This window comes from Streptococcus suis (assembly GCF_016743335.1).
Lineage (GTDB): Bacteria > Bacillota > Bacilli > Lactobacillales > Streptococcaceae > Streptococcus > Streptococcus suis_Y.
This window is the reverse complement of the sequence record NZ_WCJE01000016.1, coordinates 1-43,506: the sequence shown is the minus strand read 5'-3', so window position 1 is coordinate 43,506 and position 43,506 is coordinate 1. Positions and strand designations below refer to the sequence as shown.

Here is a 43,506-nt window from a genome sequence, read left to right as displayed (position 1 = left end):
AAGTCACACAAGCGTGTGGCTTTTTTTGATTGGAGGTGGTGGAAAATTGACGAAACTCACTTTAAAACAGAAACGCTTTGCCGATGAGTACATCATCACGGGAAACGCTTATAAGTCGGCAATTGAAGCGGGTTATAGCAAGAAATATGCAAAGGCTCGTTCGTCTGAATTGTTGGAAAATATCGGAATAAAATCCTATATAGCAGAACGAATGCAACAGTTAGAATCTGAAAAAGTTGCGACACAGGCAGAAGTCTTATCTTACTTGACTTCCGTCATGAGAGGAGAGCAGACGGAACAAACCCTGCGAGGCCTTGGAGAAGGAGTTCAAATGATAGATGATATTGAGGTTAGCGCAAAAGACCGAATTAAGGCAGCAGAGCTCCTTGGCAAGCGTCATAGACTTTGGACGGATAAAGTTGAGGCTGATGTAACTGTCACCGAATCTCCAAAATTTGACGATATTGTTAGTCAGCTGGGAGGTGACGGTCTTGAAGAGTAACTTTCCTTTGTCTCAAAAGTACATCGACTTTTGCAACACATTTAAAGACGTAGATGCAGATTTCCTAGAAGGTACGACGGCAGCTGGAAAGACGACTGTTGGTGTCGGTGTTAAGTTCATGCGGGCAGTTAGCCGAAGCAAGAAGAAGTTTCATATTATTGCAGCTAAGACTGTTGGTGTCGCAGAAAAGAATATCATCAACCAGGATAATGGTATCTTGGATATTCATAGAAACGCCCTTTATTTTGGAAATGGTGATAAGGATTTCAAACTACCGCATATCAAGTTCGAGGACAAGATTATCTATGTCTTAGGCTATGATAATAAAGAAAAGTGGAAACTGGTTCTTGGTGGTCAGTATGGCTGCGTCTACATTGATGAGGTGAATACAGCAGATATTGAGTTTGTCCGTGAGCTGTCTACTCGTAATGATTATCTTATGGCGACCCTGAATCCGGACAATCCAAATCTGCCGGTCTACAAGGAGTTTATCAATCGTTCACGACCTTACAAAAAATACGCGGACGATGTTCCGCAGGAAATCATGAAAGACTTAGTTGAACCAGAAGTGCCAACATGGCGCTACTGGTTTTTTACATTCAACGATAACAAGAGCTTGAGTGCAGAAGACATCGAAAAGAAAAAGCGCTCAGCTCCAGTTGGTACAAAGTTGTATAAGAATAAGATTTTAGGATTGCGAGGAAAGGCAACAGGTCTAGTATTTGTGAACTTTGACAGGCAGAAACATCTTGTCCCTTTGTCAGAGGCTATGAAGCAGACCTTTGTTAAGTTCAGTGCAGGGCTTGATACTGCGTATTCATCACAAAGTCCTGACACGATTGCCATGTATTTTCTAGGGATTACGGACACAGGGGCGGTCTATATCCTTGATGAAGAGGTCTACAATAACGCAGAGCGGGAAATACCAATCGCACCATCTGACACTGTTGTGAAGTTCATTGCTTTCTTGGATAAGAACGTGGGGCGGTTTGGTTTCTTGCGTGATGTCTTTATTGATAGTGCGGACCAAGCAACGATTACAGAGATGAATAAGTACAAGCAATTGCATGGTTCGATTTACAATTTCATCGGAGCTTACAAGAAAACTAAGATAGTTGACCGTATTAACTTTCAACTTGGTTGGATTGCGGAAGGGAATTACCTGGTATGTGACCACTGTGTCACTCATATCAACGAGCTAGAGACCTACGCCTGGAAAGAGGATAAGGATGAACCCGAAGATGCGAGCGACCATACGATAAATGCTTGTCAGTATGCATGGCTTCCCTACACAACACTAATCGGACGAAAGGAGTAAGATTTGGGACTAATGGACATGATTAGAAATGGCTTGAAGAGCTTCTTGCAGATTGAGGCTGCGCAACCGCAGATGATTACCATCACAGAAGCGTTGACCTTTGAGTCAAACGCCTTAAAAAATAAAATTTGGTACAGGGGTGATTCGTTTGAGTTGAAGCAACTCTATGAGCAACTACCGAATGCAGACTTGCTATTTTGGGGCGCTAAGAGTTCCCAAGGAATGGAGATTCGTAAATTGCACACAGGTATCCCCGGTTTGATTGTGGATAGGCTAGCAGACATCACCATGGCAGATCTCAACGACCTAGAGTTTACCAATCCACAACATGAAGCCTTGTGGAAAGAGATTGATAAGGACAATGCTTTTAACAAGCAACTCGAGAAAGCTATTAAGGAATCCTTGGTTGTCGGCGATGGTGCCTTTCGCATTTCTTTTGACAAGGAAGTCAGTCAACTGCCAATTGTCGAGTGGGTGTCAGGAGACCGTGTGGACATTGTTTACAACCGTGGGCGTTTGAAAGAAGTTGTATTCAAAACACCATTCACAGAGCGAAACAAGCACTATATGCTCCTTGAGACCTATGGTTACGGCTATATAAAAACCGAGCTGTACGAGGGGCGCACGTTGCGAGCGTTAGGTTCAACGGACTATGCCAAAGATTTAAAGGATTATGAGTTTGATAAGGCTGTCATGCTTTGTGTACCTTTTGCAATCTTCTCATCGAACAAATGGGAAGGTCGAGGCCAGTCTATCTTCGACAGAAAGGCGGATAGCTTTGACAGTTTAGACGAGGCATGGAGCCAATGGATGGACGCGCTACGTGCAGGGCGGACCAAGCAATATATCCCAGATTGTTTTATTCCTCGTGATCCAAACACTGGTGCAATCATGAAGCCGAATAGTTTCGATAATCGCTTTATCAGAACTGACGCAGATATGCGTGAGGGAGCGAAAAATCAGATTGAGTTGCAGCAGGCAGCGATTCCACATGACAGCTACTTAGCTACTTATGTGACAGCTCTGGATTTGGCTTTACAGGGACTTATCAGCCCGTCAACGTTAGGAATTGATGTCAAGAAGCTAGATAATGCGGAGGCTCAACGTGAGAAAGAAAAAGCAACACTCTACACTCGTAATGCAATCGTAACGGCGCTAGAGGAGTTCTTGCCTCGTTTGATTGGAATGGTCATCAATTCGCAAAATGTGGCTATGAAATCCCCGATTGAAGAGGTGGATGTCACAGTGCCGTTTGGAGAATACGCTAATCCGTCATTTGAAAGTCAAGTTGAGACAGTGTCCAAGGCTAAAACTGGTGGCATTATGTCAATTGAAGCAAGTGTAGAGGAGTTGTACGGTGATTCTAAAGATGAAGACTGGAAGGCTGAGGAAGTAGCCCGCTTGAAAGCAGAGCAGGGCTTTGCGGAGGCAGAAGAACCCGTCTTGAATCAATCGTTGGATAATTTCAAAGTGGAGGAAGAAGATGACTCTGAAAATAGTGACGATAGGTCCGAAGATCTACCAGCTGTCGAAAAAGGAAGTGGAGGGACTGCTAAAGATAGCGAGTGAGAATGTCGCTTTTGGCATTTACGCAGTCGAGAAAGACAACAAGATTGAGATGCTCAATATTCATTCTCAAAGTTGCACAGCCCTAAAACGACAAGCCCGCAGTTTCAAGGCGAAAGGTTTCAAGGTATATCAAAATGGCTTATGATGTATCGAAAGCCTTTCAGAGAATCGAAGAAGAGCTGCTGTCGTCTATGATTCGTAACCTCAAACGCCATAAAGCACAAGAAGCAGCAGAAGGCTTTGAGTGGGAGCAGTGGCAGGTCGCGCAGCTAAGAGAGCTTCAGCGCTTCAAGCGAGCTAATGCGAAGAAATACGGCAAGGAGTTCGCAAAGATTAACAGTCGGATTGCTTCAGCTATTCAGGTTGCACATCGAGAGGGCATGGATAGTGAGGAGTTGGCTATCTTAGAAGCGATTAGGCAAGGTCTTGTGTTACCTGGACATGGCGATGGGCTGACTGGCTCGTTCTTTGGTATCAATGAGCGCAAGCTGAACGCTCTCTTGAATGCGATTGAGTACGACATGAAGGTCGCAGAGCATGCGATTCTACGCTACACAGATGACCAGTACAGACGCATCATATTTGATGCGCAGGTTGTGGCTAACACAGGCGCAGTTACCTACGAAAAAGCGATCGATATGGCGACCAAGGACTTTCTCAGTCGAGGGATTACCTGTATCCAGTACAAAAATGGAACGCTGGTTAATATCGTGTCGTATGCGGAAATGGCAGTCAGGACAGCGACTAAGCGTGCGTATCTGATGGGAGAGGGCTTGAAGCGCCAAGAATGGGGCATTAGCACCGTTATTTTGAACAAGCGCACCAACGCCTGCCCACTCTGCATGCCTTTTGAGGGTAAGGTCTTAATTGACGATGTATGGAGCGGAGGAAAAGCTTCGGACGGGCCTTATCCGCTTCTTAGCTCTGCGATAGCAGCAGGGCTGTACCACCCACGGTGCAAAGATAAGCACACGACCTACTTTCCAGGTATCAGTTCAGAGCCTGAGAAGACCTTCACTCGGTCTGAACTAGAAGACATCAAAGAGCGCCAGCGTTTAGAAAATAGGACACAGTATGCCAAACGGCAGGAGCAGCGGTTTGGTAGACTGACCAAGTTTAGTCTTGATCCAGAGAATGTTCAGCACTATTCAATTCGAGAACAAGAGTGGAAAAAGCAAACAGTCCTATCTCGGAAAAAGTTAGAAACCTTTGAAAAAGAAAAGGGTTATAATCTTGATAAATCGCTTGATAACCTTGATGATGAGGTGTATAATTATATTAAAGGTGAAGATAATATCCAAAAAGCTATTGCTGATTTTGGAAAAATTAGCGATGAGCAAGCTGACCTGATATACGAAGAACGTCGCGGTGATGGGGGCGGATATATCAAAACAATCAACTCATTTAATATAAACAGAGCGCTTAGACCAGGTGGAAGCATGGACATTCTTACGGACGATGATTGGGATGTGATGGCCGCCTTGGATGAGGTGATTGAATCCAATGTTACACCATACAATATCCGAGGATTGAGGAAGGTTAGTTATGATTATCTGGATTCATTCTTGGCAAATACAGACGTTCCAAAAGGTACAAGTTTATCGGAGTTAGCAGAGAATATTAATAATCTGAATAACCATACTTACTTTGAGTTAGCATATAGTTCTGTAAGCGTTGATCCCGATAAAAATGTTTTTGAAAATAGACGAATTTGGCTTGATATTGAAGTTCCGAAAGGCACAAATGCTTACATGTCTAGCAATTTAATGGAAAGTGAGTTTATCTTAGGGACTGGTACAACTTTTGAGTTGAAAGGGTCATCTGTTGCGCAAGATAAGTACGGCGACTTATTGAAAATAACATTAAGAGTAAAGGAGAAATAATATGTCTTGGGTTAAAGGAGTACCTGACGTCACACCGTTGGACTTTACCTATGTTACCGATGAGCAGATGGTAACGATGAATCTTAATATTCAATTGACTTCGGTTGAAGAGTGCGAACAGTTCGAGGCAGAACTGAAACGTCGTGGCCTTGAAGAAAAAAGGAAGTATTTCCAAAGAAATTTCACTAATCTCGATAGAGATAAGGAAGCAATGCAAAAGTTTTTAGATAATTTATAGCACCTAGAGAAGTCTAAGTGCTTTTTTGTTACAGAAAATAGAAAGGAGGTCGTTATGAACAAGCGTATCAAGAAAAAACGTGAACTGATCGAACAAGTTCAAGGAACTAAAGAAGCCGTTGATATTGCATTGAATATCATTAAAAGTCTACTTGATGAAAACGCCAAACAGGCAAATGAAATTACTGAACTTCGTTCCATCGTCGAACGCAACGCACAGGCTACTAATTCAAGATTTGACAAAATCGAGAAGCAAGTGGCCAACAGCCCTGCCAAGAAACCATTTTGGAAACGTTGAGGAGGTGGTCCAATATCTTGACAGCAGGAAAGACTGCTCGAAAATACTCTAAATTACTCAAAACTGGTCGAAATCGACTAGTTTTCTTTTTGCCCGAAGGCGTAAAACTACGTGGAGACACCAGCGTCCATAACTGAAATAGGGAGACACCCTAAAAACTGAAAGGAGAACGCTATGTTCGCAAAACCATTATTTTTCCACGACGCACCGACAGACACAGGATCTATCGGTGGTCAAGACCCGTCAGCTCAATCTCAACCTGCTAGCACTCCTGAGATTGACTATGACAAAATCGCAAGTATTGTAGAGGGTAAGCAAAAAGTTGCAGAAGAGACAGTTCTAAAGAACTACTTCAAGCAACAGGGCTTGAGTGGCGAAGAGGTGGCAGAGGCTATTACAGCTTTTAAAACGCAGAAAGCCAACTCAATGCCAGATGTCGCAAGCCTCCAGCAACAAGTCCAGCAAGCCCAGTCGCTGGCTCTCCAAGCTACTTTAGAAAAGAGCTTACAGTTGGCGGCGGTTGAAGCTGGACTACCAACATCTAGTCTGCCTTATGTACTGAAGCTCGCAGACACAACAAACCTAACGCTTGAATCGCAAGCAGAAGATTTTAAGGCGGCGATTGAAAAAGTGCTAGAAGACGTTCCAGCACTGAAACCTGAAAAGTCAGAAACTACTGGCTTCCAACAAGTTGGGTCAACAGGAAATGCCCAACAAACGACTACATCGGACTTACTAAGTGCCGCTTTTGGAAACAAATAGAAATGAGGAAATTACATGACAGTTTACAACTACGTTGAACAGTTCCGCACTGAACTACAACAAAAATACGCACGAGAGTTGACCTCTCATGACTTGTTCTTGTCGAACCAACAAGTCACTTTTATGAATGCTCAGACCATTAAATTGCCAAACATTACAGTGTCTGGCTACAAGGACCATTCACGAGCTACGACAGGCTACAACTCCGGTAATCTAAGCAATGAATGGGAGCCAAAGAAACTCGAACACGACCGTGATATTGAGTTTGCGATTGATCCAATGGATGTCGATGAAACCAACTTGATTTTGTCTATGGCCAACATTCAAAACACCCTTGAGACGGAACAAGGGATTCCTGAAAAAGACAGCTATGTCTACTCTAAGCTTTATCAAGAAGCGATGACTTATGCTGCTAACGGCGCGACAATCGCAAATGACGCATTGACTGCTGAAAATATCTTGACGCTATTTGATGACGCCATGGAAAAAATGGACGAGGCTTCTGTACCAGCGGAAGGTCGTGTGCTATATGTGACGCCAGCCGTGAATAAGCTCTTTAAGCAAGCCAAGGACTTGCAACGTGTCCTAGGTGTGACAGGTGGTAATGGAAGTGTGAGCCGTTCTATCTACGACATTGACGATGTGACCATCAAGGTCGTGCCTTCTGCTCGCATGAAGACCAAGTACAATTACACAGACGGTTGTGTACCAGCTTCAGACGCTAAGCAAATGAACTTCATCTTGATTCATCCGTCATGTGTCATTGCTCGTGAGAAGTATTCTTACATCAAGGTCTTTACCCCTGGACACGATTCCCGTACAGCAGATAACTACCTCTTGCAGTCGCGCTTTTACATGGATGCCTTCCTTATCAAGAATAAGGCAACAGGTATCTACATCAACGCGGTAGTGTAGGGAGGGATAGCGTATGGCGTATGTAGCTGAAAAAGGCAACAAGGTCTATGACATCGACAAGAGTCAGATTGAAGCGTATGTAGCACAAGGCTTTGATATTTTGGAAGACGGCAAGGTCGTAAAATCAGGCACTGGTAAGTCTATCAGCGCTGAGGAATACGACAAGGTTGTTGAAGAAAACAAGAAACTGAAAGCTGAAATCAAGAAGCTGAAACAAGTTGCTAAGGCTGGTGAGTAGGATGTATGCGGATGCGACTTACTATCTTGGCGAATACCTTGGTACTTATCAAGGTAACGACTTAGAAATGCGACTGGATCAAGTGACAGATAAGGTGGACAGTCTGACTTTCAATCGAATCAAGGGCGTAGGATTTGAGAATCTTACGTCTTTTCAACAGTCGATTGTCCAAAAGGTCTGTTGCCAGTTGCTTGATTTTGAAGTTGAGAATGCGGATTTACTCGCTACAGCAGTCTCTAGTTACAGCATCAACGGTGTGTCAATGCAGTTTGGGGATAGCTGGAATGTGGTGACCATGAATGGGATTGCCATGAACCGCAGTACCTACGAGCTGTTGCGACAGACTGGATTAACAGGGAGGGCGATTTGATGAACTATCCACAGCTTGTCTTACCTCGATTTTGTAAGACACCGATTACCGTCACGGTACATCAAGAGGGGGTTTCAGAAGATGGAGAGCCGCTAGTGGCTTTCACTGCGGACCTTTTTTGTAACTATCAGGACAGTGTGAAGACCGTTTTGACCGAGCAAAAAAAGCTAGTTCAGATCACAGGCTCTGCTTACTTTGTCGGAGATATTGCACCAGAACTTGCTACATTAAGCGGTGGCTTTGTGGAAATCTTCGGGGTCAAGCGCAGGATAGAATCTAGTCGCAAGGCTCGCAATCCTGACGGCACTGTCAATTATACACAGCTTGGATTGGAGTAATGCCATGTTTGCAAAATCAACCGTTACATTTGATATGGGGGTTATCCGGAAGCTTGAAAAAGCTCAGATTTTAGCCTTGGAGCAGACGACAGAGTTCTTGCATACAGAAATTGTGCAGGCGCAAGTTGTGCCGTTTGATCAAGGAACGTTGCAAGGTGACGCTATGGCCCCAGATTATTCAAATGCGTCCGTGGGACAAACCAGTATTGTTCATAGTACGGCGTATGCAAGGCGACTTTATTACCACCCAGAGTACGAGTTTCAAACGACCACAAATCCAAACGCAAAAGGCAAGTGGTTCGAGGATTGGTTGCCCGGTGGCAATAAGGCAGATGTTGCTTCTAAAGCCTACGGCAAACTCTATAAGAAAATTTCGGGGGTGTAGCGATGATTACTCTAGCAGAAGTTCGTGATTGGCTGAAAGACTTTCATGTGGCGAATCACTACTACATTGGAAAGCTTGATAGTAAGGAAGAATGCAGTATTGGTGTCTATCAGCGCAAAACCTCTGACGGACCACGGATGGCGATTGGTGGGTATGATCTAGCCAGCTATGATGTCAAGTCAGTTAGTATTCTGATTCATTGGAATAAGAATGCGAACGAGACAGAAAAGCGAGCGCAGTACCTTTATAATCAAATTCTGCGGTCTGATTTGATAGTTATCGGAGAGACACCGATTCGCTACATTCAGCTCTTACAAAACGAGCCTGTCGATGTAGGAACAGACGATTATCACGTTTACGAACGTGTGATTGAATTAGATATTTATTACGAAAAGGAGGGCTAGTATGGCTCAAAAAACAGGGGTATTCCCCGTATATGAAAATCAGTTCCAAGTAAACAAAGGAACAACAGAAATCGAAAACTTTGTCAATATTGCAGATATGGAATCATTCTCTGTGTCATTTGATAATGGGGTGGAAGAGTGGAAGCCGTTTGACCACCAAGGCTGGACACGTCGCTTGATGACCGCAAAATCCATCACGATTTCAGTATCCGGTAAGCGCAATGTCGGCGATGCAGGAAATGACTATATCGCAGGTCTTGCCTTTAAGAATGGTCGCGATGCGGAAGCAGATTTCCAATGGACTTTCCCTGACGGGACTAAGGTCAAGTTTAAAGATGCAGTCTTGAACATTAAAGACTTTATCGCAGGAGACAGTACCGGAGTTGCTCCGTTATCCTTTGACCTCATGTCAAATGGTAAGCCGGAAGTTGTTGCAGTAGGATAGATGAGAGAGGGGATTCCCCCTCTTTTTTAAGGAGGACAGATAAATGTATCAAGCAGTTATTCCTTTTGTCGATGCGGATACCAAGCACGAGTACAAAATTGGTGATGAGGTAGATGTGGCAGGCAAAAGCAAAGAACGAATCACGGAGATGACCACCGAAAAAAATCGTATCGGGCGTGTCTTAATTGAGAAAGTAAAAGAGGAGAAAGAACATGGCAAAAATCGTTAATATCACGGAACAGTTGAACTTCGAAGAAAACCCAAAACTGCAAATCAAGGATAAGGAAGTGGAAGTCAATGCGGATGCAACGACTGTATTGCAGTTGATGCAGATTATTGGTAATCAAGACCAGAAAGAAGCTGATTTCTCTGCACAGACGATTATTACGATGTATGACTTAGTTTTTCCTGAAGCAAGTCGTGCAGCATTGTCTGATTTGAGGCTGTCATTTAAAGATTTGACGGTCGTCATTCAAGCTGCAATGTCCTTGATCATGGGTGATGTAGAGCAGGGAGAGTAGTGAGCCGTACTATGACCTGTTTGATGATTTCGATTTAGTTGTATCGTCAATCAGGACACAGTATGGCTTATCTTTGTATTCTCATGAGTTTAAGAAGATGACTTGGAAGGAGTTTAGAGCGCTCTTAGCAGGTTTATCTTCTGAAACTCCTCTCGGTCGTATCGTTCAAATCAGAAGCGAGGAAAACCCGCAGATGCTAGAGAGTTTTTCGGAAGGTCAGCACCGCATACGCAATGAATGGCGCTTGCGTTTGGCTAAAGAGAAGACAGATGCGGACTTGCATCAAGTGCTTGATGAGTTGAAGCAAGCTTTTGAAGAAATGGCTAAGTAGAAAGGAGATTGCTTATGGGGCAAACCGTTGGTCAAATTGGCCTTGATTTGGTGGTCAATGACCGACAATTTAAGAAACAAATGGGCGGCATCCAGTCGCTCGCAAGTAAGGCCGCAAAGGGCCTAGCAGCTGCCTTTGCAGTGAAAGAACTGGTTGATTTTGGGGCCAAGGCAATTGAGCTTGGCTCTGACTTGGCCGAAGTCCAAAACGTCGTTGATGTTGCCTTTCCGAAAATGAGCAAGCGTGTCGATGAGTTCGCACAAAATGCTATGTATGCTTCTGGTCTGTCTGAGACTATGGCTAAGAAATACGTTGGCACCTTTGGTGCGATGGCCAAGGCCTTTGGATTTAGCGAGAACGAAGCCTACAATATGTCTACGGCTTTGACTAGCTTAGCTGGTGATGTGGCTTCTTTCTACAATCTCAGTCAAGACGAAGCTTACACCAAGCTGAAATCAGTCTTTACAGGCGAGACAGAGAGCTTGAAAGATTTAGGGGTTGTCATGACCCAATCCGCGCTTGATGCCTACGCCATGGCGAATGGCTTTGGTAAGACGACTCAAGCCATGAGTGAATCTGAAAAGGTAGCTCTGCGCTTTGCCTTTGTGACAAATCAACTGTCGCTTGCAAGTGGTGACTTTGCCCGAACATCAGACAGCTGGGCCAACCAAGTTCGCATCATGAAGCTCCAGTTTGAGAGTTTCATGGCGTCGGTTGGGCAAGGCCTAATCAACATCTTTACACCTGTCATTAAAGTCATTAACTTCTTACTAAGCAAGTTGTTAACAGTCGGAAATGCCTTTCGGGCGTTGACTGAGTTATTCACAGGCAAGAAGTCGCTGGCAGGCTCGGGAATTCAGGAAACAGCAGATGCCGTAGGCGACCTTGGAGAGAACATGGGTGGCGCTGCGGGAGGTGCGGATAACTTTGGCGATGCGGCAAAAGGTGCAGGAAAGGTAGCGGACGGCGCAGGAAAAGCTGCGAAAAAGGCTGCCAAGGAAATGAAATCCCTGATGGGCTTTGACCAAATCAATAAACTGTCAGAACAATCCGATTCAGGAGATTCCGGTGGTGGCTCTGGTGGCGGTTCTGGCGGAGGCGGCGGAGGGGGAGGAACTCCCAAAGGCGCTAAAGTTGACATGGGGAAAATCGCAGAAGGCACAAACAAGGCTGAAGGACTGCTTGATGGTCTCTTTAAGCGCCTCATGCAGTTAGCTGACCTGTTCAAACAAGGATTTGACGCAGCCTTTCGTGCAGACGGCTTGGAGCGGTTTCGCAAAGGTCTAGAGAAAATTGGTAGGCTGTTAAGCGAGATTTTCACAGACCCGAAAGTTGTCAATTCCTTTAGTACGATGTTGGACAAGTGGGCATATGCTCTAGGTCAATTTACAGGCTCTATCGCAACGATTGCGCTGGGGATAGGTATCTTTATTGTCGAGAGTATTGCAAACGGCTTAGAGCGCCAAAAACAGCGCATTATCAATGCTTTGTCATCTCTCTTTGACAACTTAGGGGACATTGCACAATCAGCCGGGAACATCGCTCAAATCGTGTCAAACACATTCTATGATGTCATTACCTCTTCGGGCGCTATTCGAATCGGAAGCGCCTTGGTATCGGCTCTGTTAAGTGCAGGTAGCAGTATTCTTGAAGTTGGAAGTAGCTTAGCAAGAGACCTGTTTAAAGGTTTTGAGCTCATCATTACTGAGAATATGCCAGCGTTAGGTGATGTGATTAGTACCTCGCTGGAGAACATCGCTCCTGTCTTTGAGACGTTAGAACAAGCTGTGAATGATATCGGTGATGCTTTCAGTAGAGTATACGATGGGCATATTCGTCCGTTTATCGAATCTCTTTCTGAAGGAATTTCGTCTATCGTCGGAGTATTTATTGAGGCATTTGACACTCACGTTAATCCCGCTTTGGAGCGGTTTTCGACAGGGTTTAGCGAAGTTTATGACACGCATATTAAACCAGCCATGGATAGCACTGAAGAAGCGGTTGGGAAGGTATTTGATGCCTTCAAAGCTCTTTGGGAGGAAGTGTTAGTGCCTTTCGGTGCCTTCTTGTCAGAGACGCTTGGAATAAATCTAGGAACCATCACTGACATGCTAGGTGGTGCCTTGATAGAGGCTATCAAATTGCTTTCAGATACTTGGAAAGGACTAATGGAAGGCCTGGAAGGTTTCGCTTCTTGGTGTGAGAACAATACTGGAACAGTCCAAGGATTAGCCACAGCCATTGGAACATTAGCATTAGCTTGGAAAGGGATAGAGTTCGCATCTGTTTTAGAACAAGCTGGTGGTATACCTGCAGTGTTTGAAAACGTCAAAACTGCCTTCAATGGAGTGAAAACAGCAATCGAAGGTGCGACAATCGCAAAAGCGAAAGACATAGCCGAGTCTATAACTCTTAACCTTATGTATGCCAAAGACTTTGTCGTTAATACAGCGGCGCTTATCGCTCAAAAAGGGCAAGAAGCAATTGCTTGGGGAACTTCAACAGCTGCAAAGGTGGCAGATATTGCCGTTACAACTGCTCTGACTGCTGCGACGTGGCTGTTCAATGCGGCTATGGCAGTGTTGACTTCTCCTATCACGTTAGTTGTAGCTGCTATCGCTGCCTTGATTGGAATTGGCTATCTTCTCGTCGAGAACTGGGATACAGTAAGTGCTTTCGCAAAAGATGTGTGGCAAGGGATTTGCGATTTTATCAGCAATGTCTGCCAGGCTATCGGTGAATTTTTCATCGGTCTGTGGGACGGTATCAAGGAATCCTGCGCATCAGTTGGCGAATGGGTTGGTCAAAAATTCCAAGAAGCCTGGGACGGCATTGTTTCTATTTTCAGTGGTTTGGGTGCTTGGTTTGGAGAGCGTTGGGCTGAGATTTCAGCGACATTCTCAAATGTTGCGCAAGCTTTTGGCAAATGGTTTCAAGACGCTTGGGATGGCATTGTGAGAATTTTTGGCGCTATCGGTTCGTGGTATGTCGCAAGATATACAGACATTATCAATGCCTTTTTAAACCTTCCTTCATGGTTCGCTAAGTTGTTCCAATCCGCTTGGGACGGTTTAACCCATATCTTTAAGGGAATCGGCTCATGGTTCGGGAATCGCTACAGCGATATTAAAAACATCTTGTCATCGGTCGGTACTTGGTTCAAGTCCAAGTTTGATGAGGCTTACAAGAATGTCCAACAGGTTTTCAAGGACATTGGAAGTTGGTTTGGCGATCGCTACAACGATGTGAAGAATATCTTAGCTTCGGTCCATTCCTGGTTCAGGGATAAGTTCAATTCTGCTTATCAAGCGGTAGTGAATGTCTTTACCCCAATCAGTAATTGGTTCGGCGAGCAGTACGGCAAGATTAAGAATGTTCTTTCATCAGTCGGTACCTGGTTCAAATCGAAGTTCGACGAGGCCTATCAAGGGGTTCAAAATGCTTTTAAGGGCATTGTGGATTTCTTTGGCGGGATTTGGGATAAAATCAAGTCTACCTTTACGCACGTTGGAACCATGGTCGGAAATGCCATTGGCGGAGCTGTCCGTAGTGTCATCAATGGTGTCTTAGGTACTGTTGAAAACACCATTAACGGCGGTATTCGACTGTTGAATGGAGCCATCAGCGCAATCAATAAAATCCCTGGTGTGAATCTCGGTAGCTTTAGCTATGTCAATTTGCCACGATTAGCACAAGGTGGATTTGTCAAAGCAAATACCCCTCAGATTGCCATGATTGGGGATAACAAGCATTACGGTGAGATTGTTGCACCAGAAAACAAAATGCTTGAAATGGCTCGAAAAGCTGCCGAATTGACCAAGGAAGGCGGAGGTAGTGCAGAAGTTATCGCTCTTCTTGCTCAGCTCTTGCAAGCTGTGAGGGCTCTTGATTTAACAATCGACGGTGATCGTATTACAAAGAAAATCATTTCTAAAATCAATGAGATTGCGATGAAAACGGGGGAATCCCCAATCATCATGTAGGAGGTTACTATGAGTGAACTATCAATCGGTGGAGTAGCTCTTGCTTCTCCTACTGAAATTAGCATCAACGATGAAATCATCTGGTCATCAGGAACTGGTCGTAGTGCTAGTGGCTTGATGACGGGTGATGTCATCGCAGAAAAGCGCACGGTCGCTATCCGTTGGGGAATCCTGACAGAGGCTGAACGAAATGTCATTAAGTCTCATTTGAGAGCAGGTTTCTTTACCGTGACTATTTTAGGACGAAGTATTACGGGCTATCGCGGAACGATTACAGAAGCGCTTCTCGGCAGGCTGAGTGACGGTATCACTTATTATAAAGAGTTGTCCGTTACTATTATTGAGCAGTAAAGGAGAATCATGTTAGACGTTACAAGAGAATACATTGAAGCGATTGAATCTTCTTGTCGCTCATTTGAAGCGGAGTTTCGTGTAAATGGTCGAGTTTTCCACAAACAAGATATTGCTTCTATTGAGTACGATAGCTCCATCGGAAATAGCAAGGATTTTTCGCTCGGCGGAGGATACATGAATAGTCTTTCTGTTGAAATCAAGCAGGTTGTAGAGGGTTTGGAGGAGATGATGCCAGCCACTCTTCACTTGTCCATTGACGGAAAGTCTGTCCCGATAGGAAGATTCTTTCTTGCGGAAATCAAGCTAGACCGTAACTCGAAGAAGACCAAGTTGAAACTCTATGATGAGTTTGTTCGTTTGAACGAACCCTACGAAAGCAACCTAGCCTACCCAACGACAGCCCGGCGAGTACTAGAAGAAATCGTCGGTATGACCACTATTCGAGTAGCAAATGGTGTCCAGCTAATTGACGATACGATACCATTCAAACTGGATAAGGTGACTTATCGAGAGGTGCTAGTCCATCTTGCGACCCTAAGCGGTCGCTTTGTTCGTTTTAATCGAAATGGGGAGCTGGACTTTATTCAACTAAAACCGACAGCACGACATATCACCAAGGACATGTATCCTGCGACAGGTCTAGAACGGGAGGAAATCCCCTATCGCCTGCGCGGGGTTGAGTGTTTGGTTGAGTACGGCCAAACAAAAAAGACTTTGAAAGAAGGCACTACGACGGGAAATACCTTGTCTTTGAAAAATCCGTGGATGACAGAGGAGATTTTAAGCCGCATCTTCAATCAGTACCGAGACTTGAATTACTATCCCTACAAGCTGTCATGGCGAGGGGATATGGCTCTGGAAGCAGGGGATTGGGTGACGGTTCATTGGGACGACAATGTCTATTTTGACACCCCTATGCTTTCTTATAAGTTAAAATTTGACGGTGGCTTGACCGCTGAATCGAATGCGAAAGCAACTGGAGCCTCTCAATCTTCTTATCAGTATAAAGGTCAAGTGCAGCGCCAAATCGAATATCTAGACGAGCTCCTAACGAAGCAGGGAGCTATGTTTTTGGATACAGAAAAGCCCCATCTATCAAAAGATGGGGATATTTGGTTCAAGCCCAACGGGGGCTACGTCGAGATGTGGGAGCGTATCGAAGGCAGTTGGATCAAGAAAGCAGACAGCGCAAATGTCGAGGACATCGTTGACACGGTGTCTACTGATGAAGTGATGGCTAAGAAAATCTCGGCAGCAATCGCAAATGTCATCACGCTAAACGCTAAGCGCATCACTGCTGGTGATTTGGATTTGGCACGATTGCGAATTATGAACGGTCTCGATGAAGTAGTGACGGTTCGCGACGGCAAAGTCGTGATGAATATTGAGAAGTTGACCATCAATCGTAAGGAAGTTGCCACAAAAGATGATTTACGAACCATTTCCTTAACTCCTGGACCGAAAGGTGAAAAAGGAGAGCCTGGACAAAGAGGGGCCGATGGGCTTCCAGGTCGTGACGGTATCGCAGGCAAGGACGGAGTAGGCATTCGTTCAACGACGATTACTTACGGAAAATCGACATCTGGCACGATTCAGCCAACGTCATGGACATCTCAGGTACCAAGCGTTCCCAATGGTCAATTTCTGTGGACAAAAACCGTTTGGGCATATACGGATAATACTTCAGAAACTGGTTACTCAGTGGCTAAGATGGGGGAAACAGGTCCTACAGGCGCAAAGGGTGACCGAGGAGCTACAGGTCCGCAAGGCCCACAAGGTCCACAGGGTATCCAAGGTCTCCAGGGCCCACAAGGTCTTCAGGGTCCTAAGGGAGACCAGGGAATTGCTGGTCCTAAAGGTGCGGACGGAAGAACCCAATACACCCACATTGCCTACGCTGATAATGCTACTGGTGGTGGATTTAGCCAAACAGACCAAACTAAAGCCTATATCGGTATGTATCAAGATTTTACTGCTACTAATAGCACCAATCCTAGCTCTTATCGTTGGACGAAGTGGAAAGGCTCTGATGGAGCCCAAGGAGTGCCTGGTCCCAAAGGCACTGATGGTAGAACTCCATACATCCATTGGGCTTACTCGGATAGTGCAGATGGTACTGGTCTTACAACATCAGATAATGGTCAGCGGTATATTGGACACTACTCAGACCACACGCAAGTCGACAGCACAGATAAGACCAAGTATCGCTGGGCCGATAGATGGGCTAAGATTGAGGTTGGTGGGAGGAATTATATCCGTGATTTTGGTTTTGCTAATCTGGGCAGGTTGTTTACCAACGCATCCAGCTGGAAGTTTGAGCGAGTAGTGGATGCTATGGCAAAAAGTGGCTATCACCTGAAAGCGACTTGTACAGGTGCTGGCACAGGCGGTATGGGGGCTGACTTCTTTGACCTTAGAGGCGCCGACTGGCAAGGTAAGATGATGACGTTTGCGGTGGATATCAAGTGTTCGAAGTCCGTTCGTTTGAAGTATGGTTGTGAAGCGTTTGAAGATGCAAGTAGCCAATTGATTGACGTGACGACAGCTTGGAAGCGGTATTCAAGCAGTAGCAAGGTACGGTTTAACCGTTGGCACAGCTTTATCTTCTATAATCATACAGGTCGCTGGGAGGTCGGGGATGTGCTTTATATCCGTGACCCTCAACTAGAAGATGGGTCTATCCCGACAACTCCTACCCCCGCTCTTAAAGATATACAAGCCGACCTTGATTCCAAAGCTGACCAAGCTCTAACTCAGGAACAAATCACAGCTCTACAGGAGCGTGCAAAACTAGCAGAAACAGAGCTTGAAGCTAAGGCGTCGATTGATGCGGTTAATGAGCTTATAGGCGAATATCGAAGAATGTTAGATGTCGAGAGTGCCAATGTCCGAGAAAACCAAGAAGCATTAGTAGAAGCAGCCAAACGGGTCGCAGCTATTGAATTGAATTTAGGTCAATTCGCAGAGCGTGTTGAGTTTTTAGATAGCTACATGACGCGTTCAAACGAAGGATTGATTATCGGAAAAAACGATGGGTCAGCCCTTATTCGAGTGTCAGAAAACCGTATCTCTATGCTTTCGGCAGGTAAAGAGGTTATGTATATTTCGCAAGGAGTTATCCATATTGATAACGGTATCTTTACCAAAAGTTTACAGATTGGTCGTTTTCGAACAGAACAACATGTCGTTAATTTGGATATGAATGTTATTCGTTATATAGGATAGGAGAACACATGGCATTAGAAACAAGAGGCATAAAACAAATATATCGGAACTCTAAAACAGGACAAGAATCTACGGGAGATGCAGGGCATCGTTTTTATATTTACGATAATGTAAAAAAAGAGTATATAGCTGAAATCGGCTCCTACATTAAAGCAATGGGATTGAAGGTTGTGGATAATAAACCAAAGTCGACAGGCTACGGTATATTTTTCTATGTTCGTATGCTCAAAGCTGTGGACCTGCGTTCTGGCGGAGAAGCCTTTTTTGAGATTTCACTAGGTTCCAAAGGAGTTAAAAAGAAAATTCCTCTAACCAAGAAATTATACCCAGTCTCAAGAGATACAAATACTTATTACGATGGGATATCAAGTGATGAATATAACAGACAGGTTGAAGGAAGCGCCTATAACCCAAGTTATGAAGAATTAGGCTTTGTTTATATTGAAGAACCTAATGTATACGCTTATACCTATCCTGCCACTATGTATTTTAATATTGCGACTAATTTTTTTGATAGAAGTCAACAGGCTATTGCTATTCCTTTTAGAGTACCCAGTTTCGCCCATGATTACGATACCTACAATGCCAACGTCTATGTCCAGTCTTTTACCAGTCCTATTGGCAGTAGTAATACGCTAAACCTCGTCAAACCTTCCCAAAATTATTCAGAAGATAAATATAGTCTGTCCTATTATTGGTATGGAAAGAGGGGGATTTTAGCGACAAAATCAACCGCTACTAGCTTTAAGTTCACCCTACCTAATCATTTTTGGGATGATATCCCAGAATCTTTTGATGGGACAGGGTACATCATTTTGGATAGGTGGACGGTTGTAGGAGGGAGAGATTCTCTTTTTTCAACCTTATTCATCCCGTTTCGTGGGGAAGTCCCAGCTCATGTAAAACCGTCTATTCAATCGATCACTCTGACGGACACCAACACAAAGGTAAGTGCACTATTGGGAAATCAAGCGTTTGCGCAGATATTGTCCAATATTAGTATCAATGTATCTGCTAACGGCATCTACGGTTCGACTATCAAAAGTATCCGTTCGGAAATTGTCGGCAAAAATCAAGTCGTGACTTCTACGGGAGGCAGTTTTGGCGTTATGAATTATCACGGTCAAATCACCATACGTACCACGGTTACAGATAGTCGTGATAGAGTGTCCGATTCAGTAGATAGAGTGGTGACAGTACTTCCTTATCATCCTCCTGCTTTATCCTTTACAGTTAGTCGAGGGGGGTCTTTGAGAAACCAATTGATAGTGTCACGGTCTGTAAAAATAGCTCCCCTTACCTGGAATGGTCGACAGAACAATCGTTTGAAACTGAATTTTAGTACGGCTGCATTAGGCGGGAGCTTTACCCCTAATAACAGTTCCGCCAATATAGACGCAACTACGATAGCGGAACTTATCAACTCTCAAGCAACTTTGGCAGGAACTTATAGTTCTCTTTCCTCGTTCGAGGTGCTAGGAGTTCTGTCGGATAGCTTTGTAAATGATGTGACATTTAAAGTGTCCGTTCCAACGGAATCAGTGGTCGTTAGTTACGATAAACACGGTGTCGGCATTAACAAAGTTAGAGAGCGTGGGGCGGTTGATGTAAAGGGTGATATATATGCGAACGATAAACCGATACAGCAGCATAAGTTGACCGAAAATAACGGTGTTGCAATTATTGCAACGGGTGACTGGAACAATTATAAAGAAACAGGACTCTACCGTGGTAACAACCTGGCCAACCAACCGCCAACCGCTGTTGGAGCGCACAATTGGAAATATGTCCGTGTCACCAAGCATGATGCTGGTTGGTCTTTGCAAGAAGCGATTGATTTTAATGGTGTGATGAGTTGTTTCAGAGTTTGGGCGAATAATGCTTGGAAACCTTGGCAGAGAGTAGCTTTAGTCCAACCCTCGACATGGATTTCTACTGGAGTGGATGGTGTCCATTACAAGCAAGAAGGGGCTGTGGTAGCGCTTAGGATAAAAGTATCAAGTACATCATTTGTGTCTAATTATTCTTTGGGAACCATTCCAACTTCTCTTTTACCAGTCGCTGGCACAGATGCGGTGTTCCGTGTTGTTACAAATGGTGGTAATGACCGCATTGTGAGAATTAAGTCGACGGGCATTTGCCAAATCGAGTCTTATCTTTTAAATGAATCTCTCACAACTACAATAACTTGGTTAATTTAAAGGAGGTTAACGTGGACTTTTTATTTTTACAAAAATCGTTAGAATACCATTCTGACGGCTCACCTAAACAAACTAAGCTCATTTTGACGGATGAGGTAGGTTCACAATTTATCTGTCATTTGCCTGCAGATTCTATCAACAAATCAAATGATGAGTTGGTGCAAGAAGGCGCGGATGATATTTACAATCGTTTCTTCCCTAAACGGGCAGAGAATGAACGATTTACATCTATTGAGGATTGGCTACGGTCTGCCGAAACAGAACGTAATGAGCGGTTTGTGAAGTTAGAAGCTGATATGCAAGATAAGATTGATGATGCAGTCGCGGAATTAACTATTATGTTTACTGGTTTTGCAGGTCAATTTGGAGCAGAAGCAGTAGAGGATGTTCCAAAAGACACGACTCCTCACGATGTTGAGGTAGAAATTGAGGAATAGATCATGGGATTTATTAATACAATTTTGACAGGAATTAGTTTAATCAAGAAAGGACAATTTACTATGAAATTTACAAAGAAACACGTTGTTGCACAAGCTTGGTACCGTCGAGTTGCGGGTGGGATTGCCACTTTTGAGGAGGTTCCAAAGCTATGGAATTTGCGTGAAGTGGTCAAGGAAATGCTGGATGAGCTTGCACCAGAAGACGGGAATTAGCCTATGCCTAACGAAATTTTGCACATCATCGGAGCGGTGGCACCTACTATTGGTGTCATCGCAACTGGTGGCTTTGGCTATCTTGCAGCACGGTCTAATAACCTCAATAAGGCTCAGTTTGGCGAGCTTAAACAGGGTATGGAAGACATCAAGGATGATGTGTCCAATCTAAAGAAAGTCGCAGATGACAACCAAGTTAGCTTGATTGCCGTCCAAGAGGAAATGGACACTTTGAAAAACAGCGGTAGAAGTAGCCGTCGTTACACGCTTTACAAGGATTTAGACACAGCGATTGCCCGTGGTTGGACAACCTTGGAAGAGCGTAGAGAGATTGCCAAACTTTTTGATAGTTATAAGATTTTAGGTGGAAATGGTGAGATTGAAACCATGTACCAAATCTATATTCAATTGCCAATAAAGGAGGGGTAGGATGAATCATTTAACAGAGCTTATTTTTGGCACAGCAACTGGGATTTTCGGCATTGTTGCTGGTGTAATAATCCACGAAATCAAGAAGTATCTGATTGCCAAAGGCGGAAAACGAGCCATTGAAATCACAGAGATTTTGGCGCGCAATGCGGTTAATGCTGTTGAGCAGATTACCAAATTAGACCAAGATAAGCACGTCGATAAGTTAGACATGGCTAAGCGTCGTATAAATAGCCAGCTTGCCAAATACAACATTTACATGACCGAAACGCAGTTGGAAACCTTTATTGAATCAGCTGTAAAACAGATGAATGATAGTTGGAAGGGAGAAGAAAATGACAACAGCGAATGAAGCCGTCATGTTCGTCACTGACCTGGCCAATCGTGGTGCAGGCGTGAACTATGACGGAGCATACGGTATGCAATGTGTGGACTTGCCAAATTGGATTTGCGGAAAATTTTTTGGCAAACCCTTATGGGGCAATGCCATTGATTTGTTAGATTCGGCTGAACAAGTTGGTTTTGAGGTACATCGGTTGCCGACATCAGCCCGTCCAAGACCTGGCGCAGTCTTTATCAAGAATTACTGGGCCAGTGATGGTGTCAATTATGGGCATACAGGCGTTATCATCGGTGTAGATGGTGATATTGCCCAGACCGTAGAACAAAACTTGGCAGGTAATCTCTATGTTGGTAGCCCTGCCCAGTATGCTAGTCAACGAATTAGCCAATTGGTGGGTTGGTTTTATCCACCGTATGAAGTAGAAGTAGAACAACCAGAAGAAAAGAAAGTAGAGGAACAAGATATGTTTACAATTTCAGCACCAGGACGAGGGATTGCATTAGTTGCAGGCGGTACATTTTACGCTTTGCTTGACGCAAAAGACCCTGTCGCATTTTGGGACAAGGGTGTACCACATATGCAAATCTCCCAAGCGACTTTTGATAATTTCCAACACAAGTCAAATCTAGACCGCTTGGATGACGAGACAGTTAACAAACTAATCAAAGGTCTAAAATAATTTCAGCCCAGCGGTCTGCTGGGCTTTTTTGTTTGCGAAGATTTTTCTTGACAAAATATAGGGATGTGTGGAATAATAATTGTGAACAGAAACGGTTTAAACACCTCCTTTCTATGTTCCGACATCGCTTGTCGTTAAACCCATGCCTTGTGGCAATGAGGGGGCGGAGGGACGCGCTCGTTAACAGAAGTATCCCATTGGAAATGCGTCCTGCCAATATCCCGTTGGTAGGATTTTTTTGTGGTAGGTGTAGATGAAGAGTAAGAGATTGAAACTTGGTCAAATTGATTTACAAATGTGTAAAGATTTTGATATTATCCAAGCTATGGATTATGATTTTCAAAGTAAGAAAATCTTGAATAAAGGTCGTGGTTTTGCGATTGTTTTGGTGCAAATCCAAGAATTGACTTTCCTTATTCCCCTGCGTAGTTATATGCCAAAAAGGTATCAGTTAAAGTATAAATTGCGCCCGTCAAACAGGGTAGGGTATGTCGAAGGATTGGATTTAGGGAAATCTCTTATTTTGGAAGATAAGAAATATCTTTTGAATACTAACTTTCGATTGCGAGAGGTGACAGACTACTATAAGTTGATGGATAACGATAAAATGATTATCAATAAACTTATTAAAGTTATTGTTGATTTTAATAAAGCTGTATCGGATAAGGATATTCACAAACTAACAGACCCTAAACGTTTTAAGTTTTCAACCTTTGTCAATTATAAAGAGCGTCTGAAAACTATTTCCGAGAAAGATTATTTAAAATAGTGATAGCGAGGCCAGAAAGGCTCCTGACGCACTCGAGAGAGTACCTGAGATGTTGGATACGCCGCCCAACCGCTATCATTGTATTTCAGAACCCCTCAGCGTTTGCTGGGGGCTTTTTTGTTGTCAAAAATACAGTAAAATACAGTAGCCTATTCGTTCAAAATCGCCATTTTGTCAATAATGGTTGCGAGATTTGATTTCTATTTGCTCAAAATGGGCAAAATGACAAAAACGAAAAACATTTGTAAAAAATACGTGTTTATAGTTGACAAGTGTTTCAAACAAGTGTATAACATAATTAAAGATAAGGAAAGGAGATAAGCCAATGACAGAGCGAGAGCTTAAGAAGATTGCTAAGATGCAAGGTTTTAGTAAAACTGACTTTGGGAAAGGGTCTCACGAGGTTTGGAAACATCCAGACGGACGGACAGTGACGATACCTAAACCAAAAGAAAAGGATTACAGACCAGGCACACTAAGCAACATTCTCAAAGTCTTGTATGGGGAGTGAGGGCACTCCTCCCTGTACCCCTAAAGGGGTTACTCTGATCATTGGCTTAATCTATCATTATGAAATATAATTATTTAGCATTGTTTGAAGCAGATAAGGAAAATGGTGGCTACAGCATTTCTTTCCCTGATTTCCCTGGAGCATTTAGCGAAGCTGACAATCTAAGCGAAGCTATTTTCAACGCTCGTGAAGTTCTTGAAATCTATACCATCATGTTCGAAGACGAGGGTAAAGAATTTCCTAAACCATCATCATTCAAAGCACTTGCAAGCAACCTAGCAAGCGATGATGATGTGATTCAGGCTATCTCTGTTGATACCGAACTTGTCCGTGAGCGTGAACGCTCTAAAATTGTCAATAAGACCGTCACACTACCAAGCTGGCTTGTCGAAGTTGGAAAAGAAAACAAAATCAATTTTAGCCAACTATTGCAAAAAGCAATTCGTGAGGAATTGCAGGTATAGAATTCTTGCCCCAAATTCGCCCCAAAAGTTTGAAAAAATGAGTATGAATAGGTCGAAAATGTAGCAAAAAATTGCTTAAATTTACATATTTTGGTATCATATCACTACATGATTTTATATCCTGTCCCCTCAGGGTGGACTAAAGTGAAAAGCCTGCATTAACAGGCTTTTTTGTTATATTATATCAAGGAGGCTATGATATGTTACATTTTGAAAATGACTATAACAAAGGTGCCCATCCCGCCTTGCTAGAAGCCCTAGTTGCAAGCAACCAAGAAGGTTTATCTGGATATGGCACTGATAAATATACTGAATCTGCTATCGAAAAAATCAGACTTGCTACGGACTGTCCTCATGCACAAGTTACGTTTTTAGCAGGTGGCACGCAGACCAATCAAATTGTCATTTCGTCTATGTTAGCTTCCTATGAAGGAGTCATTGCAGCGGATACTGGTCATATTGCAGTTCATGAAGCGGGGGCAATTGAATTTACAGGCCATAAGGTGTTGGTCTTACCGCATACGGATGGCAAACTTGCCGCAAGTGAAGTTGAGAACTATATTTCCGATTTCTACGCAGATGCTAATCATGCTCACATGGTTCATCCAGGAATGGTTTATATTTCCCACCCGACTGAATATGGTACGCTTTATAGCAAAACAGAGCTAGAAGATTTGTCCAAAGTTTGCCAACAGCATAATATTCCGCTCTTTTTAGACGGTGCTCGCTTGGGTTATGGGCTTGCTGCTCGTGAAACGGATCTTGATTTGAAGACAATTGCAGAGCTGACAGATGTTTTCTACATTGGTGGTACAAAACTCGGTGCCTTGATGGGGGAAGCTTTGGTATTTACAAAGAACAACCAGCCTAAGAATTTCGTATCGGTTGTCAAACACCATGGTGCCTTGTTGGCGAAAGGAAGAGTGACAGGTGTCCAGTTTGATTGCTTATTTACTGATGACTTGTATCTTGAAGTGGGGCGTCATGCTATCGCAATGGCAGAGCAACTGACCCAGATTCTGGAAGAGAAAGGTTTTCAATTCTATCTCAAATCACCGACCAATCAGCAATTTGTTATTGTTAAGAATGAAGAATTGGCTAGATTGACAGAAGCTGGAATTGCCTATGGCTTCTGGGAGAAATACGACGATAGTCACAGTATCATCCGCTTTGCGACCAGCTGGTCAACTAGTCAAGCGGATATTGATGCGTTAAGGAATAGATTATAATTAATAAAAAGAGGCTGGGCAAAAAGATCAACCTCGCTTCTCAGGGTTCGTGTCGACATCTCAGCGCAGTAGTTGATTGGCAGATTTGTTCGTGTTTTACACTCCAAATCTGACCTAATCAACTGTGCGGGGGCGGGAAGACGAACTCTTTTTTTGACCAGTCGAGTTCTTTCCCGCTCCCTTTTAGTTTGTAAATAATGATAGCGATAAACTGCATAACGTTCAATAAGGCGGTAGCCTATTCCTCCTGCGATTGCATGTACAATCAGGGCAATGTGCAATTCTAGTGGTGCTTTTATAGTGATACCAAATAGAATACCGATTACAGTCCATCCTAGTATCACCCACCATAAGTACTTAAATGGAGCATACTGACCATCCTGGTCTTTAACTTCACTGGAACCCCTGATTGAACAACCGGTCAATACTCCCATGGGGAGCAATGAACGAGTATCAAATGGTTCTGGTAAAAATGACGATAAGGCAAAGATTTGTATAAGCGCAAAAATCAGTAGCCAAACGAAAATCGGCGTTTTTAGAATGAAGTATTTCATACAGCATCTCCTAGATTTAGTATATCAAATCCAAGAAAGTAAAACAAATATTTTTGTGCTATTGATTAGAAGTCGTTTCGGATGCCCCACTAGTTACCTCTGTATCAGTACTGGTTTCTGTCCTTGTCTCCGAAGCTTGGGTAGCAGACGTTTCTGTAGACGAGGAAGAGACAGTAGACTCTACTGAAGAGCTGGTCTCGGTTTGGGTTGAGGATGTTGTTTCGGAGCTTGAACTTGTTAAATCTTGTACTTCTGTTAACGGATTGTCGCTTGATGATTGGCTGGGACTAGTGGCACTGGATGATGAAATGGTAGTACTTGGAGATGTTGAGGATGTTGCAGGTTTTGCTGTAAAGGTGTAGATAGTGATGCAGGCAGTGATAATCCCTAAAATAGACCCGATAAAGGTTAAATATTTTTGAAAATTAGTTAAATCAGCTGGTTTTTTATTTGTATTCTTACGTGTATTCATGATGTACCTCCACCTTTAGTTTAAGATAGGAAGTTTAAAACTATCTTAAAGATTGCCGAAAGGCATGAAAACATGATAAAATAGGACTATTGCAATAAAAGGAATATAAAAAATGATTTATTTTGACAATGCAGCCACGACTCAGGTCTATCCAGAAGTTCTCAAGACCTATACGGAAGTGGCGACAAAAATTTGGGGTAACCCATCCAGTCTCCATAACCTAGGCAGTCAGGCAACCCGTATTTTAGAAGCATCTCGCAAGCAAATCGCAGAATTGCTTGGCCAGGATAGCAAAGAAATCTTTTTCACCTCAGGTGGTACGGAAGGTGACAACTGGGTCATCAAGGGAGTGGCATTTGAGAGGGCCCATCTGGGCAAGCACATCATTGTGTCAGCTATTGAGCATCCAGCGGTAAAAGAGTCAGCACTTTGGCTCAAAACGCAAGGCTTTGAGGTCGATTTGGCTCCGGTCAATGCCCAAGGTTTTGTGGATGTTTCAGCCTTAGAAAGCTTGATTCGTCCAGATACCACACTGGTTTCTATCATGGCTGTTAATAATGAAATTGGTGCTATTCAGCCCATTCAGGAAATCTCCCAGCTCTTAGCTGATAAGCCAACTATTTCCTTCCATGTGGATGCTGTGCAGGCTATCGGCAAGGTACCAACGGAACGGTATTTGACAGAACGAGTTGATTTTGCTAGTTTTTCAGGTCACAAATTCCACTCTGTCAGAGGAGTAGGTTTCGTCTATATCAAAGCTGGCAAGAAAATCGCTCCGCTATTGACAGGGGGAGGACAGGAAAGCGATAAACGCTCAACAACTGAAAATGTGGCAGGTATCGCCGCGACAGCTAAGGCGCTCCGCTTGACCCTGGATAAGGCAACAGATAGCCAGAGGCGACTGGCAGCTATGAAGCAGATACTGGTGGATGAATTGGGCAAATATGCTGATGTGACAGTCTTTTCTGGACTGGAGGACTTTGTGCCAAGCATCGTCACTTTCGGGATTAAAAATATCCGTGGCGAGGTCATTGTCCATGCCTTTGAAGACCACCAGATTTACATTTCGACAACCTCAGCCTGCTCGTCCAAGGCTGGAAAACCGGCTGGAACACTGATTGCTATGGGTGTTCCGCAGAAGTTGGCTCAAACTGCCGTCCGTATCAGCTTGGACGATGACAACGATATGGGGCAAATCGAACAATTCCTCACGATTTTCAAACAAATTTATCAAAACACACAGAAAGTAAGGTAGAATGAACTATTCAGAAATTATGATTCGCTATGGCGAATTGTCAACCAAAGGAAAAAACAAGATGCGGTTTGTTAACAAACTCCGCAATAATATCAAGCATGTCCTTTCTGTTTACCCAGAAGTGACAGTTTATTTTGACCGTGATCGTGGTCATGTCTATTTGAATGGGGCGGATTATCAGGAAGTTTCAGCTTCATTGAAGAAGATTTTTGGGATCCAAAATTTCGCACCATCTTATAAGATTGAAAAGTCTGTTCCAGCCTTGAAAGAGGCAGTTGTGGAGATTATGCAGTCCATTTACAAGGAAGGGATGACCTTCAAGATTGCTGCGCGTCGTAGTGACCACAATTTTGAATTGGACAGTCGTGACCTTAACCAAGTCCTTGGAGATGCGGTTTTTACAGCTATTCCAAATGTACAGGTACAGATGAAGTCACCAGATATTACCTTGCGAGTGGAAATTCGTCCTGACGCTGCTTATATTTCCCATGAAGAAATCAAGGGGGCGGGTGGCCTCCCAGTTGGAACATCTGGAAAAGGAACGCTTATGTTATCAGGTGGTATTGATTCGCCTGTTGCGGGCTATTTAGCACTGAAACGTGGGGTTGAAATCGAAGCCCTGCACTTTGCAAGTCCGCCTTATACTAGCCCGGGTGCACTTAAAAAGGCCCATGATTTGACTCGTAAATTGACTGCCTTTGGTGGTAATATCACCTTTATCGAAGTGCCGTTTACAGAAATTCAGGAAGAAATCAAGGAAAAAGCACCTGAAGCTTATTTGATGACCTTGACACGCCGCTTCATGATGCGGATTACAGACCGAGTACGAGAAGAGCGTGGTGCCATGGTTATTATCAATGGTGAAAGTCTAGGACAAGTGGCAAGTCAGACCTTGGAATCCATGCAGGCTATCAATGCGGTGACAAATACACCTGTTATCCGTCCAGTCGTTACCATGGACAAGTTGGAAATCATTGATATTGCTCAAGAAATTGATACCTTTGATATTTCCATTCAGCCATTTGAGGATTGCTGTACCATCTTTGCCCCTGACCGTCCAAAAACTAATCCTAAAATCAAAAATGTCGAGCAGTACGAAGCCCGTATGGATGTTGAAGGCTTGGTGGAACGAGCTGTGGCAGGGATTATCGTAACTGAAATCACACCGAAAGAGGAAGTGAAAGACGAAGTGGATAGTTTGATTGAAGACTTACTGTAGAATTCAATTGTTTTGATATACATTTAAATCCAGTTATTGCCGGATTTTTTAGTTCGAATCGTTCGGAAAAATTGAATTTGTATGATATAATAAGACTTCAGAAAAAAACAAAGGAGTTATTATGAAAAAAGGAGCTCTAACAGGTTTACTTCTGTTTGGTATGTTTTTTGGTGCAGGAAACTTGATTTTCCCACCTGCACTTGGTGTCTTATCTGGTGAGAATTTCTGGCCAGCTATTTTAGGATTTGTCGTATCGGGTGTCGGTATTGCTGTCATTGCCCTGATTGTCGGAACATTGAACCCCAAAGGTTATGTGCATGAGATTTCTCGCAAGATTTCACCGGCCTTTGCAACGATTTATCTTGTTGCCTTGTATTTGGCGATTGGTCCTTTCTTTGCCATTCCGCGTACGGCTACAACGTCCTTCGAAATTGGTATTGCACCATTATTGGGCGATGCGAATCTTGGTCTCTGGTTGTTTGGCTTTACAGCTCTTTACTTTGTGGCAGCTTATCTGATTGCCCTCAATCCATCTCAAATCTTAAATAGTATCGGACGTATTTTAACCCCTGTTTTTGCGATTTTGATTGTGATTTTAGTGGTGCTAGGTATTGTTAAATATGGTTCTACAAATCCACTTCCTGCAGCCGATGCTTACTCAGCTGGGCGGGCTTTTGGTACAGGATTTATTGAAGGATACAACACCCTTGATGCCCTTGCCTCAATTGCCTTTAGTGTTGTAGCGGTGAATACCTTAAAACAACTTGGTTTCTCAAGCAAAAAGGAATATGTATCTACCATTTGGTCAGTTGGTTTTGTTGTAGCTTTAGCTTTCTCAGCGCTCTATGTTGGTTTGGCATTTCTTGGAAATCATTTCCCGGTACCTGCTGATGTCTTGGCGTCTAAGGAAATCCACAAAGGCGTTTACGTTTTATCTCAAGCAACTCAAGCTATTTTTGGACCAAGTGCTCAAATTTTCTTAGCCGCTATGGTTATCGTAACGTGTTTTACAACGACAGTTGGCCTCATCGTTTCCAGTGGAGAATTTTTTGCAGAACGCTTTTCTCGCTTTAACTATAAGGTTTATGCAACGCTCTTTACCTTGATTGGTTTTGGAATTGCTAACCTCGGCTTGAGCAAGATTATTGTTTTCTCTATCCCAGTTCTTTTGATTCTGTATCCAATTACCATCTGTATCATCTTGATTACCATTGTCAATAAATTTGTACCACTTTCTACTTATGGTATGCAATTGACTGTGGGAGTAGTGACAGCTTTGTCATTGGTAGAAGTGTTAGCAGGACAATTCAACTGGACTGCTGTTTCAAAAATCATCTCAGCTCTGCCATTGGCCGGACAATCATTAGCATGGTTATTACCAGCTCTTGTCGGAATCGTCCTCTCTCTGTTCTTACCAAACAAGCAGGAGAGCGAAGTTTTCGAAATGGGGTTGAAAAAATATTGAAAAATTAAAAAAATAGGAAAAAAGTCTTGCATTATTGAAAATACTGTGTTATGATAATTGAGGTTTGAAAAAACTGACCTAAGACAGTAGGGGAGCTGGACTCATAAACATCCTACCGAGGCACAAAACGATTATTGAGATAAACGTATTTGTACTTTCGTGTCTAGGTTTAGGTGCGATTTATTTTGTGCCTAGCCCAAAATAAAAACGGAGGTAAAAAAATGAGTGAAGCTATTATCGCTAAAAAAGCGGAATTAGTAAATGCCGTTGCTGAGCAAATGAAAGCTGCAACATCTATCGTTGTTGTAGACGCTCGTGGTTTGACAGTAGAACAAGATACAGTTCTTCGTCGTAACTTGCGTGGTGCAGAAGTTGAGTACAAAGTTATCAAAAACTCAATCTTGCGTCGTGCTGCTGAGCAAGCTGGTCTTGAAGGTCTTGCAGAATTGTTTGTAGGTCCATCTGCAGTTGCATTCTCAAACGATGCAGTTGCTCCAGCTAAAACAATTTACGATTTCGCGAAAACTGCTGATGCTCTTGAAATCAAAGGTGGTGCTGTAGAAGGTAAAGTTTCTTCTAAAGAAGAAATCGAAGCACTTGCTACATTGCCAAACCGCGAAGGCATGCTTTCTATGTTGCTTTCTGTACTTCAAGCGCCAGTTCGCAACGTTGCATACGCTGTCAAAGCTGTTGCAGAAAAAGAAGACGCAGCTTAATGCGTCAGAGCGTAGCTGCTTAGTGCTACAAACTATTTAAAAACCTAAATTGGAGGAAAATCACAATGGCATTGAACATTGAAAACATTATTGCTGAAATTAAAGAAGCTACTATCCTTGAGCTTAACGACCTTGTTAAAGCTATCGAAGAAGAATTTGGTGTAACTGCGGCTGCTCCTGTAGCTGTTGCTGCAGCTGGTGGTGCTGCTGAAGAAGCTAAAGATTCATTCGACGTTGAATTGACATCTGCTGGCGACAAAAAAGTTGGCGTTATCAAAGTTGTACGTGAAATCACTGGTCTTGGTCTTAAAGAAGCTAAAGAGCTTGTTGACGGTGCACCAGCTATGGTTAAAGAAGGCGTTGCAACTGCAGAAGCTGAAGAAATCAAAGCTAAATTGGAAGAAGCAGGCGCTTCAGTTACTCTTAAATAAGAGAGTTTCCAATCAAAATAAAAACCTATCACCTGATGTGGTAGGTTTTTTCGTTCTATTGTTGCAAACGTTTTCGTTGTGGGGTATAATATAAAAAATGCTGTCTAAAGATTGGGAGAAAGACATGAAAAGTTACAAAAACTATATCTTCGATTTTTATGGTACATTGGTTGATATTCGTACAGATGAAAATAAACTAGAGGCCTGGAATCAGCTAACACAGATTTACAATGCTTTTGGTTGTTCCTATCGACCGCGCCAGTTGAAAAATGCCTATCATCGTTTTGTAGAAGAGGCAGAGAGATCTCTCGCGGCAACAGTGAGTTATCAGTATGTCGAAATTGATTTAGAAACAATCTTCATTCGCCTATTAACGGATGCACCAAATGCAAACCAAAGTACTAATAAGCCGACTGATTTAGAGACTTTTGGGCAAGTAGTAGCTACGATTTTCCGCGTGCTTTCACGTGAAAAGTTAGAGGCTTATGAAAATACCCTAACTAGTCTACAGACATTAAAGGACAGAGAAGTGCGATTATTTATTCTCTCCAATGCTCAACGAATTTTTACTCAGGCAGAAATTGAACAGACAGGTTGTGCTAATTTGATGGAAAAAATTTATATCTCTTCTGACTTTAAGATGAAGAAGCCTGAACCAGCATTTCTTCAACTGGTTTTAGAGGAAAATAATCTTGATGTTGAAGAAACGGTTATGGTTGGTAATGATTTGACATCCGATATAGCTATTGCTCATGAATTGGGAATGGATTCCATTTTGCTGAATACTTTCCCGTATAGTCAGGAAGAAATCGACTCTTATAGGAGACTTGGTTGGAATTTTGAGGTTGTTGGAGATATAGCGGAGCTATTGTAAATAAGCGATAGAATAGTAAAGAACATACATAAAATATATTATGTAAAAAGGTGAAATTACTTTCATTTCAATGAAGGTAGTTTTGTCTTTTCTAGCCATTTTCTGGTATACTAGATAGGTATAAAATTTAGAAAGGTTCTGTTTTGGGTCATTCCCAAACAGTGGTCAGATATTCTGGCTAGAGGTATTAGTTTCATGTCTCAAACCCACATTAACGTTATAGGAGCTGGCTTGGCTGGCTCAGAAGCTGCTTATCAGATTGCCAAACGTGGCATTCCTGTCAAACTCTACGAGATGCGGGGCGTTAAGCCGACGCCCCAGCACAAGACCGACAAGTTTGCGGAGCTTGTTTGTTCCAACTCTTTCCGTGGTGATAGTTTGACCAACGCTGTCGGCCTTCTCAAGGAAGAAATGCGTCGCTTGGATTCCATCATCATGCGGGCTGGAGAGGCTCACCGTGTGCCTGCTGGCGGTGCTATGGCCATGGACCGCGAGAATTTCTCCCAAGCAGTCACAGATGAGATTCACAGCCACCCACTGATTGAGGTCATTCGTGGCGAGATTACAGAGATTCCTGACGATGCTATCACAGTTATCGCGACGGGACCATTGACATCTGACGCCTTGGCGGAGAAGATTCACGCGCTCAATGGTGGTGACGGTTTTTACTTCTACGATGCGGCAGCACCGATTGTGGACAGCTCGACCATTAACATGGACTTGGTCTATCTCAAGTCCCGGTATGATAAGGGAGAGGCTGCCTATCTCAATGCTCCGATGAACAAGGAGCAGTTCACCGCTTTCTATGAGGCCTTGATTTCAGCCGAGGAAGCACCGCTCAATTCCTTTGAAAAAGAAAAATACTTTGAAGGCTGTATGCCCATTGAAGTTATGGCCAAACGCGGCATCAAAACCATGCTCTATGGCCCAATGAAGCCAGTTGGTTTGGAATACCCAGAAGACTACAAGGGACCACGTGACGGTGAATACAAGACTCCGTACGCAGTTGTCCAGCTCCGTCAGGACAACGCAGCGGGTAGCCTCTACAACATCGTAGGCTTCCAGACTCATCTCAAGTGGGGCGAGCAGAAGCGGGTCTTCCAGATGATTCCAGGACTTGAAAATGCAGAGTTTGTCCGCTACGGCGTTATGCACCGCAATTCCTACATGGATTCGCCAAACTTATTGGAACAGACCTTTGCCACCAAGAAAAATCCAAATTTGTTCTTTGCAGGTCAAATGACAGGAGTAGAAGGCTATGTCGAGTCTGCTGCCTCTGGCTTAGTGGCCGGTATCAATGCTGTTCGCCGCTTCCGTGGCGAAGGCCCAGTTATCTTCCCACAGACCACAGCCATCGGTGCTCTGCCATTTTACATCACCCACACCGAAAGCAAGCACTTCCAGCCCATGAATGTCAACTTTGGGATCATCAAGGAGCTAGATGGTCCGCGGATCCGCGATAAGAAGGAGCGTTATGAGGCAATAGCGGAGCGTTCCCTTAAGGACTTGGAAGAGTTTTTGGCTTACTAAGATAATCAGCTATTTCCAGACACCTCCGGGTGTCTTTTGTGTTATACTGGGATTAGAAAAGCGGAGGAGAAATACGATGCACCACGATACTTGGAAGGGAATTATTCTGCAGAAACAAGGTCTGTTGAAACCCCAGTCTGTTCAACAAATCTGCCAAAATCTCAATGGTTTGCAGGCTCAGTTTCAGCCCTATGTTCATGTCGGATTTCGTAACCGTATGACAGCGGAGGATTTTCATGAGGGTAGCTGGCAGGAGGAACTGACTCGTCAGTGGTCCATTCGGCGAACGGTTCATGCCTATCTCAAGTCGGAAATTTCTCTCTATATCCACGAGGGGCGGCTGGCCAGCACCGACTATCTCAAGATAGAAGGACGGGACGGTTTTAGTCCTCAGACCAAGCAGAAATATCACCAGCTGATTTTAGAAGCCCTTGAACAAGGTCCCATGACCCGCGAGGAACTCAAGTCCCTTTGCCGATCCGAGAAAATGACACTGGAAGAAGAGAAGCAGGTCTTTAATGCCTGGGGCGGTCTCTTTCGCTACATGGTCGAGCGTGGAGAAGTCTATCAAGAATATGGTGCCAAGCGTTTTCATCGTCTGAAAGACTTTCAGCCACTTTCTCGGGAAAAAGCAGAGCTGGAAATTGCTCGACGGTATTTTGCAGGTTTTGGGCCAGTCAGCCTAGCCGATGCCCGTTACTATTTCAAGGAAAATAAATCTACGGTCCTAAATTGGATGGAGCAATTAGATTTAAAAACCGTTGAGGTAGCAGGGGAAGAACGCTTTTATCTGGGAGAATTAGAAGAAGCCGCCCTACCTGACTGCCTCTTCATTGCGGGCTTTGACCAACTTTTGCTAGGTTATGAAAAGAAAGCCAATCCTTTCTTTGATCCCAAGCATATCCGCCAGATTTATACACTAACTGGCATTGTCAAACCCGTTGTTTTCTACAAGGGACGACTAGTTGCGACCTGGAGACGAGATAAGGGCAGGATTGAACTGTCTATTTTTGAAAAACTGACCAGTCGGGAACAGAAAGAACTGGAAAACTACAGCCAGGACTACGAGGAGAGGCTCAAACAGGAAGCTAGTTTGTTCGGAAAGTGCGAAAAATGACCTGAAATAACTAAATTTTCTGAATATTTCAGAAAATCTGTGGTATAATAGTAAAAACATTGTTTAGAAAGAGATGTATATGAACAAGTCCTATTTTTATTTGGATATGAAAACCCATGAATTAGACGTTCCATTCACTGGTCGAAAGCGTCGTGTCCGTGTCTTATTGCCAAAAGGTTACGAAGAAAATACGGAAACGACCTATCCAGTTGTCTACTTCCATGATGGGCAAAATGTTTTGTACAGTAAAGAAGCCTTTTCTGGACATTCATGGAAAGTCATTCCGACAATCAAGCGAAATCCCGATATTGCCAAGATGATTATCGTAGCGATTGACAATGATGGTGCTGAACGGATGCATGAATATGCTGCATGGAAGTTTAGCGAAATGGGGATTCCAGGCATTCAGTTTGGTGGCAAGGGAACCTTATATGCCGAATTTGTCATGGATGTGGTGAAGCCCTTTATCGATCAAGAATACCGTACTAAGTCTGATAAGGCCCACACAGCTATGATTGGTTCATCTTTAGGTGGTAATATCACACAATTTATGGGATTGGCTTATCAAGACCAGATTGGCTGTCTGGGTGTCTTTTCATCAGCCAATTGGCTTCATCAAGAAGCATTTGACCGCTATATTGAGCGCCAAAACTTAGACAAGGACCAACGAGTTTATATCTACGTTGGAACAGAAGAAGCCGATGATACAGATAAAACCTTGATGGCAGGTAATATCAAGCAATCCTATATCAATTCCTCTCTGACTTACTATCGTCAATTGATCGCTGGCGGAGTGGATTTGGACAATATCGCCTTGGAAGTCGTTTCAGGTGCAGTCCATAGTGAAGAAGCTTGGGCAACTTATTTGCCAGATTGCTTGCGCTTTTTAAGTGAAAAATGGTAATAGATTAGAAATTGTTAGGAGTATGAATATGCATGTAGAATTTTTAAGTCATTGGTCTGGAAATCTTGGCCGAGAAATGAATCTAAATCGTTATGGTCACGCAGGGATTCCTGTGGTTGTTTTCGCTTCATCAGGCGGTTCGTACAATGAATACGCAGATTTTGGTATGATTGAAGCCTGCCGTGGATCTATCGAGGCAGGTCATGTTCAATTTTTCACCTTAACGAGTTACGATAGTGAAAGCTGGTTGGCAGACTGGAAATCTATTCATGACAAAGCAGAAGCTCACCGCGCCTACGAACGCTATGTGATTGAAGAAGCGATTCCCTTTATCAAACATAAAACTGGCTGGTTCGATGGGATGATGACGACTGGTTGCTCTATGGGAGCTTATCACGCGCTGAATTTCTTCCTCCAGCATCCGGATGTTTTCACAAAAGTCATCGCCCTTTCAGGTGTCTATGATGCTCGTTTCTTCAACAACAATCAAGACTATGGCAATGACGGTGCTGTTTATCAGAACTCACCATCTGATTACATCTGGAACCAGAATGATGGTTGGTTTATTGACAAATACCGTCAAGCTGATATTATCGTTTGTACCGGTTTGGGCGATTGGGAACAAGACGGTCTGGACTCATTCTACAACCTAAAACGTGCCTTTGAAGAAAAGAATATCCCAGCTTGGTTTGATACTTGGGGAACAGATGTGGCCCACGACTGGGTGTGGTGGAGAAAGCAAATGCCATTCTTCCTTCATTCTATCGGACTATAAGCTAGAAAGGACTACCTATGAATTATCTCGTTATTTCACCTTTTTATCCAGAAAATTTTCAACCGTTCACCATTGAATTGGCTAAAAAAGAAGGCGTTACGGTTCTAGGTATCGGGCAAGAACCTTACGATCAATTGCCTGAAGAACTTCGTAATGCCTTAACAGAATACTTCCGTGTCAATGATTTGGAAAATATTGACGAAGTCAAGCGTGCGGCAGCCTTCCTAATTTACAAGCATGGTCCTATTGACCGTGTAGAATCCCACAATGAACATTGGCTTGAAAACGATGCAGCCCTCCGTGAGCAATTTAATATCTTTGGTGCCAAACCAAAACACCTGAAAAAGACTAAATTTAAGTCAGAGATGAAAAAATTCTTCTCAAAAGCAGGGGTTCCAGTCGTTCCTGGAATGGTTGTCAAGACTGAAAAAGATATTGAAAAAGCTGTAAAATCAATTGGCTTCCCAATGATTGCCAAGCCAGATAATGGAGTCGGCGCTTCCGGAACCTTTAAACTCACAAAGAAAGCAGATTTGGAAACCTTTAAAGAAGCTTGGGATGGTCAAACAGCCTATTTCTTTGAGAAATTTGTCAACTCAAGCATTATCACAACCTATGACGGATTGGTCGATCATGAAGGAAATGTTGTTTTTGAAACAGGTTTGACCTATGTTCATACACCGTTTGAATTGATGCAAAGCAAAAAAGATAATGCCTACTATATTGAAAAAGAATTAGATCCGAAATTAGTAAAATATGGTCATGCGATTATCAAGGCCTTCGGTATGAAAGAACGTTTCTTCCACATTGAATTCTTCAAAGATGGTAAAGATTATATCGCCATTGAATACAATAACCGTATGGCAGGCGGTTTCACAGTTGAAGCCTATAACTACGCCCATTCCATTGATCTTTTCCGTGATTATGCCAATGTAGTGACTGGTGCTACAGTTGAGGAACGTCGATTTGAGCCTCAATATTGTCTGGTGGTGACGCGCCGTGATACGACTGACTATGTTCACTCAGCAGATGATATCCATCAGAAATTCGCTGGTAAGATTAAGACCGTCAAACGTATGCCAGATGCCTTTGCGGAATTGCAAGGAAACGATGCCTACCTTCTTGTGACAGAAAGCAAGAAAGAGTTGGATGAAATGATTGCCTATATCGGTCTAACAAAATAAAATGAATTGAAAGATGCCAGAAATGGTGTCTTTTTTTCTTACAAACCTGTAAGTTTTCAGTTCAGAACTGTAAGGGAGTGTGATAGAACTATTTTCTATAATAGACTTATAAGAAACAGAAAGAAGGAAATCATATGTCATTCAAATTTTTACAAGCCAAGAAAATGGAAGAAGTGGTATTCTCAGAAAAAGAAAAGGCTGAACTCTTGGAACAGGCAGAATTCTTAGAGGAGTTATCCCATAATTTGCAAAGTATGCGATTTATGGCATACTAGAGGGAGGAAACTATGAAAAAGAAAGTATTTGGCTTGCTGGCTTTGGGCAGTATAATGCTAACCGCTTGCTCTTCCTCTTCAGCAGGTCTTAGCTTTGATGAGGGCTATCAAACTTTCCATTACAAGGGAAAAGACTATGCCGTTAGCAAACAGGAAGTTGCCGAAGATAGCATTCGAGGGACAGAAGCCAAGTTTATGGAATGGCCCGTTGTCAAAGAAGAGAGTTCTGTCAAAGAAACAGTTTCCTTGAATAATCTTTACACTACTTCTAACAAGGAATGGGCCATCGGTGTCCAGGGTGGTTATTATAAGGTGGATTTAGAAGATAATATTGCTGAATCAGACCGAATCGACTATCAAGCAGTTCTTGACCAAGTTGATTTAGACAGTGAATAAGGAATTAGGAGTAACTATGTTATTAGAAATCAATCATTTAGAAAAAGTTTACCGCACGCGCTTTTCAAAAGAGGAAACTCGTGCCTTGCAAGATGTGGATTTTAAGGTAGAAGAGGGCGAATTTATCGCAATTATGGGTGAAAGTGGTTCTGGTAAGACGACCTTGCTCAACATTCTAGCAACCCTGGACAAGCCGACGAGAGGTTCGGTTATCTTAAATAATCAGGATATTACCAAAATCAAGGAGAGCGAGCTGGCCGATTTTCGCTTGCGTAATCTTGGCTTTGTCTTCCAAGATTTTAATCTCTTGGACACCCTGTCCATCCAAGACAATATCTTTTTACCTCTGGTATTGGCACGTACTGGCTATGAGGAAATGGAAAAACGTTTGAAAGTTTTGGCGCCAAAACTGCGGATTCAAGATTTGCTGAAAAAACGTCCTTTTGAACTTTCTGGTGGACAAAAGCAGCGCGTGGCCATTGCTCGTAGTTTGATTACCCAGCCACAGATTGTCCTAGCGGACGAACCGACAGCTGCCCTAGATTACCGCAATTCGGAAGACTTGCTGAATTTGTTTGAAGACATCAACTTAGACGGGCAAACCATTCTCATGGTGACTCACTCAGCCAACGCAGCTAGTCATGCTAAGCGAGTACTCTTTATCAAGGACGGGCGGATTTTCCACCAATTGTACAAGGCAGGTAAGAGCAATCAAGATTTTGCTAAGGAAATTTCCCTCAATATGTCTGCACTTTTAGGGGGTGAGTAGATGTTTTACCTCAAACTTGCTGGGCAAAATATCCGAAAATCCATGGGTGTTTTTGCTCCCTTCGTTTTAGCCAGTCTTGTGCTATTTACTCTGATTTGTTCCATGTTCTTACTCATGCTAAGTCCAGTTATGAAGACCATGGGCTCTGGTGCCATTTCTATCGGTCTTGGCGTGATTGTTCTGACCATTTTCTCGGTCATTATGGAGATTTATAGCTTTAATTTCCTGATGAAACAACGGGCGAGGGAATTTGGTCTCTATAACATGCTGGGGATGAACAAGAAAAAGGTAGCCTTGATAGCTAGCCTCGAATTGATGATGATATTCTTGCTAGTTGTGGTTCTTGGTTCTGTCTTAGCAGGTGTGTTTTCAAATGTTCTCTACTTGATTTTTGTCAATCTGACACATTATAGTGATTTGCATTTTGGAATAGACCCTCTGGCATTTGCCATGACCGCCTCTCTCTTTGCTGGTATCTTCTTTCTCTTGGAATTGCTAGCTATTCGGACCATTGGCAAGACCAGTCCACTGATTTTGTTCCGAGCTAGTGAAAAAGGAGAGAAGGAGCCGAAAGGAAATGTTCTTTTAGCTGCTCTTGGTGTTTTTAGTCTTGGGATGGGCTACTACCTATCACTTTCTTCTCAATCTGCAGGAGTTGGCGTCATCTATCGTTTCTTCATCGCTGTGCTCTTTGTCATCGCGGGGACCTACTTGTTCTACATCAGCTTTATGACTTGGTATTTGAAGGCTCGTCGGAAAAACAAAGGCTATTTTTACACGCCAGAGCATTTCATTACCACGTCGCAGATGATTTTCCGTATGAAACAGCATGCAACTGGTTTGGCAAATATTACCCTCTTAGCAGTCATGGCCTTTGTGACCATTGCAACAACGACTTCACTTTATACTGGCATGTCAAGCATGACAAGTGGTCTTTATCCAAAGGAAACATCTATTACCTACAAAGTTGCGGATAGAAGTCAGGGTGAAAGTGCCTATCAGCAATCGGTGCTCAGCCATTTTCCAGAAAAAGCGGAAGATAGTCTGTCCTACCTGACCTACCAAGCTGGTCTGGTCTATGACGGTGGGAAGGAGATTGTCATTAGTCCAGAAACCATTGCCAATCCAGACTTTAGCAAAATAGCCTTTACCTACTTCGTCACCCAAGATGATTTCCGGAAGTTGGGCAATGACCTGCCAGAGCTGGCTGCCAATCAAGTTGCCTTTATCCGTCCAAGTGAAATGCCGTTGCTAGAGAAAGTCACTTTGGGAGATAGTACTTTCGAGAATGTAGTAAATCTTGATACAGCTATTTTCCCTGATATTACTAATACGCTCAATGCTGCCGTCATGGTGGTCAGTGATGATAGTGTCTTGGAAACCATTCGCAGTTACTATGAGTCAAATAATCCGCAAGGCTATCAGGTTAGTCTGGACTACCGTGTCTTTACTGATATGACCAATGAGGAAGTGGCCACTCTTGGTGAGCAGGCAGGCGATGCCTATAATATCAGTGATGCTAATGGAGAATCTTTAGGATACGTCATGCAGAAAACAGACTTTACCAATATGATCATGGGCTTCAGAGGTGGATTTCTCTTCACAGGCTTCTTGTTGGGTATTAGTTTCTTGCTAGGTGCTGCCTTGATTATTTACTACAAGCAGTACTCGGAAGGGCATGAAGACAAGAAATCCTACAAGATTCTACAAGAAGTGGGCATGAGTGCAGCAGCGGTCAAAAAGACCATTAACTCGCAAACACTTACGGTCTTCTTTATGCCACTAGCTATGGCGACCTTGCATTTCGTGATTTCTCTTGTTATGCTTAAGCAAATGCTATTGACCCTTGGTGTCACCTCTTCGCTTATGATTTATACCGTCAGCGGAATTACCCTACTGGCAGTCGCTCTGATTTACTTTGTCATTTACAAGTGGACTAGTCGCACCTATTACCGCATTATTGAACGGTAGAAGAAGTCTCGCCTTGTGCGAGATTTCTTGCTTTTTTTAGGAAATAGTGTTACAATGGTAATACCAAAGGAATACTCGAAGAGGTGAGAAAATGGCAGCTATTACATTGAAAGTTTCTGAGCAGGACAAACTCTTTATGCAGGCTATGGCAAAGTTTGAAGGTGTCAGTTTGTCAGAACTCATTCGGACTAAAACCCTTGAAGCCCTTGAAGACGAGTACGATGCGCGTGTGGCAGATATTGCTTGGGCAGAATACCAAGCTGACTTGGCGAATGGAATTGAGCCGATAACACTAGAACAAATGGCTGAGGAGTTGGGCATTGAGTTATAAGGTTATTTTGTCCGCTAAGGCTCAAAAGCAAATTCGAAAGATGGATAAAACTGCTGCAAGTTTGATTTTGCGGTATCTTTACAAGCATATTGACGGGTGTGACAACCCCAGACAGTACGGAAAAGCCTTGACTGCCAATCGTTCTGGCCAATGGCGCTATCGTATCGGAAACTACAGGGTCATCGTCAGCATTGAGGATGATAAATTGATCGTAACAGCCCTTGAAGTCGGGCATCGAAAAGAAGTATATAAATAAAAAGCCAAGACCTGTGTCCTGGCTTTTGCAGAATGAAGAAGATGAAAAAAGAGAAGATTTATATTGTTGAAGATGATGAGATGATTGTCCAGCTCTTGAAGCAGCATCTGGGCAAATCGTATCAGGTAGAAAGTGTGCAGAATTTCCGAGCTGTCAGTCAGGAAGTGGCGGAAATTAAACCAGACTTAGTGCTGATGGATATTAGCCTGCCTTATTACAACGGTTTTTACTGGACGACGGAAATCCGTAAAACCATGACCATGCCCATTATCTTTATCTCCTCTAGCGATGATGAGATGAATGCAGTTATGGCTATGAACATGGGTGGCGATGATTTTGTGTCAAAGCCTTTTTCACTGGGAATTTTGGATGCCAAAATCGGTGCCTTTCTGCGTAGGGTTAATCAATTCAGCAAATCAACCGATTTGTCTATCGACCAGTTCCAGCTTAGTTTGGACGGGCGATTTTCAAATGAATCGGAACAGGTTCAATTGTCTCCTACGGAAACCAAGATTTTGTCCGCTTTACTAGAAAGACAAGGGCAGATTGTTAGTAAAGAGGAACTCTTGGAAAAACTCTGGGAAAATGAAGAATTTATCGATCAGAACACGCTCAATGTCAACATGACTAGACTGCGTAAGAAGGTGAGCGAGGTCGGTTTTGAACGTATTCATACGGTTCGTGGTGTGGGGTACTTGGTCAAATGATAGCAAAATTTATCCGAGAATATAGGAGTTTTTATTTCTCCTACATTGTTCTGGCTACTAGTTTTATCTTGCTCTTCTTTCTCTATCAACTGCCCACCGAATTCCTGCAAAACGCTCTGCTATTGTCCCTAACCCTTATCATCCTACTGACAGTAGGCCTGTTCTGGAAGTTTCGCAACCGCATGAGAGCCTTGGAAGACTATGTTCATGAGGAAGCCTTGCCCTTGCTCAATAAGCCTGTGGACCTTGCCTATCTCAATTTGATTGAGGTAGAGAAGGAGGCGACACGTGAACAGCTTTTGGTCTATAAGTCACGAGAAGAAGACCTACAAGCTATGGTCAAAATGTGGTCCCACCAGATGAAAGTGCCTCTGGCTGCCCTGTCTTTGATGAGCCAGACTGACAATCTCAATCAGCAGGATGTCGATCATCAGCTCTTGCGCTTGGATAATTACATGGCCAATCTGCTCAACTACCTCAAACTGACCAACCATGCCAGTGATTTTCGCTTTGAGCAGGTAGAAGTGAGAGAAGTGGCGGTCGATTTGGTCAAAAAATACCGCAATCAGTTCTTGCAAAAAGACATTTCTGTGACCATCGATGGAAATTGGCTACTGAAGACCGACAGAAAATGGCTCAGCTTTGCCCTGTCACAGATAATCGACAACGCCCTCAAGTACAATAAGACTGGTGGTAAGGTAGCCATTGAACTGAATAATGGAATTTCCATTTCCGATACGGGAATTGGGATTCTGGCAGAAGACATTCCTCGCCTGTTTGACGAAGGTTTTACAGGTTTTAATGGCCGTGAACACCAAAAAGCGACAGGATTTGGCTTGTATTTGACCAAGCGGGTCTTGAATCAGTTGGAACTAGCTATTTCCGTGGAAAGTCAACTGGAAGTTGGGACCAGCGTAACCATCACAAAAGCACAGTAAAAACTGTGCTT

50 protein-coding genes, 1 pseudogene and 1 other annotated feature are annotated in these 43,506 nt (G+C 43.3%); of the genes and pseudogenes, 49 read left to right on the top strand and 2 right to left on the bottom strand.

The window, feature by feature from the left end; genetic code table 11:
- Positions 1–46: 46 nt before the first annotated feature.
- From F9856_RS06295 to F9856_RS06150, 30 genes and pseudogenes are all read left to right on the top strand, one after another.
- A complete protein-coding gene (locus tag F9856_RS06295) occupies positions 47–502 on the top strand; it encodes a terminase small subunit (RefSeq protein ID WP_328708146.1) in 456 nt (151 codons plus the stop codon).
- Positions 483–1,820 carry a terminase gene (locus tag F9856_RS06290; RefSeq protein WP_419248127.1) on the top strand — a complete coding sequence of 446 codons (1,338 nt, stop codon included), beginning with the start codon at positions 483–485 and terminating at the stop codon, positions 1,818–1,820. Before F9856_RS06295 ends, F9856_RS06290 begins: the two co-directional genes overlap by 20 nt.
- Positions 1,821–1,832: 12 nt before the next feature.
- Positions 1,833–3,389 carry a phage portal protein gene (locus F9856_RS06285; protein WP_202106083.1) on the top strand — a complete coding sequence of 519 codons (1,557 nt, stop codon included), beginning with the start codon at positions 1,833–1,835 and terminating at the stop codon, positions 3,387–3,389.
- Between the two features lie 134 nt (positions 3,390–3,523).
- Positions 3,524–5,272 (top strand): phage minor capsid protein, encoded by a 1,749-nt coding sequence (locus F9856_RS06280; protein ID WP_202106081.1) that lies wholly within the window; start codon positions 3,524–3,526, stop codon positions 5,270–5,272.
- A 1-nt stretch (position 5,273) separates the two neighbouring features.
- Positions 5,274–5,510, top strand: coding sequence for a hypothetical protein (locus F9856_RS06275; protein WP_202106080.1), 237 nt, complete (start codon positions 5,274–5,276; stop codon positions 5,508–5,510).
- Between the two features lie 54 nt (positions 5,511–5,564).
- Positions 5,565–5,807 (top strand): hypothetical protein, encoded by a 243-nt coding sequence (locus F9856_RS06270; protein ID WP_202106079.1) that lies wholly within the window; start codon positions 5,565–5,567, stop codon positions 5,805–5,807.
- 174 nt (positions 5,808–5,981) lie between these two features.
- Positions 5,982–6,569 (top strand): hypothetical protein, encoded by a 588-nt coding sequence (locus F9856_RS06265; RefSeq protein WP_202106078.1) that lies wholly within the window; start codon positions 5,982–5,984, stop codon positions 6,567–6,569.
- 15 nt (positions 6,570–6,584) lie between these two features.
- Positions 6,585–7,484, top strand: coding sequence for a capsid protein (locus F9856_RS06260; protein WP_202106077.1), 900 nt, complete (start codon positions 6,585–6,587; stop codon positions 7,482–7,484).
- A gap of 13 nt (positions 7,485–7,497) precedes the next feature.
- A complete protein-coding gene (locus F9856_RS06255) occupies positions 7,498–7,722 on the top strand; it encodes a hypothetical protein (RefSeq protein WP_202106076.1) in 225 nt (74 codons plus the stop codon).
- Positions 7,715–8,092 (top strand): hypothetical protein, encoded by a 378-nt coding sequence (locus tag F9856_RS06250; protein ID WP_202106075.1) that lies wholly within the window; start codon positions 7,715–7,717, stop codon positions 8,090–8,092. The genes F9856_RS06255 and F9856_RS06250 overlap by 8 nt, the downstream gene beginning before the upstream one ends.
- On the top strand, positions 8,092–8,430 hold the full coding sequence (locus F9856_RS06245; protein ID WP_202106074.1) for a hypothetical protein: 339 nt from the start codon (positions 8,092–8,094) through the stop codon (positions 8,428–8,430). The genes F9856_RS06250 and F9856_RS06245 overlap by 1 nt, the downstream gene beginning before the upstream one ends.
- Before the next feature lie 4 nt (positions 8,431–8,434).
- The gene (locus F9856_RS06240; protein WP_202106073.1) at positions 8,435–8,815 is read left to right on the top strand and encodes a hypothetical protein; all 381 of its coding nucleotides are present in this window, start codon (positions 8,435–8,437) and stop codon (positions 8,813–8,815) included.
- 2 nt (positions 8,816–8,817) lie between these two features.
- Positions 8,818–9,219 carry a phage tail terminator protein gene (locus tag F9856_RS06235; RefSeq protein ID WP_202106072.1) on the top strand — a complete coding sequence of 134 codons (402 nt, stop codon included), beginning with the start codon at positions 8,818–8,820 and terminating at the stop codon, positions 9,217–9,219.
- 1 nt (position 9,220) lies between these two features.
- The gene (locus tag F9856_RS06230) at positions 9,221–9,664 is read left to right on the top strand and encodes a phage tail tube protein (RefSeq protein WP_202106071.1); all 444 of its coding nucleotides are present in this window, start codon (positions 9,221–9,223) and stop codon (positions 9,662–9,664) included.
- 43 nt (positions 9,665–9,707) lie between these two features.
- Positions 9,708–9,893, top strand: a complete 186-nt coding sequence (locus F9856_RS06225) for a hypothetical protein (RefSeq protein WP_202106070.1) — start codon at positions 9,708–9,710, stop codon at positions 9,891–9,893.
- Positions 9,877–10,185 (top strand): hypothetical protein, encoded by a 309-nt coding sequence (locus F9856_RS06220; protein WP_202106069.1) that lies wholly within the window; start codon positions 9,877–9,879, stop codon positions 10,183–10,185. The genes F9856_RS06225 and F9856_RS06220 overlap by 17 nt, the downstream gene beginning before the upstream one ends.
- Positions 10,186–10,198: 13 nt before the next feature.
- Positions 10,199–10,516: pseudogene (locus F9856_RS06215) on the top strand (Gp15 family bacteriophage protein); the annotation flags it as partial.
- 14 nt (positions 10,517–10,530) lie between these two features.
- A complete protein-coding gene (locus tag F9856_RS06210) occupies positions 10,531–14,499 on the top strand; it encodes a phage tail protein (RefSeq protein ID WP_202106068.1) in 3,969 nt (1,322 codons plus the stop codon).
- A gap of 9 nt (positions 14,500–14,508) precedes the next feature.
- Positions 14,509–14,850: a hypothetical protein gene (locus tag F9856_RS06205; protein WP_202106067.1), complete on the top strand. Its 342-nt coding sequence runs from the start codon at positions 14,509–14,511 to the stop codon at positions 14,848–14,850.
- 9 nt (positions 14,851–14,859) lie between these two features.
- Complete coding sequence (locus tag F9856_RS06200) at positions 14,860–18,078, top strand: hypothetical protein (RefSeq protein WP_202106066.1); 3,219 nt, start codon at positions 14,860–14,862, stop codon at positions 18,076–18,078.
- Between the two features lie 8 nt (positions 18,079–18,086).
- On the top strand, positions 18,087–20,279 hold the full coding sequence (locus tag F9856_RS06195) for a DUF859 family phage minor structural protein (protein ID WP_202106065.1): 2,193 nt from the start codon (positions 18,087–18,089) through the stop codon (positions 20,277–20,279).
- An 11-nt stretch (positions 20,280–20,290) separates the two neighbouring features.
- The gene (locus F9856_RS06190) at positions 20,291–20,716 is read left to right on the top strand and encodes a DUF1366 domain-containing protein (protein WP_004195047.1); all 426 of its coding nucleotides are present in this window, start codon (positions 20,291–20,293) and stop codon (positions 20,714–20,716) included.
- 3 nt (positions 20,717–20,719) lie between these two features.
- Positions 20,720–20,932 carry a hypothetical protein gene (locus F9856_RS06185; RefSeq protein WP_004195045.1) on the top strand — a complete coding sequence of 71 codons (213 nt, stop codon included), beginning with the start codon at positions 20,720–20,722 and terminating at the stop codon, positions 20,930–20,932.
- Between the two features lie 3 nt (positions 20,933–20,935).
- Positions 20,936–21,361, top strand: a complete 426-nt coding sequence (locus tag F9856_RS06180; RefSeq protein ID WP_172034999.1) for a hypothetical protein — start codon at positions 20,936–20,938, stop codon at positions 21,359–21,361.
- A gap of 1 nt (position 21,362) precedes the next feature.
- The gene (locus tag F9856_RS06175) at positions 21,363–21,713 is read left to right on the top strand and encodes a phage holin (protein WP_044766575.1); all 351 of its coding nucleotides are present in this window, start codon (positions 21,363–21,365) and stop codon (positions 21,711–21,713) included.
- Positions 21,697–22,383, top strand: coding sequence for a CHAP domain-containing protein (locus F9856_RS06170; RefSeq protein WP_172056123.1), 687 nt, complete (start codon positions 21,697–21,699; stop codon positions 22,381–22,383). Before F9856_RS06175 ends, F9856_RS06170 begins: the two co-directional genes overlap by 17 nt.
- A 253-nt stretch (positions 22,384–22,636) precedes the next feature.
- The gene (locus F9856_RS06165; RefSeq protein WP_024377092.1) at positions 22,637–23,152 is read left to right on the top strand and encodes a hypothetical protein; all 516 of its coding nucleotides are present in this window, start codon (positions 22,637–22,639) and stop codon (positions 23,150–23,152) included.
- A gap of 325 nt (positions 23,153–23,477) precedes the next feature.
- Positions 23,478–23,663, top strand: coding sequence for a type II toxin-antitoxin system HicA family toxin (locus F9856_RS06160; RefSeq protein ID WP_202106064.1), 186 nt, complete (start codon positions 23,478–23,480; stop codon positions 23,661–23,663).
- Between the two features lie 59 nt (positions 23,664–23,722).
- Positions 23,723–24,127 (top strand): type II toxin-antitoxin system HicB family antitoxin, encoded by a 405-nt coding sequence (locus F9856_RS06155; protein ID WP_024399138.1) that lies wholly within the window; start codon positions 23,723–23,725, stop codon positions 24,125–24,127.
- A gap of 200 nt (positions 24,128–24,327) precedes the next feature.
- Complete coding sequence (locus tag F9856_RS06150) at positions 24,328–25,356, top strand: threonine aldolase family protein (RefSeq protein ID WP_202106063.1); 1,029 nt, start codon at positions 24,328–24,330, stop codon at positions 25,354–25,356.
- Here the strand turns inward: F9856_RS06150 and F9856_RS12155 are convergent.
- Both F9856_RS12155 and F9856_RS06140 read right to left on the bottom strand, forming a co-directional pair.
- Complete coding sequence (locus tag F9856_RS12155; RefSeq protein ID WP_236659560.1) at positions 25,320–25,910, bottom strand: hypothetical protein; 591 nt, start codon at positions 25,908–25,910, stop codon at positions 25,320–25,322. The genes F9856_RS06150 and F9856_RS12155 overlap by 37 nt on opposite strands.
- Positions 25,911–25,968: 58 nt before the next feature.
- Entirely contained in the window at positions 25,969–26,382 is a 414-nt protein-coding gene (locus F9856_RS06140; protein WP_202106062.1) for a DUF6556 family protein, read from the bottom strand.
- A 112-nt stretch (positions 26,383–26,494) separates the two neighbouring features.
- Between F9856_RS06140 and F9856_RS06135 the strand changes: the two genes are divergently transcribed.
- From F9856_RS06135 to F9856_RS06045, 19 genes are all read left to right on the top strand, one after another.
- Positions 26,495–27,637 (top strand): cysteine desulfurase family protein, encoded by a 1,143-nt coding sequence (locus F9856_RS06135; protein ID WP_202106061.1) that lies wholly within the window; start codon positions 26,495–26,497, stop codon positions 27,635–27,637.
- 1 nt (position 27,638) lies between these two features.
- On the top strand, positions 27,639–28,856 hold the full coding sequence (gene thiI, locus F9856_RS06130) for a tRNA uracil 4-sulfurtransferase ThiI (RefSeq protein WP_044690616.1): 1,218 nt from the start codon (positions 27,639–27,641) through the stop codon (positions 28,854–28,856).
- 118 nt (positions 28,857–28,974) lie between these two features.
- Positions 28,975–30,321, top strand: coding sequence for a branched-chain amino acid transport system II carrier protein (gene brnQ, locus F9856_RS06125; protein ID WP_419248128.1), 1,347 nt, complete (start codon positions 28,975–28,977; stop codon positions 30,319–30,321).
- Positions 30,322–30,380: 59 nt separating this feature from the next.
- Positions 30,381–30,515 (top strand) — a sequence feature (ribosomal protein L10 leader region).
- A gap of 27 nt (positions 30,516–30,542) precedes the next feature.
- A complete protein-coding gene (gene rplJ, locus F9856_RS06120; RefSeq protein ID WP_002936486.1) occupies positions 30,543–31,037 on the top strand; it encodes a 50S ribosomal protein L10 in 495 nt (164 codons plus the stop codon).
- A gap of 65 nt (positions 31,038–31,102) precedes the next feature.
- Complete coding sequence (rplL, locus tag F9856_RS06115) at positions 31,103–31,468, top strand: 50S ribosomal protein L7/L12 (RefSeq protein WP_002936483.1); 366 nt, start codon at positions 31,103–31,105, stop codon at positions 31,466–31,468.
- A 124-nt stretch (positions 31,469–31,592) separates the two neighbouring features.
- Positions 31,593–32,342, top strand: a complete 750-nt coding sequence (locus tag F9856_RS06110; RefSeq protein ID WP_044673978.1) for an HAD family hydrolase — start codon at positions 31,593–31,595, stop codon at positions 32,340–32,342.
- Between the two features lie 195 nt (positions 32,343–32,537).
- Positions 32,538–33,872, top strand: coding sequence for a methylenetetrahydrofolate--tRNA-(uracil(54)-C(5))-methyltransferase (FADH(2)-oxidizing) TrmFO (trmFO, locus tag F9856_RS06105; protein WP_202106059.1), 1,335 nt, complete (start codon positions 32,538–32,540; stop codon positions 33,870–33,872).
- Positions 33,873–33,948: 76 nt separating this feature from the next.
- Positions 33,949–34,989, top strand: coding sequence for a DNA glycosylase AlkZ-like family protein (locus F9856_RS06100; protein WP_202106058.1), 1,041 nt, complete (start codon positions 33,949–33,951; stop codon positions 34,987–34,989).
- A gap of 79 nt (positions 34,990–35,068) precedes the next feature.
- Positions 35,069–35,893, top strand: coding sequence for an alpha/beta hydrolase (locus F9856_RS06095; RefSeq protein ID WP_024376613.1), 825 nt, complete (start codon positions 35,069–35,071; stop codon positions 35,891–35,893).
- Between the two features lie 28 nt (positions 35,894–35,921).
- On the top strand, positions 35,922–36,668 hold the full coding sequence (locus F9856_RS06090; protein WP_024397895.1) for an esterase family protein: 747 nt from the start codon (positions 35,922–35,924) through the stop codon (positions 36,666–36,668).
- A 17-nt stretch (positions 36,669–36,685) separates the two neighbouring features.
- Entirely contained in the window at positions 36,686–37,852 is a 1,167-nt protein-coding gene (locus F9856_RS06085; protein WP_002943292.1) for an ATP-grasp domain-containing protein, read from the top strand.
- A gap of 134 nt (positions 37,853–37,986) precedes the next feature.
- The gene (locus tag F9856_RS06080; RefSeq protein ID WP_002943286.1) at positions 37,987–38,127 is read left to right on the top strand and encodes a hypothetical protein; all 141 of its coding nucleotides are present in this window, start codon (positions 37,987–37,989) and stop codon (positions 38,125–38,127) included.
- Positions 38,128–38,139: 12 nt separating this feature from the next.
- Positions 38,140–38,523 (top strand): NisI/SpaI family lantibiotic immunity lipoprotein, encoded by a 384-nt coding sequence (locus tag F9856_RS06075; RefSeq protein WP_024376610.1) that lies wholly within the window; start codon positions 38,140–38,142, stop codon positions 38,521–38,523.
- A gap of 16 nt (positions 38,524–38,539) precedes the next feature.
- Positions 38,540–39,292, top strand: a complete 753-nt coding sequence (locus F9856_RS06070; RefSeq protein ID WP_202106057.1) for an ABC transporter ATP-binding protein — start codon at positions 38,540–38,542, stop codon at positions 39,290–39,292.
- Positions 39,293–41,263 (top strand): FtsX-like permease family protein, encoded by a 1,971-nt coding sequence (locus tag F9856_RS06065; RefSeq protein WP_202106056.1) that lies wholly within the window; start codon positions 39,293–39,295, stop codon positions 41,261–41,263.
- Between the two features lie 91 nt (positions 41,264–41,354).
- Positions 41,355–41,594 (top strand): type II toxin-antitoxin system RelB family antitoxin, encoded by a 240-nt coding sequence (gene relB, locus F9856_RS06060; RefSeq protein ID WP_024376606.1) that lies wholly within the window; start codon positions 41,355–41,357, stop codon positions 41,592–41,594.
- Positions 41,584–41,850 carry a type II toxin-antitoxin system RelE family toxin gene (locus F9856_RS06055; RefSeq protein WP_044670408.1) on the top strand — a complete coding sequence of 89 codons (267 nt, stop codon included), beginning with the start codon at positions 41,584–41,586 and terminating at the stop codon, positions 41,848–41,850. Before relB ends, F9856_RS06055 begins: the two co-directional genes overlap by 11 nt.
- Before the next feature lie 41 nt (positions 41,851–41,891).
- Positions 41,892–42,557, top strand: coding sequence for a response regulator transcription factor (locus F9856_RS06050; protein WP_024376604.1), 666 nt, complete (start codon positions 41,892–41,894; stop codon positions 42,555–42,557).
- Complete coding sequence (locus tag F9856_RS06045) at positions 42,554–43,495, top strand: sensor histidine kinase (protein ID WP_202106055.1); 942 nt, start codon at positions 42,554–42,556, stop codon at positions 43,493–43,495. The genes F9856_RS06050 and F9856_RS06045 overlap by 4 nt, the downstream gene beginning before the upstream one ends.
- Positions 43,496–43,506 lie beyond the last annotated feature (11 nt).

Excerpts from the sequence above, each read along its gene's own strand:
- F9856_RS06150 (WP_202106063.1), top strand. The coding sequence starts at position 24,328 with ATGTTACATTTTGAAAATGACTATAACAAAGGTGCCCATCCCGCCTTG.
- F9856_RS06110 (WP_044673978.1), top strand. The coding sequence starts at position 31,593 with ATGAAAAGTTACAAAAACTATATCTTCGATTTTTATGGTACATTGGTT.
- F9856_RS06050 (WP_024376604.1), top strand. The coding sequence starts at position 41,892 with ATGAAAAAAGAGAAGATTTATATTGTTGAAGATGATGAGATGATTGTC.
- F9856_RS06240 (WP_202106073.1), top strand. The coding sequence starts at position 8,435 with ATGTTTGCAAAATCAACCGTTACATTTGATATGGGGGTTATCCGGAAG.
- F9856_RS06200 (WP_202106066.1), top strand. The coding sequence starts at position 14,860 with ATGTTAGACGTTACAAGAGAATACATTGAAGCGATTGAATCTTCTTGT.
- F9856_RS06255 (WP_202106076.1), top strand. The coding sequence starts at position 7,498 with ATGGCGTATGTAGCTGAAAAAGGCAACAAGGTCTATGACATCGACAAG.
- F9856_RS06165 (WP_024377092.1), top strand. The coding sequence starts at position 22,637 with ATGAAGAGTAAGAGATTGAAACTTGGTCAAATTGATTTACAAATGTGT.
- F9856_RS06170 (WP_172056123.1), top strand. The coding sequence starts at position 21,697 with ATGACAACAGCGAATGAAGCCGTCATGTTCGTCACTGACCTGGCCAAT.
- F9856_RS06095 (WP_024376613.1), top strand. The coding sequence starts at position 35,069 with ATGAACAAGTCCTATTTTTATTTGGATATGAAAACCCATGAATTAGAC.
- F9856_RS06260 (WP_202106077.1), top strand. The coding sequence starts at position 6,585 with ATGACAGTTTACAACTACGTTGAACAGTTCCGCACTGAACTACAACAA.
- rplJ (WP_002936486.1), top strand. The coding sequence starts at position 30,543 with ATGAGTGAAGCTATTATCGCTAAAAAAGCGGAATTAGTAAATGCCGTT.
- F9856_RS06180 (WP_172034999.1), top strand. The coding sequence starts at position 20,936 with ATGCCTAACGAAATTTTGCACATCATCGGAGCGGTGGCACCTACTATT.
- F9856_RS06160 (WP_202106064.1), top strand. The coding sequence starts at position 23,478 with ATGACAGAGCGAGAGCTTAAGAAGATTGCTAAGATGCAAGGTTTTAGT.
- F9856_RS06100 (WP_202106058.1), top strand. The coding sequence starts at position 33,949 with ATGCACCACGATACTTGGAAGGGAATTATTCTGCAGAAACAAGGTCTG.
- F9856_RS12155 (WP_236659560.1), bottom strand. The coding sequence starts at position 25,910 with ATGAAATACTTCATTCTAAAAACGCCGATTTTCGTTTGGCTACTGATT.
- F9856_RS06210 (WP_202106068.1), top strand. The coding sequence starts at position 10,531 with ATGGGGCAAACCGTTGGTCAAATTGGCCTTGATTTGGTGGTCAATGAC.
- F9856_RS06265 (WP_202106078.1), top strand. The coding sequence starts at position 5,982 with ATGTTCGCAAAACCATTATTTTTCCACGACGCACCGACAGACACAGGA.
- F9856_RS06185 (WP_004195045.1), top strand. The coding sequence starts at position 20,720 with ATGGGATTTATTAATACAATTTTGACAGGAATTAGTTTAATCAAGAAA.
- F9856_RS06140 (WP_202106062.1), bottom strand. The coding sequence starts at position 26,382 with ATGAATACACGTAAGAATACAAATAAAAAACCAGCTGATTTAACTAAT.
- F9856_RS06090 (WP_024397895.1), top strand. The coding sequence starts at position 35,922 with ATGCATGTAGAATTTTTAAGTCATTGGTCTGGAAATCTTGGCCGAGAA.
- rplL (WP_002936483.1), top strand. The coding sequence starts at position 31,103 with ATGGCATTGAACATTGAAAACATTATTGCTGAAATTAAAGAAGCTACT.
- F9856_RS06285 (WP_202106083.1), top strand. The coding sequence starts at position 1,833 with ATGGACATGATTAGAAATGGCTTGAAGAGCTTCTTGCAGATTGAGGCT.
- F9856_RS06230 (WP_202106071.1), top strand. The coding sequence starts at position 9,221 with ATGGCTCAAAAAACAGGGGTATTCCCCGTATATGAAAATCAGTTCCAA.
- F9856_RS06070 (WP_202106057.1), top strand. The coding sequence starts at position 38,540 with ATGTTATTAGAAATCAATCATTTAGAAAAAGTTTACCGCACGCGCTTT.
- F9856_RS06220 (WP_202106069.1), top strand. The coding sequence starts at position 9,877 with ATGGCAAAAATCGTTAATATCACGGAACAGTTGAACTTCGAAGAAAAC.
- F9856_RS06195 (WP_202106065.1), top strand. The coding sequence starts at position 18,087 with ATGGCATTAGAAACAAGAGGCATAAAACAAATATATCGGAACTCTAAA.
- F9856_RS06275 (WP_202106080.1), top strand. The coding sequence starts at position 5,274 with ATGTCTTGGGTTAAAGGAGTACCTGACGTCACACCGTTGGACTTTACC.
- thiI (WP_044690616.1), top strand. The coding sequence starts at position 27,639 with ATGAACTATTCAGAAATTATGATTCGCTATGGCGAATTGTCAACCAAA.
- F9856_RS06085 (WP_002943292.1), top strand. The coding sequence starts at position 36,686 with ATGAATTATCTCGTTATTTCACCTTTTTATCCAGAAAATTTTCAACCG.
- trmFO (WP_202106059.1), top strand. The coding sequence starts at position 32,538 with ATGTCTCAAACCCACATTAACGTTATAGGAGCTGGCTTGGCTGGCTCA.
- F9856_RS06280 (WP_202106081.1), top strand. The coding sequence starts at position 3,524 with ATGGCTTATGATGTATCGAAAGCCTTTCAGAGAATCGAAGAAGAGCTG.
- F9856_RS06225 (WP_202106070.1), top strand. The coding sequence starts at position 9,708 with ATGTATCAAGCAGTTATTCCTTTTGTCGATGCGGATACCAAGCACGAG.
- F9856_RS06080 (WP_002943286.1), top strand. The coding sequence starts at position 37,987 with ATGTCATTCAAATTTTTACAAGCCAAGAAAATGGAAGAAGTGGTATTC.
- F9856_RS06245 (WP_202106074.1), top strand. The coding sequence starts at position 8,092 with ATGAACTATCCACAGCTTGTCTTACCTCGATTTTGTAAGACACCGATT.
- F9856_RS06045 (WP_202106055.1), top strand. The coding sequence starts at position 42,554 with ATGATAGCAAAATTTATCCGAGAATATAGGAGTTTTTATTTCTCCTAC.
- F9856_RS06075 (WP_024376610.1), top strand. The coding sequence starts at position 38,140 with ATGAAAAAGAAAGTATTTGGCTTGCTGGCTTTGGGCAGTATAATGCTA.
- F9856_RS06270 (WP_202106079.1), top strand. The coding sequence starts at position 5,565 with ATGAACAAGCGTATCAAGAAAAAACGTGAACTGATCGAACAAGTTCAA.
- F9856_RS06175 (WP_044766575.1), top strand. The coding sequence starts at position 21,363 with ATGAATCATTTAACAGAGCTTATTTTTGGCACAGCAACTGGGATTTTC.
- relB (WP_024376606.1), top strand. The coding sequence starts at position 41,355 with ATGGCAGCTATTACATTGAAAGTTTCTGAGCAGGACAAACTCTTTATG.
- F9856_RS06205 (WP_202106067.1), top strand. The coding sequence starts at position 14,509 with ATGAGTGAACTATCAATCGGTGGAGTAGCTCTTGCTTCTCCTACTGAA.
- F9856_RS06135 (WP_202106061.1), top strand. The coding sequence starts at position 26,495 with ATGATTTATTTTGACAATGCAGCCACGACTCAGGTCTATCCAGAAGTT.
- F9856_RS06155 (WP_024399138.1), top strand. The coding sequence starts at position 23,723 with ATGAAATATAATTATTTAGCATTGTTTGAAGCAGATAAGGAAAATGGT.
- F9856_RS06065 (WP_202106056.1), top strand. The coding sequence starts at position 39,293 with ATGTTTTACCTCAAACTTGCTGGGCAAAATATCCGAAAATCCATGGGT.
- F9856_RS06235 (WP_202106072.1), top strand. The coding sequence starts at position 8,818 with ATGATTACTCTAGCAGAAGTTCGTGATTGGCTGAAAGACTTTCATGTG.